The organism is Acidimicrobiales bacterium (genome assembly GCA_041394265.1).
GTDB lineage: Bacteria > Actinomycetota > Acidimicrobiia > Acidimicrobiales > SZUA-35 > JBBQUN01.
The window spans coordinates 4,074,366-4,132,036 of record JAWKIO010000005.1 but is presented as its reverse complement, the minus strand read 5'-3'; the positions used below and the strand labels follow the sequence as shown (position 1 = coordinate 4,132,036).

The 57,671-nt window shown below is 66.4% G+C and carries 51 protein-coding genes and 2 tRNA genes (1 of these 53 only partly in view); 12 read left to right on the top strand and 41 right to left on the bottom strand.

Going from position 1 to position 57,671, the window contains the following annotated elements:
• The first annotated feature begins 807 nt into the window (after positions 1–807).
• Positions 808–1,188: a nucleotidyltransferase domain-containing protein gene (locus tag R2733_19920; protein MEZ5378778.1), complete on the top strand. Its 381-nt coding sequence runs from the start codon at positions 808–810 to the stop codon at positions 1,186–1,188.
• A 55-nt stretch (positions 1,189–1,243) separates the two neighbouring features.
• Here R2733_19920 and R2733_19915 read toward each other — a convergent pair whose 3' ends face one another.
• The gene (locus R2733_19915) at positions 1,244–1,561 is read right to left on the bottom strand and encodes a hypothetical protein (protein ID MEZ5378777.1); all 318 of its coding nucleotides are present in this window, start codon (positions 1,559–1,561) and stop codon (positions 1,244–1,246) included.
• 257 nt (positions 1,562–1,818) lie between these two features.
• Between R2733_19915 and R2733_19910 the strand changes: the two genes are divergently transcribed.
• On the top strand, positions 1,819–2,454 hold the full coding sequence (locus R2733_19910; protein MEZ5378776.1) for a hypothetical protein: 636 nt from the start codon (positions 1,819–1,821) through the stop codon (positions 2,452–2,454).
• 182 nt (positions 2,455–2,636) lie between these two features.
• On the opposite strand, the gene R2733_19905 is transcribed toward R2733_19910, so the two are convergent.
• Positions 2,637–2,709: transfer RNA gene (locus tag R2733_19905), tRNA-Ala, on the bottom strand.
• A 134-nt stretch (positions 2,710–2,843) separates the two neighbouring features.
• Here R2733_19905 and leuS point away from each other — a divergent pair.
• On the top strand, positions 2,844–5,708 hold the full coding sequence (gene leuS / locus R2733_19900; protein ID MEZ5378775.1) for a leucine--tRNA ligase: 2,865 nt from the start codon (positions 2,844–2,846) through the stop codon (positions 5,706–5,708).
• 96 nt (positions 5,709–5,804) lie between these two features.
• Here the strand turns inward: leuS and R2733_19895 are convergent, their stop codons facing one another.
• From R2733_19895 to nadD, 4 genes are read right to left on the bottom strand one after another with little or no spacing between them, the layout of a single operon-like run.
• A complete protein-coding gene (locus R2733_19895) occupies positions 5,805–6,623 on the bottom strand; it encodes a class I SAM-dependent methyltransferase (protein ID MEZ5378774.1) in 819 nt (272 codons plus the stop codon).
• 20 nt (positions 6,624–6,643) lie between these two features.
• Positions 6,644–7,012: a ribosome silencing factor gene (gene rsfS, locus R2733_19890; GenBank protein ID MEZ5378773.1), complete on the bottom strand. Its 369-nt coding sequence runs from the start codon at positions 7,010–7,012 to the stop codon at positions 6,644–6,646.
• 31 nt (positions 7,013–7,043) lie between these two features.
• Positions 7,044–8,198, bottom strand: coding sequence for a hypothetical protein (locus tag R2733_19885; protein ID MEZ5378772.1), 1,155 nt, complete (start codon positions 8,196–8,198; stop codon positions 7,044–7,046).
• Complete coding sequence (nadD, locus tag R2733_19880; GenBank protein MEZ5378771.1) at positions 8,195–8,866, bottom strand: nicotinate-nucleotide adenylyltransferase; 672 nt, start codon at positions 8,864–8,866, stop codon at positions 8,195–8,197. The genes R2733_19885 and nadD overlap by 4 nt, the downstream gene beginning before the upstream one ends.
• A gap of 308 nt (positions 8,867–9,174) precedes the next feature.
• Between nadD and R2733_19875 the strand changes: the two genes are divergently transcribed.
• Positions 9,175–10,014: a sigma-70 family RNA polymerase sigma factor gene (locus R2733_19875; GenBank protein ID MEZ5378770.1), complete on the top strand. Its 840-nt coding sequence runs from the start codon at positions 9,175–9,177 to the stop codon at positions 10,012–10,014.
• Between the two features lie 156 nt (positions 10,015–10,170).
• Positions 10,171–11,505 carry a 3-deoxy-7-phosphoheptulonate synthase class II gene (locus tag R2733_19870; GenBank protein ID MEZ5378769.1) on the top strand — a complete coding sequence of 445 codons (1,335 nt, stop codon included), beginning with the start codon at positions 10,171–10,173 and terminating at the stop codon, positions 11,503–11,505.
• A 46-nt stretch (positions 11,506–11,551) separates the two neighbouring features.
• On the opposite strand, the gene R2733_19865 is transcribed toward R2733_19870, so the two are convergent.
• The 7 genes from R2733_19865 to R2733_19835 form a co-directional block, all read right to left on the bottom strand.
• Positions 11,552–12,199: a hypothetical protein gene (locus tag R2733_19865; GenBank protein ID MEZ5378768.1), complete on the bottom strand. Its 648-nt coding sequence runs from the start codon at positions 12,197–12,199 to the stop codon at positions 11,552–11,554.
• 79 nt (positions 12,200–12,278) lie between these two features.
• Positions 12,279–13,211 (bottom strand): DMT family transporter, encoded by a 933-nt coding sequence (locus tag R2733_19860; GenBank protein ID MEZ5378767.1) that lies wholly within the window; start codon positions 13,209–13,211, stop codon positions 12,279–12,281.
• Positions 13,212–13,253: 42 nt separating this feature from the next.
• The gene (locus tag R2733_19855; protein ID MEZ5378766.1) at positions 13,254–13,835 is read right to left on the bottom strand and encodes a hypothetical protein; all 582 of its coding nucleotides are present in this window, start codon (positions 13,833–13,835) and stop codon (positions 13,254–13,256) included.
• 105 nt (positions 13,836–13,940) lie between these two features.
• Positions 13,941–14,675: an anti-sigma factor gene (locus R2733_19850; GenBank protein MEZ5378765.1), complete on the bottom strand. Its 735-nt coding sequence runs from the start codon at positions 14,673–14,675 to the stop codon at positions 13,941–13,943.
• Positions 14,662–15,231 (bottom strand): sigma-70 family RNA polymerase sigma factor, encoded by a 570-nt coding sequence (locus tag R2733_19845; GenBank protein MEZ5378764.1) that lies wholly within the window; start codon positions 15,229–15,231, stop codon positions 14,662–14,664. The genes R2733_19850 and R2733_19845 overlap by 14 nt, the downstream gene beginning before the upstream one ends.
• Positions 15,232–15,369: 138 nt before the next feature.
• Positions 15,370–16,872, bottom strand: a complete 1,503-nt coding sequence (locus R2733_19840) for a VWA domain-containing protein (GenBank protein MEZ5378763.1) — start codon at positions 16,870–16,872, stop codon at positions 15,370–15,372.
• Complete coding sequence (locus R2733_19835) at positions 16,872–17,765, bottom strand: MoxR family ATPase (protein ID MEZ5378762.1); 894 nt, start codon at positions 17,763–17,765, stop codon at positions 16,872–16,874. Before R2733_19835 ends, R2733_19840 begins: the two co-directional genes overlap by 1 nt.
• A gap of 93 nt (positions 17,766–17,858) precedes the next feature.
• Here R2733_19835 and R2733_19830 point away from each other — a divergent pair, with 93 nt between their 5' ends.
• The 3 genes from R2733_19830 to R2733_19820 are packed head-to-tail and all read left to right on the top strand — an operon-like array spanning position 17,859 to position 21,758.
• Positions 17,859–19,271 (top strand): AAA family ATPase, encoded by a 1,413-nt coding sequence (locus R2733_19830; protein ID MEZ5378761.1) that lies wholly within the window; start codon positions 17,859–17,861, stop codon positions 19,269–19,271.
• 20 nt (positions 19,272–19,291) lie between these two features.
• Positions 19,292–20,956, top strand: coding sequence for a murein biosynthesis integral membrane protein MurJ (gene murJ / locus R2733_19825; GenBank protein MEZ5378760.1), 1,665 nt, complete (start codon positions 19,292–19,294; stop codon positions 20,954–20,956).
• A gap of 10 nt (positions 20,957–20,966) precedes the next feature.
• Positions 20,967–21,758 (top strand): PspA/IM30 family protein, encoded by a 792-nt coding sequence (locus tag R2733_19820; GenBank protein MEZ5378759.1) that lies wholly within the window; start codon positions 20,967–20,969, stop codon positions 21,756–21,758.
• 160 nt (positions 21,759–21,918) lie between these two features.
• Here the strand turns inward: R2733_19820 and proB are convergent, their stop codons facing one another.
• From proB to tig, 23 genes are all read right to left on the bottom strand, one after another.
• Positions 21,919–23,016, bottom strand: a complete 1,098-nt coding sequence (gene proB / locus R2733_19815) for a glutamate 5-kinase (protein ID MEZ5378758.1) — start codon at positions 23,014–23,016, stop codon at positions 21,919–21,921.
• Positions 23,016–24,272 carry a GTPase ObgE gene (obgE, locus tag R2733_19810; GenBank protein ID MEZ5378757.1) on the bottom strand — a complete coding sequence of 419 codons (1,257 nt, stop codon included), beginning with the start codon at positions 24,270–24,272 and terminating at the stop codon, positions 23,016–23,018. The genes proB and obgE overlap by 1 nt, the downstream gene beginning before the upstream one ends.
• Before the next feature lie 38 nt (positions 24,273–24,310).
• On the bottom strand, positions 24,311–25,948 hold the full coding sequence (locus R2733_19805; GenBank protein MEZ5378756.1) for a pilus assembly protein TadG-related protein: 1,638 nt from the start codon (positions 25,946–25,948) through the stop codon (positions 24,311–24,313).
• The gene (locus R2733_19800; GenBank protein ID MEZ5378755.1) at positions 25,945–26,556 is read right to left on the bottom strand and encodes a TadE/TadG family type IV pilus assembly protein; all 612 of its coding nucleotides are present in this window, start codon (positions 26,554–26,556) and stop codon (positions 25,945–25,947) included. Before R2733_19800 ends, R2733_19805 begins: the two co-directional genes overlap by 4 nt.
• On the bottom strand, positions 26,556–27,209 hold the full coding sequence (locus R2733_19795) for a pilus assembly protein (GenBank protein ID MEZ5378754.1): 654 nt from the start codon (positions 27,207–27,209) through the stop codon (positions 26,556–26,558). The genes R2733_19800 and R2733_19795 overlap by 1 nt, the downstream gene beginning before the upstream one ends.
• Before the next feature lie 165 nt (positions 27,210–27,374).
• Positions 27,375–27,626 carry a 50S ribosomal protein L27 gene (gene rpmA, locus R2733_19790; GenBank protein MEZ5378753.1) on the bottom strand — a complete coding sequence of 84 codons (252 nt, stop codon included), beginning with the start codon at positions 27,624–27,626 and terminating at the stop codon, positions 27,375–27,377.
• A 1-nt stretch (position 27,627) separates the two neighbouring features.
• Complete coding sequence (rplU, locus tag R2733_19785) at positions 27,628–27,936, bottom strand: 50S ribosomal protein L21 (protein MEZ5378752.1); 309 nt, start codon at positions 27,934–27,936, stop codon at positions 27,628–27,630.
• Positions 27,937–28,038: 102 nt separating this feature from the next.
• Positions 28,039–29,979 carry an Rne/Rng family ribonuclease gene (locus R2733_19780; GenBank protein ID MEZ5378751.1) on the bottom strand — a complete coding sequence of 647 codons (1,941 nt, stop codon included), beginning with the start codon at positions 29,977–29,979 and terminating at the stop codon, positions 28,039–28,041.
• 15 nt (positions 29,980–29,994) lie between these two features.
• Positions 29,995–30,699, bottom strand: a complete 705-nt coding sequence (locus R2733_19775) for a TIGR03936 family radical SAM-associated protein (protein MEZ5378750.1) — start codon at positions 30,697–30,699, stop codon at positions 29,995–29,997.
• A 6-nt stretch (positions 30,700–30,705) separates the two neighbouring features.
• Positions 30,706–32,688 carry a TIGR03960 family B12-binding radical SAM protein gene (locus tag R2733_19770; protein ID MEZ5378749.1) on the bottom strand — a complete coding sequence of 661 codons (1,983 nt, stop codon included), beginning with the start codon at positions 32,686–32,688 and terminating at the stop codon, positions 30,706–30,708.
• 29 nt (positions 32,689–32,717) lie between these two features.
• Positions 32,718–33,863 carry an FtsW/RodA/SpoVE family cell cycle protein gene (locus R2733_19765; protein ID MEZ5378748.1) on the bottom strand — a complete coding sequence of 382 codons (1,146 nt, stop codon included), beginning with the start codon at positions 33,861–33,863 and terminating at the stop codon, positions 32,718–32,720.
• Positions 33,860–36,076 carry a penicillin-binding protein 2 gene (mrdA, locus tag R2733_19760; protein MEZ5378747.1) on the bottom strand — a complete coding sequence of 739 codons (2,217 nt, stop codon included), beginning with the start codon at positions 36,074–36,076 and terminating at the stop codon, positions 33,860–33,862. The genes R2733_19765 and mrdA overlap by 4 nt, the downstream gene beginning before the upstream one ends.
• The gene (gene mreD, locus R2733_19755) at positions 36,073–36,606 is read right to left on the bottom strand and encodes a rod shape-determining protein MreD (GenBank protein ID MEZ5378746.1); all 534 of its coding nucleotides are present in this window, start codon (positions 36,604–36,606) and stop codon (positions 36,073–36,075) included. Before mreD ends, mrdA begins: the two co-directional genes overlap by 4 nt.
• A gap of 7 nt (positions 36,607–36,613) precedes the next feature.
• Complete coding sequence (gene mreC, locus R2733_19750) at positions 36,614–37,384, bottom strand: rod shape-determining protein MreC (protein ID MEZ5378745.1); 771 nt, start codon at positions 37,382–37,384, stop codon at positions 36,614–36,616.
• A 56-nt stretch (positions 37,385–37,440) separates the two neighbouring features.
• Positions 37,441–38,433, bottom strand: a complete 993-nt coding sequence (locus tag R2733_19745; GenBank protein MEZ5378744.1) for a rod shape-determining protein — start codon at positions 38,431–38,433, stop codon at positions 37,441–37,443.
• Between the two features lie 142 nt (positions 38,434–38,575).
• Positions 38,576–38,986, bottom strand: coding sequence for a nucleoside-diphosphate kinase (gene ndk, locus R2733_19740; GenBank protein MEZ5378743.1), 411 nt, complete (start codon positions 38,984–38,986; stop codon positions 38,576–38,578).
• 38 nt (positions 38,987–39,024) lie between these two features.
• Positions 39,025–39,936, bottom strand: coding sequence for an RICIN domain-containing protein (locus R2733_19735; protein ID MEZ5378742.1), 912 nt, complete (start codon positions 39,934–39,936; stop codon positions 39,025–39,027).
• Positions 39,937–39,950: 14 nt separating this feature from the next.
• Positions 39,951–40,874, bottom strand: coding sequence for a prepilin-type N-terminal cleavage/methylation domain-containing protein (locus R2733_19730; protein ID MEZ5378741.1), 924 nt, complete (start codon positions 40,872–40,874; stop codon positions 39,951–39,953).
• 145 nt (positions 40,875–41,019) lie between these two features.
• Positions 41,020–42,297 carry an RICIN domain-containing protein gene (locus tag R2733_19725; protein ID MEZ5378740.1) on the bottom strand — a complete coding sequence of 426 codons (1,278 nt, stop codon included), beginning with the start codon at positions 42,295–42,297 and terminating at the stop codon, positions 41,020–41,022.
• A 132-nt stretch (positions 42,298–42,429) separates the two neighbouring features.
• Positions 42,430–43,785 carry a Mur ligase family protein gene (locus R2733_19720; GenBank protein ID MEZ5378739.1) on the bottom strand — a complete coding sequence of 452 codons (1,356 nt, stop codon included), beginning with the start codon at positions 43,783–43,785 and terminating at the stop codon, positions 42,430–42,432.
• A gap of 7 nt (positions 43,786–43,792) precedes the next feature.
• Entirely contained in the window at positions 43,793–45,061 is a 1,269-nt protein-coding gene (gene clpX, locus R2733_19715; GenBank protein MEZ5378738.1) for an ATP-dependent Clp protease ATP-binding subunit ClpX, read from the bottom strand.
• A gap of 11 nt (positions 45,062–45,072) precedes the next feature.
• Positions 45,073–45,741: an ATP-dependent Clp protease proteolytic subunit gene (locus R2733_19710; GenBank protein MEZ5378737.1), complete on the bottom strand. Its 669-nt coding sequence runs from the start codon at positions 45,739–45,741 to the stop codon at positions 45,073–45,075.
• Positions 45,741–47,168: a trigger factor gene (gene tig / locus R2733_19705; protein ID MEZ5378736.1), complete on the bottom strand. Its 1,428-nt coding sequence runs from the start codon at positions 47,166–47,168 to the stop codon at positions 45,741–45,743. Before tig ends, R2733_19710 begins: the two co-directional genes overlap by 1 nt.
• A 201-nt stretch (positions 47,169–47,369) precedes the next feature.
• On the opposite strand from tig, the gene R2733_19700 reads away from it, so the two are divergent.
• Positions 47,370–47,443: transfer RNA gene (locus R2733_19700), tRNA-Pro, on the top strand.
• Between the two features lie 145 nt (positions 47,444–47,588).
• Here R2733_19700 and R2733_19695 read toward each other — a convergent pair.
• Positions 47,589–48,740, bottom strand: coding sequence for a serine hydrolase domain-containing protein (locus R2733_19695; protein ID MEZ5378735.1), 1,152 nt, complete (start codon positions 48,738–48,740; stop codon positions 47,589–47,591).
• Positions 48,741–48,894: 154 nt separating this feature from the next.
• Between R2733_19695 and R2733_19690 the strand changes: the two genes are divergently transcribed.
• The gene (locus tag R2733_19690; protein MEZ5378734.1) at positions 48,895–49,827 is read left to right on the top strand and encodes a phytanoyl-CoA dioxygenase family protein; all 933 of its coding nucleotides are present in this window, start codon (positions 48,895–48,897) and stop codon (positions 49,825–49,827) included.
• A gap of 98 nt (positions 49,828–49,925) precedes the next feature.
• On the opposite strand, the gene R2733_19685 is transcribed toward R2733_19690, so the two are convergent.
• The 4 genes from R2733_19685 to R2733_19670 all read right to left on the bottom strand — a co-directional run bounded on the left by R2733_19685 (position 49,926) and on the right by R2733_19670 (position 55,721).
• The gene (locus R2733_19685; GenBank protein ID MEZ5378733.1) at positions 49,926–50,720 is read right to left on the bottom strand and encodes a fasciclin domain-containing protein; all 795 of its coding nucleotides are present in this window, start codon (positions 50,718–50,720) and stop codon (positions 49,926–49,928) included.
• Between the two features lie 37 nt (positions 50,721–50,757).
• Complete coding sequence (locus tag R2733_19680; GenBank protein MEZ5378732.1) at positions 50,758–52,320, bottom strand: molybdopterin-dependent oxidoreductase; 1,563 nt, start codon at positions 52,318–52,320, stop codon at positions 50,758–50,760.
• A gap of 192 nt (positions 52,321–52,512) precedes the next feature.
• The gene (locus tag R2733_19675; GenBank protein ID MEZ5378731.1) at positions 52,513–55,209 is read right to left on the bottom strand and encodes an Hsp70 family protein; all 2,697 of its coding nucleotides are present in this window, start codon (positions 55,207–55,209) and stop codon (positions 52,513–52,515) included.
• A 5-nt stretch (positions 55,210–55,214) separates the two neighbouring features.
• Positions 55,215–55,721 (bottom strand): pyridoxamine 5'-phosphate oxidase family protein, encoded by a 507-nt coding sequence (locus R2733_19670; protein MEZ5378730.1) that lies wholly within the window; start codon positions 55,719–55,721, stop codon positions 55,215–55,217.
• A 74-nt stretch (positions 55,722–55,795) separates the two neighbouring features.
• On the opposite strand from R2733_19670, the gene R2733_19665 reads away from it, so the two are divergent.
• The gene (locus tag R2733_19665) at positions 55,796–56,626 is read left to right on the top strand and encodes an SDR family NAD(P)-dependent oxidoreductase (GenBank protein MEZ5378729.1); all 831 of its coding nucleotides are present in this window, start codon (positions 55,796–55,798) and stop codon (positions 56,624–56,626) included.
• A gap of 103 nt (positions 56,627–56,729) precedes the next feature.
• Positions 56,730–57,671: the 5' portion of a hypothetical protein gene (locus R2733_19660; GenBank protein MEZ5378728.1), read on the top strand. 636 nt of this gene lie beyond the right edge of the window; only the first 942 of its 1,578 coding nucleotides appear in the window; its start codon is at positions 56,730–56,732; its stop codon lies off the right edge, out of view.

The window sequence follows — 57,671 nt, the reverse complement described above, 5'->3', positions numbered from 1 at the left end:
AGAGGACCATGCTTGTTCGAGCGCCAACAGTCCTTCTCGTCTCAGTCCTCGCGGCCGCCTGCACCACGGGATCGAACACCGGTCAAGCGGCCGCGCCATCGACAGACACCGACGCGTTCAGCGTGACACTCTCCGAGAACGAGGCGTCCGCAGTCTTGGGCTTTCCTACCGGATCCGAGCTGAACAAGAACCGGGGAGTCGCTTGGCGACTCGAACGATGGAACGGTAAAGCGTGGAATCCAGAGTGGATCCTTGCCGGAGGCACGTACACCGCGCAGGAGTGGGCTGACAGCGGCCTGGCCGTCGGCGATGTTGGACGCTTCGGTGCTGGACCCGACGAGGTTCCGCTGCCCGAACTCGATCGCACACAGTTCTACCGACTGTGTCACGGGGTTGACGCAGGAACCATCCCGGTTGGATGCGCTGCGCTTCCCCTCAGGCCCGACGCAACCGGTGACAAGACCGAGACACCGAGCACCACGGCCGCCGACCACTCGAGCTCTGACGCTTGACGCAGTCCCGGATCCGCAGGACCCCGGCCGTTGCCCACCAGATAGCCAACCTTCTTCTGCCCGTCCACCGGACTGCCCGGTCTGACCACGAGTGAATACGCCGAGGACGCCGATCGTGCGACCCGTGGCGTGTCCCAAACCACCGGCCGCCCGATGATGACGGATATGCGGGCGACTGCAACTCCCCTGATGTGGGCCAGCTGTGGTCGGAAGCAAGCGTCGGAGGTGCACGATGAGGAGTCGGTGCTCACGAGCGTGGAGATGTCGAGTGGAAGCCTTCGACTAGCCTTGCCGCATGTCGCAGGCGCACACCGTCGACGAACTTGGACGATACGACGGGCTCACGTTGGCCCAAGCTGTCCCTCACGTGATCGACGAAATCGTGACGGCGGTGGACCTCTTCGAGATCATCCTGTTCGGCTCGGTGGCGCGCGGCGATGATGGGCCTGACTCAGGCATCGATCTCCTCGTCGTGTTCGACATGGTCGAGGCCTCGGACAAGCGATCACTCATGCGGACCACACGTGCCGCAGTCAAGACGTTCGTTCCCCTCGACATCGTCGTTGCGGACCTCGCCGAGATCGCTACCGAGCGGTCGAACGTGGGATCCGCTGTGTACTGGCCGCTTCGCGAGGGCGTGAGCGTCTACCGACGGCCCGTGGCCGATGCCAACTGAAGCGATCGACTGCCTGTAGTACGAGGCCCGCTATCCCGGCGATCTGCCCGATGCATCAGCCGGCGAGGCCGCCGAGGTCGTAGCAACAGCGACGATGGTGTTCGAGATCGCTGCTCGTCTGATCCGCCCAACCGCAGCCGACGACGAATAGTCGGTCGAACGATCCGCCCACCGGCACCAGCCGGACCAACGGCCGACCGCCATCGGTGAGTGACCGGTCATCGGGTCGAGCGTAAGCCCCACCGTGCTGCACCACCGACTGCACCAGCCACTGCACCGCCGACTGCACCGCACGCTCGTGACGCGTCCTGAGTCCGGCGACCGCCTTCCTCAGCTGGATCAGCCGAGCAGGGGAGGCGCCATGATCCGTCATTCGATCGTGCCAATACCGAGGTGGACGCCCACCGCGGAATCACCCACAGCAAGACGTGACAGGCGGGTAGGTCCGGCCGCAAGCTCGACGCTGCGGTTCGCGCAACGCACCGCGCACGCCCGCTCTGATTTCGTTGCCATCGTCGCACCGCTCAACCACACCGCACCCACCGAGCACCGTTCATGACCATCGAGCCAGCATCACCAACACCGCCGCCCGCCCCTCGCCGCGAGCTCACTGCACCAACCAACGACGAAATGTCCGGCACAGACTTGCTGCTTCCCCCTGGGGGAAGCAGCCGAATCACCCTCGACCACATCGAGGCCCTCCTGGAAGCAGCGCTCGCCGCGGTGCCCGCACCCCCGCTGCACGACACCTCATGGCGCGCCCTGCACGCATGGCTGCGGGACGTGCAAGCCGGACTTGTCACCCGGCACGAACAACTGTGGGCGGCGCGCCGGGTGGCCGAGGCTCTCGATGCCGAACGTAGAAGCGCCGAAGCGATCGAGCGCACGCGTCGCTCCGTTCACTTCCGAGAGAACGTCGCCGAGATGCGTCAGGCGGGGACATGGTGGGCTGACAAGGATGCCGCGCGCCGTTCGCGCCGCCCCGCACGATTCACCGTCGACGACGCGACATGGGAACGCCATCGACGCCAAGCCGAAGCCGCCGGCATCGGACTGGGCGAACACCTCGGAGCGCTCCTCGCCTCACGAGCGAGCAGGACCAGCCACCCTCCACCGCCGCCTGACGCCGAAAACGCGATGGTGCCGACTCGGTTCCTCCGCATTGCCATCGGTGACGACGACCGGGCGGAGCTGAAGGCCGGCGCCCGACGCTCGAATCTGACCCTCACCGCCCACATCTCTCAACTCGTCACTCACGCTCGCTGAGGAGCCGACCACCACCGCCATCGGCCAGGGCAAGCGCTCATCGACCGAACTGGTGGACCGATGTCTCGGCGTCTGCCGACGTCTCCCACTGTCCGTTCTGCGTAACTCACCCCGTAACTCACTCGGCATGCCAGCATCTGGAAAAATGAAAGAGGCCAGGTCGATGACCTGGCCTTACTTCGTGGAGCTAAGGAGAATTGAACTCCTGACCTCTTCCATGCCATGGAAGCGCTCTACCAACTGAGCTATAGCCCCGCATGTGCGGTCCGACTCGCGCCTCATGGCCCGATTCGGAAGTGAGATCGTACCAACTCTGCTCCCACCAACAACCCCATCACGGACCAAATGTCGAACCGATCCGCAAGGCCGGTTGCCTACCATGTCCGACCATGGGTTCCGACACTTCCCCCACCTCGACCGGCGTCGCCGCCGACCTGCCTGCCTTCCGCTACGACGCCTCCCTCGCCAACGAGATCGAGACCCGGTGGCAAGACGTGTGGGATGCCAACGGCACGTTCGAGGCGCCGAATCCGGCCGGCCCGCTGGCCGATCCCGACGCGGTCGGCAATCGTCCGAAGCTGTTCGTCCTCGACATGTTCCCCTATCCGTCGGGCAAGGGACTCCACGTCGGCCACCCACTCGGCTACATCGGCACCGACGTGTTCGGCCGCTACCAGCGGATGAAGGGCTACAACGTCCTGCACGCCCTGGGCTACGACTCGTTCGGCCTGCCCGCCGAGCAGCACGCCATCAACACCGGTGTCCACCCGCGGGTGAACACCGAGGACAACGTCAACAACATGCGTCGCCAGCTGCGCCGGCTGGGCCTGGCCCACGACGCCCGACGCAGCGTGGCCACCACCGACGAGGACTTCTACCGGTGGACCCAGTGGATCTTCCTCGAGATCTTCAACTCCTGGTACGACACCGACGCCGACATCGCTCGCCCCATCGGCGAGCTGATCGCTGCATTCGAGTCCGGCGAACGACCAACACCCGACGGGCGGGCGTGGGCGGAGCTGTCCACTGCCGAGCAGCACGCGATCATCGATGGTCACCGGTTGGCCTACCTGTCCGAGGCGCCGGTCAACTGGTGCCCCGGGCTGGGCACGATCCTGGCCAACGAGGAAGTCACCGCCGAGGGCCGCTCCGACATCGGCAACTACCCGGTGTTCAAGCGCAACATGAAGCAGTGGATGCTGCGCATCACCGCCTACGCCGATCGCCTGCTCGACGACCTCGACGCGCTGGACTGGCCCGAGGCCATCAAGATCATGCAGCGAAACTGGATCGGACGCTCCAGCGGCGCGACCGTCCGATTCTCGACCGTCGCCGGCAACATCGAGGTCTTCACCACGCGCCCCGACACCCTGTTCGGCGCCACCTTCGTCGTGCTGTCCCCCGAGCACCCGCTCGTGCACGAGCTGACCACGACCGATCACGCTGCCGAGGTCGAGGCCTACGTCGCAAAGGCGGCCGCCACCGACGAGCAGGACCGCGCCGACGACACCCGTGAGAAGACCGGCGTGTTCACCGGCTCGTATGCCACCAACCCGATCAACGGCGACGAGATCCCGGTCTGGATCGCCGACTATGTCCTGATGGGCTACGGCACCGGCGCCATCATGGCCGTCCCGTGTGGCGACCAGCGCGACTTCGAGTTCGCCACCAAGTTCGGCCTCGACATCCCGCCTATCCAGGAACCGCCCGCGTCGTGGTTCGCCGAGCAGGGCATCGAGCCAACCCTCGACACCGCAAGCTGGCCGGTCGCGTTCGTTGGCGATGCCGCCTACATCAACTCGGCCAACGACGACCTCGACCTGAACGGCATCTCGAGCGTCGCCGAGGGCAAGGAGCGCACCAACGCCTGGCTCGAGGCGCACGGTGTGGGCGAGTCCGCCATCACCTATCGCCTGCGCGACTGGCTGTTCTCCCGCCAGCGCTACTGGGGTGAGCCCTTCCCGATCGTCTACGACGCCGACGGCCGTCCGCACTCGGTGCCCGATGACCAGCTGCCGGTCACCCTGCCCGAACTGGAAGACTTCCGGCCCACCGCGATGGATCCCAACGACGACGTCACCGAACCGGTGCCGCCGCTGGCACGCGCCACCGAATGGCTCGACGTCGAACTCGACCTGGGCGACGGCCCCGCCACCTATCGGCGTGAGGTCAACGTCATGCCCCAATGGGCGGGCTCGTGCTGGTATGAACTGCGCTATCTCGACCCCACCAACAGCGACGCCTTCGTCGATCCCGAGGTCGAGAAGTACTGGATGGGCCCGAAGTACGAGGGTCACTCGGGCGGTGTCGACCTCTATGTCGGCGGTGTCGAGCACGCCGTGCTGCACCTGCTGTACTCCCGGTTCTGGCACAAGGTGCTGTTCGACCTGGGCCACGTGAGCTCGTTCGAGCCGTTCCATCGCCTGTTCAACCAGGGCTACATCCAGGCGTTCGCCTACCGCGACGATCGGGGCCAACCGGTCGAGGCCTCCGAGGTCGTCGACACCGACGGTGTCTACACCCACGAAGGCAACGTCGTGGCGCGCGAGTACGGCAAGATGGGCAAGAGTCTGAAGAACATCGTCACCCCCGACGAGATGTACGACGAGTACGGCGCCGACACGTTCCGGCTCTACGAGATGGCGATGGGCCCGCTCGACGCGTCCCGCCCGTGGAACACCCGAGATGTCGTCGGCATGCAGCGGTTCCTGCAGCGAGTGTGGCGCAACATGGTCGACGAGGACTCCGGCGAGAGCCGGGTCGTCGATGCCGATCCCAGCGACGAGCTGCGTCGTGCACTGCACAAGACCATCGCCGGCGTCGACGACGACATGGCCAACATGCGGTTCAACACGGCCATCTCGAAGCTGATCGAGTTGAACAACGCCCTCACCACCGAAGCCCAACAGGTGGGCGGCTCGCCTCGCGAGGTTGCTGCGGCCATGGCCATCATGTTGGCCCCGCTCGCTCCCCACATGGGCGAGGAGTTGTGGTCGCGTCTCGGCAACGACACCACCGTCACCTTCGAAGCGTTCCCGACCTTCGACCCGGCGCTGCTGGTGTCCGACACCGTCACCCTGGTCGTCCAGGTCAACGGCAAGGTTCGCGACCGGCTCGAGGTGCCGGCCGACATCTCCGAAGCCGACGCCGAAGCGGCCGCCCTTGCGTCGCCCTCGGTGCAGCAGCACACCGGCGGCAACCCGCCGAAGAAGGTGATCGTGCGCCTCCCCAAACTGGTCAACATCGTCGCCTGACCGCTCAAAACCCCGGCAACTTTGGCGAGTTCGCACCTCTGAGCGGCATGAACTCTCCAAAGTTGCGGTGGGTTGGCGGCCCCCCGGGGGTGTCGATCAGGGGTGGCGGGCTCGGAGGGAGAAGGTGAGGGGGAAGCGGGTTGCGCCGTCGGGGAACCGGTAGAGGCGGTCGGTGCCGCGTTCGAGGTAGGGCGCCGGTGACGGGGTGGCGTCGAACTCGCGATAGTGCTCGATCACGAGACCGGCACCGAGGACGGCCGAGAGGATCTCGTCGATCGAGTGCACCCGCTCGAAACTCTCGGTGACCTCGAGTTCGGCGTCGGGGGCCGCGTAGGTGCCCTGGCCGTCGTCGAGTCGCTGGAATGGCCCACCGATCAGATCGTCGATCAGCCGCGTCCCGGTGTCGTCCATCGCCATCGCCATCGGATGGATCTCGTAGAGATAGAGGAACCCGCCCGGCTCGACCAGGTCGGCGACGACGTGGGCCCAGCGATCGAGGTTCGGCAGCCAGTTCAGTGCGCCCACGCCGGTGTAGACCACGTCGAATCGCTGCTCGTCGAGCGCCGCGACGGCGTCATAGACGTTGGCCTCGACCCAGGACATCTCGAACCCGGCCCACCGCCCGAGCATGCGGGCGATCCCGATGGCACGAGGCGAGAAGTCGAGCCCGGTGCAGCGGGCGCCGAGGCGGGCCCAACCGATCGTGTCGGTGCCCAGGTGGCACTGCAGGTGGAGCAATCGTTTGCCGTCGACCGGTCCGACCTCTCGCGACTCCCACGGTCGCAGGTCATCACGCCCGGCGACCAAGCCGGCGAGGTCGTAGAACGCCGAATCCACATGGGCGTCGGCCATCGCATCCCAGAGCTGGCGGTTGACGTCGAGCCACTCGGGTTCGTCGGGCCCGCCGGCGTGCATGGTCAGCCCGTCCGATGCGATCAGGCGGTGCGCTCGAGCCGGGGCACGTCGGCCCACAGGCGCTCGAGGTCGTAGTACTCACGAGCCTCTTCGCTGAAGACGTGGACGACGAACTCGCCGAAGTCCATGAGGACCCAGCTCATCTCGTCGAGCCCCTCGATACTGCGCGGCTTCGGCCCGTCGGCGAGGAACACGGCTTCTTCGACGTTCTCGACGATGGCGCGCACCTGGCGGGGGTTCGACCCCGACGTGACCACGAACCAGTCGGTGATCCCCATGACCTCGCCGACGAAGAACGCCTCGGTGCGGCGTGCCAACTTGTCGTCGGCACCGTCCATGGCGGCGGTCACCCAGGACCGGACTTCTTCGTCTTGTTGCGCTGCGCTCACGTGGGCCCTTGTTGGTGTCGGTTGGCGACGGTCAGCCGCCGAGATCGATGTCGTTGCCGACGAGCAGTACCACCGTACTGAGTTCGGTTTCGTCGACCGGGTCGGGTGAAACGGTATCGGCTCCGAGGTCGGCCGCCAGTTCGCGCATGGCTTCGATATCGACCGAGCTGGGCACGACCAGCTGGGTCGGACCATCATCGAAGATCGCCGCATTGGCGATCTCGGTGACCTCGAGTCCGAGCGCGCCGAGCGCCAGGGCGATGGCCTGCGTGTCGTGTTGGCCGGAGCGATCGACGACCCTGATGGCCACTCGATCGCCAGGCTGGGAGCCGCTGGGCAGCGGGACGACCGTGTTGATCAGCGCTTCGGCGCCCTCGGGGTCGATCACCCGCTCGTTGTCGAGCTGCTCGGTCGGCAGGTCGTCGATACGTTCGGTGCCGGCGGTCACCTGCTCGATCAGCACCGCCACCGGATCGATCGTGGTCGGAGGATCGGCGAGCAGGGCCTGCCAGAACAGCTCACGCCGATAGAGCAGCGACAACGGGTTGGTGCCCACCTCACTCGCACCGAGAAACACTGCGGCCGTCGTGGCGTCGACCGTGACCCGACCCACGGGGAACACCAGCTCGCCGTCGGCACCGGCGATGGGATCGGGGTTGTCGATTTCGTAGGCCTTGTCGCCGATCACTGCGGCCCAGTCGGTTGGTGACACCACGTAGGTCTCGGTGAAGCCGAGTCGCAGCTCGACCGACAGTCCGGCGAGCGCATCGCTCGGTGACAGCTCTGACAACCGACGCCCGTCGGCAAGCTGGAGCGCACCCGGCACCATGATGAGCGCCCCACCGGCGGTGCCCTGCCCGGGCTCTGCGACCACGACGAGGCCGGTGACCCGGTCGTCGAGCACTTCGGCGATGGCCACCACAGGACTCGGATCGACCAGGGCGTGCCAGCCCGGTTCACCGGGCTCGGGTTGTGACGTGAACGTCCCCGCTTTCGTTGACAACAGCGCCCGGCCGCCGAAGTAGCCGAGGAGGGGAACCGAGAGCAGCAGCATCACCTCGAGCACGACGAACCACCACGGATGACCCGAGCGCCGGGGTGGTGTCGTCGCCGGCAGCGGCGCGTCGCCGGGCGGCCGAAGTCGTTCCCGCTCCTTCGGCGGCAGCGTGGCGACGGGGCGGATCATCGAGGCTGACGATAGAGCTGTTCAGTGTCGATGATGTCGGCAACCGCGGCCGGCGTGAGGAAGCGGATCGAGCGTCCGGTGGCGACCCGACGCCGCAGGTCCGTCGACGAGACACCGATCGCCGGCACCTCGACCGGCTGCCATCGCCATCCCGGCGGTGCCGTGCCGCCGGCATCGTTGTCATCGCACTCCCCCGGCCGGTTCACCACCACGACCTCGACCATGTCGGCCAGCTCATCGGCCCGGTGCCAGGTGTCGAGCCCGGACGCGGCATCGGCGCCGACGATGAGAAGCCACTCGGTGTCGGGTTCGGCCGACCGCAGGTGTTCGAGTGTGACGATCGAATAGCTGGCCCCGCCGAGACGGATCTCGACATCACTGGCTTCCATACCGGGAGCGCCATCGAGCGCTGCTCGCACCATGGCCAGCCGGACATCGGCATCGCTGATGCGTCGATCGGATGTTTTTTGCCAGGGATCGTTGGCAACGATCCACCTGATCTCGTCGAGGTGAAGGGTGTCGCGGACCGCTTCCGCGACGATCAAATGGCCGATGTGGGGCGGGTCGAACGTGCCGCCGAAGAGGCCGATCCGGCGTGGTTGCTGGGATTGCGCTGGTGCGGCGCTCGAGGCGGTCTGCGGGGGGCGATCCGGTTCCTCGAGCGACATCGTTGCCACGCTAGGGCAGGCTCCGCACGTCATGTTCGGTCAAACAGAATTTCTGTGACTGTTAACACTCGACGCGCGGGAACAATCTGTACTTAAATGGGCGTTTGGACGTTTGTCCGAGTGACAATGCCTCGAACGGCTGCACTCACGCTTCTGCCCCACCTTGCGAGCCCCTCACTGCGAAGCTCGATTTCAGCGGCTGGAGATGAGACTAGCCAGTCCACATTCGGCTTCACCCCCCGTCATCGAACCTTCATCCGCACCCCCCACCGCCCCCGCTCCCACCTCGAGACGAAACCGCGCACAAAATGAGTGATTCAGTAGGTCAGTACCTCAACGAGATCGGGCTCGTCCCCCTTCTCACCGCCGACGAAGAGCGAGAGCTCAGCCAGATCATCGAAAAGGGCCGTGAGGCCCAGGAACGCATCGACGCCGGCGAAGACAACGCCGCCAACAAGCGGGCCGTCCGAGCCGCCGCTCGGGCCAAGGACCGGTTCATCCGGGCCAACCTCCGCCTCGTGGTGAGCGTTGCTCGCCGCTACCCGCTGCCTCCTTCCATGGAACTTCTCGATCTCATCCAGGAAGGCAACCTCGGGCTCGAGCACGCGGTCGACAAGTTCGACTGGCGCAAGGGCTTCAAGTTCTCCACCTACGCCACGTTCTGGATCCGCCAGGCAATCGGCCGGGCCCTCGACCAGAAGGCCAGCCTCGTCCGCCTGCCGGGCGATCGCTCTGCCAGCCTGCGCGCCGCGCTGCGTCAGGTGTCGGGCGATGGCGACGAGCTCGACGACGAGCACGCACGTCTGCACCGCCTCACCACCCCCACCTCGCTCGATCGCACGATCGGCGACGACGACTCCAACGAGCTCGTCGATCTCCTCCCCGACTCCAACGATGGACCGGAGATCGAGGTCATGGCTCGAGCCGAGGAGCAGATGGTCACCGACCTGCTCGACGTCCTCGATGACCGTGCCCGCTACGCAGTCGAGCAGCGGTTCGGCCTCAACGACGGCCGCAAGCGCTCCTACCGCGAGGTCGGCGAAGAGCTGGGCGTGACCGCCGAAGCCGCTCGCCGCCTGGTGAAGCGGGCCGTCAGCGCCGTTCGCGACCAGGCGGGCGACGTCATGGCGGACTTCGACGCCGCTTGAAGGAAACCCCCCACCAAGCGCCCCGGGCGCTGACGACGGGTTCCACCGAACACCACGAATGAACGCACTGGCCACCCCGATCGGGTGGCCAGTGCGCGTTCTGGACAGATTCGAAAATCAGTTGTGGTTCCCCGGCGGACTCGGAAGACTCAGAGCGTGACTTGGAACCCCGGATCGTGGCGCTCATTCGATGCAAAACACCAGCCCGCTTGGCCAGAGGCCTCGGCGCTGGAGCAGATCGAGAAGGAACTCGCCACCTATCCGCCGCTCGTCTTCGCCGGTGAGGCCCGCGACCTCAAAGCCAAGCTGGCCAGTGTCGCCGCCGGCAAGGCGTTCCTCCTCCAGGCCGGCGACTGCGCCGAGTCGTTCGACGGCTTCAACGCCAACGCCATTCGCGACCGGCTGCGTGTCATCCTGCAGATGGCCGTGGCCCTCACCTACTCCTCGGGCGTGCCGGCCGTGAAAGTCGGCCGAATCGCCGGCCAATTCGCCAAGCCTCGCTCGAGCGCCACCGAGACCATCGACGGCGAGGAGCTTCCGTCGTTCCTCGGCCACATGGTCAACGACCTGCCGTTCTCGGCCGGCGACCGCACGCCCGACCCTCAACGTCTGCTGCGGGCCTACAACCAGTCGGCCGCAACCCTCAACCTGTTGCGCGCCTTCACCAAGGGTGGGTTCGCCGATCTGCACCGGGTGCAGGCGTGGAACCAGGAGTTCGTGGCCGCCTCGGCCGAGGGCCAGCGCTACGCCGCCCTCGCCGCCGAGATCGATCGTGCACTGCGGTTCATGGAGGCGGCCGGCATCTCGTCGAGCCATCCCGAGATCCACGAGGCCGACTTCTACACCAGCCATGAGGCTCTGCTCCTCCCCTACGAAGAGGCGCTCACCCGCAAGGACACCCTCACCGACGAGTGGTACGACTGCTCGGCCCACATGGTGTGGATCGGCGAGCGCACCCGCAATCTCGACGGCGCCCACGTCGAGTTCTTCCGGGGCATCAAGAACCCGATCGGCTGCAAGGTCGGCCCCACCGCCACCGCCGACGAGCTCATCGCGCTCTGCGAGGCGCTCGACCCCGACCGCGACCCGGGCCGCCTCACGCTCATCACCCGGATGGGCGTCGACAACGTGCGCACCAACCTGCCGCCGCTGCTCGAGGCCGTGCGCGACGCCGGACATCCCGTGGTGTGGGCCTGCGATCCGATGCACGGCAACACCTTCACGGCCACCACGGGCTACAAGACTCGCCACTTCGACGCCATTCTCGGCGAAGTCGAGGGCTTCTTCGCTGCGCATCGCCAGGTCGGCACCTGGCCGGGCGGGATCCACGTCGAACTCACCGGTGAGGACGTCACCGAGTGCCTCGGTGGTGCCGCCCAACTCGACGACGACGACCTCAACGAGCGCTACGAGACCATGTGCGACCCCCGTCTCAACGCAAGTCAGAGCCTCGACCTCGCCTTCCGGGTCAGCGAGTTCATCGCCGAGTAGCCCACCGGGCCTCGACCGGAGGTCTACTTCTCAAAGGTCGACGTCGTCAGAGGTCGCAGGTGGCGACCAGCGAGCCCTCACCAGGGTCAACACCGTCGACCACACTGATGCCCTCCGTCCGTTCGAACGGCACGGTGTCGGTGTGGATCATGAGCCCGCCCTCGACCTCGGTGAACTTGATCGCCAAACCGATTCCGAACTTCGAACCGACGCTGACCGCAGATTCGAAGTCGTTCGGATCGTCGGCATAGCCGTACCCGAAGCTGTCGTTGGACTTGCCGGCGGTGTCGATTCGGAGTGCCCGAACCTCGACCTCACGATCCTCGGCGGTCGACGCGCCACGCATCTCGAACAGGACCGTCGACGTGTTGATCATCGATGGCTCGGTCGTGCACTTGTTGATGGTGAACGGATACTCGACGCCCTCGATGGTCAGGAGCCCGGTGCCGGGTGCCGGAGCCTCGGGCAACGCCTCTGTGGTCGTCGTGGTTTCCTCCGTGGTCGTCGTCGTTGCCTCGGTGGTGGTGGTCGCCTCGGTGGTCGTCGTGGTTGCCTCGACCGTCGTGCTGGAGGTGTCGGCAGCGACGGCTGCTTCGTCCGCGTCGGCGTCGGATGTCACCGCCGCATCGGATCCCCCGCAGGCTGCGAGTGTGAGCGCAAACGCGCCGAGTACGAGCGTGGATCGAACGTGCATGGTGTCCTTCCGGGCGTTGCGACCGCCCTCCGCAGCCACCACTTCTGCCCACCATCACGACGGCGAGGGACCGTTGCGGTTACACCGAACCTGGATCGCTGCTGCGGGCGGAGACCTTTCGGGAGGCGAGCAGGGCGCCGCCGATCACCAGGACGACGCCGACGAGCGCAACTGGCGACACGTGATCGCCCTGGAAGGTCACGCCAATGGCGAGCGAGACTGCGGGCATCAGATACGTCGAGAACGACGCCCGTTGTGGCCCGACCCGACCGACGAGTGTGGCCATGATGGCGAACGCGCTCCCCGTACCGACCATGCCGAGGACGGCAATGGCGAGCACCGGCTTCCACTCGAACGTGGATCCTCGCAGATCCCAAAGACCGAAGGGCAGCGTCCAGATCGAGGCAAGCGCCAAAACCCGACCCATCGTCGCCACCGATCCGTAGGCCTGCTGGAGCGGGGCGGCGAGGTTGATGGCGACGCCGTAGCACATCGTGGCCAGCACCACGAGGGCCACACCGAGTGCTTCGCTCGATCCCTCGCCGAGGGACGGGGCGCTGATCAACGACACGCCGACGAAGCCGACGGCGATGCCGAGGAGCTGGAGGCCGCGTGGCGACCGACCGAACCACAGCGTTCCTGCGATGGCAGCGAAGATCGGCGTGCCACCGTTGAGCAAGCCGGTGACTGCCGAATTGATGTGCTGCTCGGCCAGTGGGAACAACGTGAAGGGCAGCGCCACCCACAGCACCGACAGGGCGACGAACCGGCTGCGGTCGGCTGCCTCGACTGGTCGCCGCTCGTTCCCCGGCAGCAGCGCCAGCACGAGTGCCCCGAGGCCGACTCGCAGGAAGGTGATCAATCCCGGCTGCAGCGACTCGAGGGCCACGGCGATGAAGAAGAACGACGATCCCCAGATCGTGGCGATGCCGAGGAACAGCAACCAGTCGCCAGGACCGAAGGCATCGTCGCTGGTCGTCGCAGCTCTGGTCGGGAGGGAGATCGAGGTCACTCGGCGACGGTACCGGCCCGTCGCCGCGCCGACTGGCGAATTTCAGACGGTTGGCTGCGAGGTCCGGTCGAGCAACGACAGCGCAATGGCCGCGAGCACCGGCAGGGCGATCGACCGCACGGCGAGGCTCGTGATCGAGACCGCGGTGTCGGAACTGATCATGAAGTACAGCAGGCCGATGACGATCACGTACTGGGAAACGACCCGACGCAACAGACCCGGCGAGACCAGGCCGAGCGCAAGCGCAACACCCAGCATGGCGACGGCGACGGTGGCGAGGAACAGGGGCGCCAGCAGCATCGTGCCGCCGACGTCGTAGAGGATCGACACGTCATCGAGGAGCCGTGGGCGCAGCTCGACCGGCGACACGAAGTACCGCCAGGCCGGGATCTCGAGGACGAAGTCGTAGAGCGCACCCGAACCGCGGTCATAGCCATAGGCGAGCAAGGCCGACACCGCCGCCCAGAGCGCAACGACCAGACCGATGACTCGCGTTGCCAGAGAGCGCAGGTCGCCTGGCATGATCGAGCCATCGTCGATGATCGAGGCCGACGACACACCGCCGACGCTGTCGGACCCCGGCATGCTGCCGAAGGTCGCCGAATCGAACTCGTCGTAGGCCATGGGTTCCCTCCTCAGACCGAACGGATCGCACGGCGCCCACGTCACGACACCTGTCTCCGCTGCCCCGACAGTAGTTCGCTCGGGCCGTCGGGTGGCGAGCACGGCTCAGCTGGTGAGTTGACCTCGGAGAATGCTGTGGCCCGAGTGCGTGGCGTCACCGTCATCGGCCTCGATCGAGATGTCGACGACGTTGAACCGATCGCGATCGATATCGGCCGGGAGTTCGTAGGGACCGTCGCCTTCGACCCGGCCGAGCGAACGAAGATCCTCGACTCCTCCGTCGTCGTCGACGGCCAGCAGCCACAGCTCCAGGTACTCGTCGGTCGGCGCTGTTGCCTCGTAGTCCAAGGCGATCGCTTCTCCCCCACTCTCGGCCACCAGATCGGCGTGACCGAAGGTGGCCGCCGGATCGAGGACTTCGAGGTCGGCCGCCGCCAGGATCTCGGGGTCGTTGTCCCTGGACCGGAGGCTGAGTCCGAGCGGAACAGCGATCAGCAGGACGGCAGCGGCAATGAGTGTCAGCGCGGCCGTGCGGCCGCTCCACCGCGACGATGCCCGGAACGCAGGCTTGCTCGCCGCGGTGTCGGTGCCCGAGCGACGGCGCTCGAGCGGCTGCACCGGCGTGAGCGGTCGATCGCGGTCGATCGCAAGATCGACCTCGAGTTGGGCGGCGATCGCCGCCCACAACGAAGCCGACGGCTGCTCGGGCTCGATCTCGATCGGCCCTTCGAGCAGGAGGTCGGCGACGTCGCCGGTGAGCGAGTCGAACTCGGCGTCGGAGAGGGCCAGGAGTTCCTCGTCGGACAGGTTTGCCCACGACCGTGCGTCAGATCCGGTCATCGTCGGCCTTTCGATCGTCGGGATCGAGGCGGGCGCGATCGAGATGGTCGCGCATGGCCAGGAGTCCTCGCCGGACATGGCTCTTGATGGTGCCGAGCGGGATGCCGGTGCGCTCGCAGATCTCTGCGTGTGTGAGCCCGTCGTAGAACGACATCTTCACGATCTCTCGACGCTCGTCGGGCAGGATGCTCAACGCCTCGGTCAGCACCATCCGATCGGCAAGCCGGGACGCCAAGCTCTCCTCGTAGGGCTCGTTGGCCCCGCTGCGCTCGATGAACTCATCGTCGACGGTGCGCAACTGGCGGCTCTTGGCCCGCAGATGATCGATTGCCTTGAACCGGGTGATGCCGACCAGCCAGGCGCCGAGCGGCCCACGGTCGGCGTCATAGCGCTCCCTGGCCTTCCATGCCGCCAGGAACACCTGCTGTGCAACGTCTTCGGCGTCGGCGCCGACGAGTTTACGCGCCATGCCGAGCACGAGCGGGCCGTGCTGGTCGAACGCTTCTCGCAACGCCGACTCATCGCCCGCGGCGAATCGGTGATCGAGCGACGTCATCGGCTCACGATCGTCGGTGCGACGAGCAGCCGACCGGTTCGGAGCAGCCAACAGGGCGACAGGTGACACATCTCGATCTTCGCTGTGTCACCGGTTCGTGGATGCACTCGTGACCGCCGTGACCGTTCTCGCCGGTCCTCAGACGAGGTTGTCGACGAACTTCTCGAGCTGGCGCAGGTTGCGGACCTCGAACACACCCTCGCAGTGTGCCCCATATTCGCCGACGATGGAGTCACCGGTGTCCCAGTAGGCCTTCGGCTCGGGGTTGAGCCAAAAGGTCTTGCGTGCCTTCTTCTCGATTTCCTTGATGATCCAGGCCTGCGAGGCGTGATAGTTGTTCCGGGCGTCGCCCAGGATCAACACCGTGGTCTTGGAGTTGACGTCGTTGCCGTACTTCTCCCAGAAGACCTCGAACGCATGGCCGTAGTCGGAGTGGCCGTCGACCCAGATGACGTCGGCTTCGGTGTTGACCCGATGCACGGCCTCGGAGATGTCGTCGACTCCCTCGAAGAACCGAGTGACCTCGTCGAGCCCATCGATGAAGACGAACGCCCGCACCTTCGAGAACTGGCTCGAAATGGCGTAGACGAGATGCAGCGTGAACCGGGCGAAGGCCGCCACCGAACCGGAGATGTCGGCGATCACCATGATCTCGGGCTTCGACGGGCGGGGGTAGCGGAACTTGAGCTCGGCGGGCACACCGCCATAGCTGAGCGAGTGGCGCACGGTGGAGCGGAAGTCGAGCGGACCCTTGCGACCGTGGCGACGCTTGCGAGCGAGGCGAACCGCCAGCTTGCGGGTGAGCGGATAGATCGCCTTGCGCAGCGCCGCCATCTCGTCGCGGCTGGCGTGCATGAAGTCGACATCTTCCGGCAGCGGCTTGCGCAGGGTCTTGGCCATGGCCTCGGCCCCACGATCGGCCACCAAACGGCGACGGATCTCGGCTTCGATCTCCTTCTTCAGCTTCTCGATCCGGTCGTCGAACTCGTCCTTCTCGAGCCGTTCCTCGAGCGGGGTGAGCTCGCCACCGGCCTCTTGCTTGGACTGCTCCATCAGCCGTTCCATCATCCCGTCGAGATCGAGATTCCGGAGGGTGCGGTAGAGGTAGTACGTGCCGCCGACCGGGCGACCCGGCTCCATGCCGGCGTAACGCTTGACGGCCTGGCGGGCGATCGCCCGCATGAGCGTGTCGTCGCCGCGCAGCAACGCCTGGAACAGCATCTCGGCCATTTCCTCGGGCGTCATGCCGTCGCCGCCGCCCTGGCCACCTTCGCCCGGCGGCTGGTCGTCGAAGTTCTGGTCGACGTCCATGTCGGCGAACGGGTCCTTCGACTCGTCGCCGACTGCGTACTCCTTGCCTCGCAACGAGAAGTAGACCTCGAACAGGGTTTCGAACGTGCGCCAGTGCGAGTTGTTCTTCACCAGCGTGGCCGCCAACGCGTACTTGAACGCGTTGCGGTCCTCGATGGGAATGTGGCGCACCGCAGCGGCGGCGTCGATGTTCTCCGACAGCGACACGGGCAGCCCGGCGGCGCGGAGGTCTTGCACGAAGCCCTCCAGGAGATCGAACAGAGGGACGCTGCCGGCGTCGCCCGGGCTCGAGCCGTTGCCGTTCACGGAGGTGTCGGTCGGAGGGGTCATCAGCTGGCCGTCGACTCGAAGTGGGTCTTCTCGTTCTGGCTGAACTCCTTGACGACCTTTTCGATGTCGGAGCGGTACTTCAGCAGGATGCTGACCGTTTCGGTGGCGTCCTTCGCCGTGATCTGCTCGATGCCGAGCAGGATCAGAGTGCGGGCCCAGTCGATGGTCTCCGACACCGACGGTGCCTTCTTCAGCTCGAGCTGACGGATCGAGCGCACGATGCGGGCGATCTGGTCGGCCAGGTTGTCGGTGATGTCGGGCACCCGGGTGAGGACGATCTCCTTCTCGCGCTCCATGCTCGGGTAGTCGAGGTGGAGGAAGAGGCAGCGGCGCTTGAGGGCCTCGGAGAGTTCACGGGTGTTGTTCGAGGTGAGGAACACCAGCGGGATCTGGCGGGCTTCGAGCGTGCCGAGCTCGGGGATCGACACCTGGTAGTCGGACAGCAGCTCGAGCAGGAGCGCTTCGGTCTCGACCTCGACACGGTCGACCTCGTCGATCAGCAACACGACCGGATCCTCGGAACGGATCGCCTCGAGCAGCGGACGCTCGAGGAGGAAGTCGTTCGAGAAGATGTCGTTCTGGATGTCGTCCCAGGTGGCCTCGTCGCCTTCGGCCTGAATACGCAGGAGCTGCTTCTTGTAGTTCCACTCGTACAGCGCCTTGGACTCGTCGAGCCCTTCGTAGCACTGGAGACGGATGAGGCGGGCGCCGATCATCTGGGCGATCGACTTCGCCAGTTCGGTCTTGCCGGTACCTGCCGGCCCTTCCACCAGAATCGGCTTCTGGAGTCGGTCGGCGAGGAAAGCGATACCGGCAATGGCGTCGTCGGCGAGATAATCCACCGTACGAAGACCTTCACGGACGGCATCGACGGAGTCGAATCGATGAGTCATGGGGCACAACCTACAAGCAGGCTTGACTACCCGGTCAAGATGAGATGGGAAGAGATCTGCGCGACCGGCGATGTTGAGTAGCATCGTGGCGCTATGGACCGAGGCTTGCATCGAGCAGTTGAACAGTTCGCTCGACGCATTGGAGACGCTCTCGTCGACGCCGCAGCCGGCACCACGGTCGATCCCCGCCGCCTGGCCAACGACGCCGTCGTCGAGGCGTACCACCTGAGCACGGCCCTGATCGACGCCGACGGCCGCCACACCGACGACGAACTCTGGGCGCTCGTTGCGGCCTTTGCCCCGCACGATCTGCTGCCGAGCAACGCCATGCCCGCCCAGCTGCGCAGCAGCACCATCTTCGACGGGCGCCGGGAATGGCTCGCCACGCCCTCCACACTGTTCAAGACCCTGTGCGATGTCGACCGGATCCGGGGCACGGCGTACGGCCGGCTCTACTACGACGAGATCATGGCGCTCGCTCATACGGTGATCTCACTCGACAAGTGGCCGTCCGAGGCCGAACTTGCCGCCGTCGTTGCGCTCCAGCGACTGCTGCTCGCCGAACTCCCGACCGGCAAGCCCGGCCCGCCTCAGCCCGGCGCCGTCGCCGGACCGGGGCCGGCTGCTGCCACTGCAGCGCAGGCCGCCACCGAAGAGGCCGCCAAGCCCGAACCCGTGCCGGCCGAGCCGCTGGAAGACGTGCTGGCCGAACTCGACTCGCTCATCGGCCTCGACGCCGTAAAGGAAGAAGTCCGCCTCCTCACCGCACTGCTCCGGGTGCAGAAACTGCGGGCCGATCGAGGACTGCCCGTCATCGACTCCAACAAACACCTGGTGTTCAGCGGCAACCCCGGCACCGGCAAGACCACCGTGGCTCGCCTGCTCGCCCGGATCTACCGCAGTCTCGATCTCGTCGAGATCGGCCATCTCACCGAGATCGACCGCAGCGGGCTCGTCGCCGGCTTCGTCGGCCAGACCGCCACCAAGGTGGCCGAAGTCTTCGAGAATGCCGACGGCGGCGTGCTCCTGATCGACGAGGCGTATTCGCTCATGCGCGGCGGCGAGAAGGACTTCGGGCGTGAGGCGATCGACGCCATCGTCAAGAACGTCGAGGATCGGCGAGACACGATGGTCGTGATCCTCGCCGGCTACCCGAAGGAGATGGCCGAGCTGGTCGCTGCCAATCCCGGCTTCTCGAGCCGCTTCCCGAAGACGGTCACGTTCCCCGACTACTCCGACGACGAGCTGCTGGCGATCCTGCTGCTGATCTGTGGCAAGGGCCGCTACGAGCTGGGCGATGGTGCGACCGAAGCGGCGCTCGCCTGGTTCGCCGCCCATGAACGAGGGCCGGGGTTCGGCAACGGTCGCCTGGTCCGCAATCTCTTCGAGGGGGCCGTCGCCCGCCAGGCCACCCGACTGGTCGAGGTCGAGGCGCCGACCGACGAGCAGCTCATCGAGCTCACTGCGCAGGACATCGCCGGCGTTCCCGTCGGCGGAGCCGTCTGAGTGGCGGCGGAGCCGTCCGAATGAGCGGGGCGAACCGAGCAGCAGCCGGCATCGGCATCAGCCGCAGCTTCGGCCTGGTGCGCGAAGCCTTGATCGGCGCGACGCTCGGCGCCGGACCGGCGGCCGACGCCTTCCGCACCGCCATGAAGGTGCCGAACATCGTCCAGAACCTCCTCGGGGAGGGCTCACTGTCGGCGTCGTTCGTGCCCGTGTACGCCCGCCTCATCGAGGAGCGCAACGAGGTCGAGGCTCGGCGGGTGGCCGGCGGCGTGCTCGGCTTGCTCACCGCAGCGATCATGTTGATCGTCGCCATCATGGTGCTCGCCGCCGGGCCGGTCATCAGCATCACGGCACCGGGCCTGACGCCCGAGGTCCACGACCAGGCCGTCTGGTTGACGCGTATCACCGCCCCCGGCATCGGCTTGCTCGGCATCTCGGCCTGGTGCCTCGGCATCCTCAACGCCCATCGCCAGTACTTCCTGAGCTACGTCGCGCCCGCACTGTGGAATCTCGCACAGATCGTCATGCTCACCGGTGTGGTGCTCGCAGCCACGTTGTTCGGCACCAACCCGACACCCGAGCGGATCACCACGCTGCTCGCCATCGCCGTCGGTATCGGCAGTGTCCTGCAGCTCGGCGTGCAGATCCCTCGGGTCCGGGTGCTCACCCACGGTGTCACGCCCCACCTCCACCGCGGCGGCCGCGTCGGCATCGTGCTCAAGCGATTTGCGCCTGCGCTCGGCGCCCGAGGCGTGGTTCAGCTCTCGAGCTACATCGATCTCACGCTGGCGAGCTTTCTGGCGACGTCGAGCATTGCCTCGCTTGCGCTGATCATGCCGCTCTACCTCCTGCCGATCTCGCTGTTCGGGTTCGCCATCGCCACTGCCGAGCTCACCGAGATGTCACGCCAGTCCGACCGGGCCGCCACGGTGGCGCTCCGGCTCGAGGTCGGCCTGCGCAAGATCGTGCTTCCCGCAGGTCTCGTCCTCGCCGTCTTCACCGCAGCCGCCCGGCCGGTCATCACCACGATGTACCAGTGGTTGAGTGAGGTGGTGGGCAAGTCGCCGATCTCCGACGACCGGGTCGACGTCATGGCGATGGTGCTGTTCGTGTTCGCGCTCGCCCTCCCCGCCACCATGAGCGCCCGAGTCACCCAGAACGCCCTGTACGCGCTGGGCGACGTCCGACGACCAGCACAGATCGCCATCGTGCGGCTGGTGGTTCTCACCATGGTGACGATCGTCGTCATGTTCCAGTTCGACCGGCTGATCGCCAGTGGTGGCAGCATCTCGGGCTGGTCCGATCTCCCCGCCGGACTCTGGTCACCCCTGCCGAAGGAAGTGCGAGCCGACACCTCGATCGCCCGGCTCGGCGCCGTCGGCATCGCCTTCGGAGCCGCCGTCGCCTCGATCGTCGAGTGGTTCCTTCTCCGGCGAGCGCTCGAGAAGCGCGTGGGTCGACACGTCTCCTCGGGGCTCGCGTTTCCTGTCGCCGCCGCCTCACTGGGCACCGCCGTCTCGCTCTGGCTTCTTCAGGTGATCCTCCCGATCGGTGCCCCGATCCAGGGCATCGTGATCGGTATCGCCGCCATCGCCGTCTACATCGGGCTCTTGCGCTTCCAGGGCCTACGACCACGTGCCACTGGCGACGCTCGTGCGCAGCGAGGCGCGACGGGGAGCGACTAGCATCACCGCCATGTTCAAGCTCATGAAGCGCTGGTGGAAGTACACGACTGCGAAGCTCACGGGGAGCTTCAACGAGCGGGCCGACCCCAAGGTCCAGCTCGAGCAGGCGATCACCGAGGCCCAGGATCAGCATCGCCGGCTCAAGGAGCAGGCGGCCAATGTGATCGCCAATCAGAAGCAGACCGAGATCCGGCTCAACCGCACCATGGAGGAGTACGAGAAGGTCGCCAACAACGCCCGTCAGGCCGTGATGATGGCCGACGACGCCCAGAAGAAGGGCGACACCGAGAAGGTCACGCAGTACACCTCGGCCGCCGAGTCGTTCGCCAACCGGATGATCTCGCTCGAGCGCGAGGTCGAAGACCTGAAGGCGCTGCACCTCTCCGCCTCGCAGGCCGCCGATCAGGCCAAGGCCGCAGTGAACCAGAACTCCACGGCACTGCAGAAGAAGCTGGCCGAGCGGCAGAAGCTCATGTCGCAACTCGACCAGGCCAAGATGCAGGAGCAGCTCAACAAGGCCATGGACTCGCTGTCGGAGACCGTCGGCGAAGACGTGCCCACCTTCGACGAGGTGCGTGAGAAGGTCGAGAGCCGCTACGCCAAGGCCAAGGGCGCGGCCGAGCTGTCGGAGTCGTCGGTCGAAGCGCGCATGCTCGAGGTCGAGCAGGCCTCGATCAACGTCGAAGCCAGCGCCCGCCTGAGCGAGATCCGGGCCCAGCTCGGTCTCGACACCGCCGCCACCAGCGAGCCGGCGGCCGCTCCGGCCACCGAAACCGCCACGGCCGACGGCGACTCCGCCTGATTCCTGGCCCCAGTCGGCCGGACTCGCCCAGAGTCCGGCCTGAACTCTCGGCTCACCAACCCACTCCTTGGCAACTCTCGGCTGTGGAGCCCACTTCCGGGCTCAGCAGCCGAGAGTTCGCATTTGGTGGGCTTGGCAGCCGAGCGTTGGGCGACCAGGGCTACTTGGGGAGGAGGACCAGGTCGTCGCGGTGGATGACGGCGTCGGGGAAGTGATCGGGGAGCTCCTCGGTGCGGCGACCGCTGAAGGCTTCGACCTGACCACTCCCCCAGCTGACCTGGCCCTTGGCGAACACCTCGCCCCGGTCGTCGAGGACTTCGACCGCTGCGTCGACGTCGAAGGTGCCCTCGACCTTGATGATTCCGGCCGGGAGCAGCGAGCCCTGCCGCTCCTCGAGAGCCCGACGGGCGCCGGCGTCGACGATGATCCGCCCGCTGGCCGGGAGAGCGAAGGCGATCCACAGCTTGCGGGCACCGAGGCGACGGTCACGAGCACGGAAGACGGTTCCCACGCCGGCCGTGCCGTTGATGGCGTCGATGACCACCCGATCCCGATGGGCCGAGGCGATCACCGTCTCGACTCCTGACCAGGTGGCGATCTTTGCCGCTGCGAGCTTGGACGCCATGCCCCCGGTGCTCTGGAGCGATCCCGCTCCCCCGGCGGCGGCTTCCATCTCGTGGTCGATGGCGACGATCTCCTCGATCAGCGAGGCCGACTCGTCGACCCGAGGATCGGCGGTGAAGAGCCCCGCCGTGTCGGTGAGCAGCACCAGCCGCGACGCCTCGACCAGGTGGGCGACGAGGGCGCCGAGCCGGTCGTTGTCGCCAAACCGGATCTCGTCGTCGGCAATGGCGTCGTTCTCGTTGACGATGGGCACGACCCCCGCCTCGAGCAGGGCGTGGAGCGTGCCCCGGCTCTTGAGGTAGCGGCGCCGGAACATGAAGTCGGTCGGGGCCAAGAGCACCTGACCACATAGCAGCCCCACCGTCGCAAACGCCGACTCGTACGCCCGCATGAGCGAAGTCTGGCCGACCGCCGCGGCGGCTCGCAGCATGGAATCGTTGGACGGCCGGGGACCACTCCACCCGAGCTGTGGGAGACCGGCGGCGATCGCGCCACTGGTGACCACGACCACCTGGCGCCCCGAGGCCTGGACCTCGGATACCTCACCGACCAGCTTGGTGAGCATGTCGGTGTCGATGTCGCCCGACGGACGCACGACCGACGAGGAGCCGAGCTTGACGACGACGATGGGCATCACATCTCTTCTTCGTATTCGAACGAGAACGCTCCGATGTGCACGATGTCGCCGTCTTTGAGACCGGCGTTGCGTAGCGCCTTGTTGACGCCGAGCTTCTCGAGCCGATGACGCATGTAGTCGAGCGCACCGAGATCGGTGAGGTCGGAGAGCGCGACCGCACGAGCGGCCGGACGTCCGAGCACTCGCCATGAACCGTCGTCTTCTCGGGCCAGCTCGATGCCGATCGGCTCGGGTCGGTGGATCACGAACCCTTCGTTCTCGTCGACCACGTCTCGGCTGGCGGCGACGAGTTCGGCGGTCTTCCACAGCATCGGCTCGAGCCCACGACGAGCGACCGACGAGATCGAGTAGTCGACGACCAGGTCGTCACCCCAGTCCTCGACACTCAGGACGTCGTCCTTCGACGCCACCACGATCGAAGGCCGATCGAGCAGATCGGGCTGGTAGGCGCCGAGCTCGTTGCGCAGCACCTCGAGCTGGCGCTGCGGCGAGTCACCATCGACCGCAGAGAGATCGAGCAGATAGATCAGAACTCGGGCCCGCTCGACATGGCGCAGGAACTGGTGGCCGAGCCCCACGCCCTCGCTTGCCCCCTCGATGAGACCAGGGATGTCGGCGACCACGAACTGCGTCTGGTCATCGAGGCGCACCACGCCGAGATTGGGTTCGAGGGTGGTGAAGGGATAGTCGGCGATCTTGGGCTTGGCGGCCGAGATGACCGAGATGAGGGTGCTCTTGCCCGCGTTCGGATAGCCGACGAGCGCCACATCGGCGAAGAGACGGAGTTCGAGGCGATACCAGATCTCCTCGCCCTTTTCGCCCTGCTCGGCGAACATTGGTGCCCGCTGCTTGTTCGACAGGAATCTGGCATTGCCCCGACCGCCCTGGCCGCCGACGGCGGCCTGCCACCGGTCGCCGGCGTTCGAGAGGTCAGCGAGCACCTCGCCAGTGGCGTGGGACTTGATCGTCGTGCCGATCGGGACCTTCACGATCAGATCGGACGAGTTCTTCCCGTGCTTGCCACTCCCCTGGCCGTGGGTGCCGTTCTCGGCGATGCGGTGGGGATGGTCGCGGAACGCCAGCAGCGATGCGACGTTCGGATCAGCCTCGAGCCAGACGCTGCCGCCGTCACCACCGTCGCCGCCGTCGGGACCGCCCTTGGGCACATGGGCCTCTCGCCGCATCGAGACACAGCCCGCGCCGCCGTCACCGGCACGGGCGCAGAAGTTGGTCTCGTCGACGAAATTGGACACCTACCGAGGATAGGGGCACCCCGGCGAGGGTCGGACGCCTATTCGCTCAGTCGGACCGGGTCACCCAGCACACGCACCGACCAGACCGTGCGGTCGGTCACCGCCACACCGGACTTCGGCTGATACCGGATGCGCCACCAGCAGTCACCACTCACACAGCCCGAGTTGGCCGGGATCGTGAGCCGGATGCGGACGGTCTGGTTGTTGAAGATCGGATTGCGGCCCGGTCCCGATGGGTCACCATCGACCACTAGGCATTGGTAGTTGCCGGCGGTCGTCGTCGTCGGGTCACCGGCCGTCACCGTGGTCCAGCAGCTGGTGCTGTTGCCCGTACGGTCGTTCACGTTGGCCGTGATACCGAACTCGGCCTGGTCGATCGTCTCCCAGGTGAACGCGGGACGAGTACGGTCGGGGGCGACGATCTGGAGGTTCGCCATACCTTCGCCCGGATCGAAAAGGGTCACCTCGAGCGTCTTGCCCGCATGCTGTGTGTCGATCTCGGCCAGGTAGAACGACGCAGGGTTCGTGCTCAGCACCGTGTTGCCATACGAGTCGTCCTCGGCGGCGTAGATCGACAGATAGTCCTTGGCGTACACCCGGGGGCAGGTCGTCAGGTTGGCGCCCGAGACCGTGGTGCACGCCGTGCCGATGGCGTTCGAGGGAGTCATGCGGATGGCGAAGGTGTTGATGCCATTCTCGGAGTTGTTGTCCCGCGACCGCACGTTGAGGATCCAGCGACCGGCCGGGTCAGAGCTCTGGATCTCGAACGCCGAAACCCAGCGGTTCGCCACGCTGCCCGAGCTGCAACCCTCGCTCAGGCCGAACGTCTTGACGAACCCTGTGCCGGTCGGCAGCGCTGACTGCCGATTGGTGTCGACGATGTTGTCGGTGTCGGTGATGAGGGTGTTGTCGGCCCGGTACAGCCTGGTCTGCAACTGCGGACCGGGCGACGACCCCGAGCTGCTTCCCTCCTGGGAGCTACAGATGCCCGGCTCGTAGAACTGCACGGTCCAGTTCTGCGTCAGCGCACCGGCAGGAACGTCGAGCACGTAATAGAACCCTTCGGGCTCGTACTGAGGATTGGCGATGGCAGTTGAATGAGTGCACGACCCGGCCGCGCCCTGGACCGCCGAGGAGATCTGGTCACCCTGCTGGCGGCCGTAGCACTTCGAGTTGACGGCAAGCCAGATGCCTTCCTGTGTTCCGCCCACCTGGGGCTGGTTGCCGGTGCCGAGCGCCGACGACGGGTTGCCCATCGGCACGGGAAGGATGAACTCAGCGGTGCCGAAGCGGTGCAGGTCGAGGTCGTCCTGCTGGACAACGCCACCGAAGTAGGTGTCGCCCTTGGCGGTGATGTCGACTCGAACCGACTGTGAGTTGATGATGCTGAGCTGTACGTCGACATCGGGATCGGTGGCGTCGAAGCCGTTCTGTTTTGCCGTCTGGAGCGCCACCTGGAGGGCCTTCGCGTCATCGGGCATCCACACGACGGCAGCGAGTGCCGACGCGTCGGCTGCCCGCTGCACCTGGTTGGCTCGCGAGTACCAACCGCCGACATCGACGGCGAGAGCAGCGAAGATCATCAGGGGGATGAGCAGAAGCGCCGTGGTGGCGAGCACGTACCCGCGCTCGCCCTCCCGTTCGGTGGCGTGCGTCGGGCGATCGATGTCGGTCATGTGAGGTCGGGCTCCAATTGCATCACGCTGATGGCCCGAAGGGTCGAGCCATCGCCGGGGAAGTAGCCGGTGAACCACGGGCGGTGCACCTCGACGTACACCCCCATGCGGTCGGGACCGGTGCCGGTGAGGGTGACCTTGCGTCCGTTGGTTCCGCCCGGCGTGCTGGGTGCCGAGCGCCAGTAGGTCAGGTTGTACGTGCCCGAGTCGATGCCGGCCTTGTTGTAGACGTTGCAGGTGCCGTTCACGCCGCCGGTCGCCGAGGACGTGCTCACGGCGAGACAGTTCGGCGGCACCGCACCGTCGGCAGTGGTCACCTTGTAGACGATGATGCGCCGGATGTTGGCGAGTTGATCCGCATCGAGCACGGCCAGCGCGGCCTCGATGGCCTGCTGGTCGGCGGTGGCGTCGTCGCCGAGATGCGATCCGACGCGGGCGCCCTGGCGAGAGGCCTGGACGATGGTCTGCTGGTCGCGCCAGGCCATGCCCATCTCCATCATGCCGAGCACGAGGGTGATGAGCAGGGGAAGCACCATGGTGAGCTCGACGAGGACCGAGCCCCGCTCGCGTTCGCCGTTGTGGCGTCGTGTGAGAGAACGGCGATACATCAGGTGGCGCGCTCCGGCTCGAGGCGGATGACCTTGGTGTCGGTCAACGTGCGATTGGTGCCGAAGAACCCGGTGATCATCTTGTGATTCACCGCCACGTAGACACCCACGAAGTCGGGGTCGGGCAGCCGGGGGTCGCGGCTCGACGGACAGAACGAGATGTCGACCGACGCCGGATCGCTACCGGTTGCCGGATGGCAGCCGAAATAGGTGGTCGCGACTTCGTTGCCGAGGCCGTCGTCCTCGACCAGGCCGAGCGAGAGTTCGTAGGCGTGGTACACGTTGCACCCACGTTGGGAACCCGAAGACACCTGTGAGGTGCCGGTCGGCCCGATGCAATTGGCCGGAGGCTCGTCATCGGGACCGGACGCTTCGAAGATCACGATCGACTCGAGGTCCTGCAGGTTGATGGCGGCCAGACCGTGATTCACGCTGCGCAGCGTGAAGAAGTCGGCGTCGAGATCGTTGCCGGCAACCGACGCAGAGCGAGCCCCGACTGACGCCGCGTTCGACACCGTGAGGTAGTCGCGAAAGAGAAAGCCGAACTCGATGATCCCGAAGATCAGCAGGAAGAAGACGGGCGTGACGAATGCCGCCTCCACCATGGTCGATCCGCGTTCGCGCTGGCGACGCCTGCTGTTCGGCGAGTGCATGGAGGTCCTATCGGCACATGTGGCCGAACTCTTGATGCTCTCTTGCCGATCTCCTGGTGAGTCATTCGACCCGGCAGGGCGGGTCGTGACGCGACGAAGGCGCCCCGTGGGCGCCTTCGTTCGACTCTTGGTATCGACGAGCCGGGCTCGTCGGGAAACCCGGTGTCAGTCGGTGAGGACGTCGACCAGCTTGCGGCCCTTGCGGAACCCGAACTTCACCTTGCCTTCGGCCGTGGCAAAGAGGGTGTCGTCGCCACCGATGCCGACGTTGCGGCCGGGGTGGAACTTGGTGCCACGCTGGCGCACGATGATGGACCCGGGCTGCACCTGGGTGCCGTCGAAGCACTTCACGCCGAGGCGCTTGGCCTCGGAATCACGACCGTTGCGAGTTGAACCGCCACCTTTGGTCTTTGACATCTCAGCCCCTCTTGATTCCGGTGATCTCCACCGTGGCGTAGGTCTGGCGATGGCCATACCGACGACGCTGGTTGGTCTTGTTCTTGTAGGTGAACCCGTCGATCTTCGGTCCCTTGGACTCGCCGATGACCCGAGCCGAGACCGACACGCCCGACAGCTGTTCGGGGGTGGCGAGCACCTCGGAACCGTCGACGAGAAGGACCGGTCGGAGTTCGACCTCGGTGCCGGCTTCACCCAGCCGCTCCACCTGGAGCTGCTGGCCTTCCTCGACCCGATACTGCTTGCCACCTGTGGCAACGACTGCGTACATAGACGGTAGAGGTTAGCGGCGCAACATCGCTGCGCCACCCGATCCACACATCACAACGGTGTCATTTTCTCCTGGCCGCTGGCGAGCGGTGCAACCTGGCGATCAGCGCACTCCGGCCTCGAGGACATGTCCCCGCCCGTCGCAGTGCGGGCAGCGCGACGACAACGATTCGAGCAACCCCTCGCCGATGCGTTTGCGGGTCATCTCGGCCAGCCCCAGTTCGCCGATCTCGTAGAGCTGGGTGCGGGTCTTGTCCCTGGCCAGCGCCTGGCGCAGCGTGCGGGTGACGTCGTCTCGATTCTTCTTGTCTTCCATGTCGACGAAGTCGATGACGATGATCCCGCCGATGTCGCGCAATCGCAGCTGGTGAGCGACCTCTTCGGCTGCTTCGAGGTTGTTCCGGTAGACCGTCTCCTCGAGGCTCGACGAGCCCACGTTCTTGCCGGTGTTGACGTCGATCACCGTGAGCGCCTCGGTGTGCTCGATGATGAGCGAACCGCCCGACGGCAGCCACACCTTGCGGTCGAGCGCCTTGTGGAGCTGCTCGTGCACGTGATAGCGCTCGAAGATCGGCAGGCCCTCGGCGGCCTCGTCGTAGAACTCGACCCGGTCGGCCAGCGCCGGGGTGATCACCGACACATACGACGACACCTCGTCGTAGAGCGACTTGTCGTCGATGATGACGGCCCGGTATTCCTTGTTGAACTCCTCGCGGATGACCCGCACCGACATCTCGGGTTCGCGGTAGAGCAGCGCCGGCGCCTTGGTCTGGTTGGCCAGCTTCTCGATCTGCTCCCACTGCTGGATCAAACCCTTGACGTCACGTTGAATCTCTTCGGCGGTGACGTTCTCGGCTGCCGTGCGCACGATGATGCCGTGCTCCTTTGGTCGAGCCTTGTCGAGGATCTTCCGGAGACGCTTGCGCTCGGCGTCGGGTAGGCGCTTCGAGATGCCGTAGGTGTCGGAGTTCGGCACCAGCACCACGAAACGGCCCGGCAGCGACACCTCGGTGGTGAGGCGGGCCCCCTTGTGCGCGATCGGGTTCTTGGTGACCTGACACAGCACCGTCTGCTTGGCCTTGAGGATCTGCTCGATCTTCGGTTGAGCGTTACCCGATCCCTCGAAGTCGGCCTTGTCGTATTGCACGTCGCCCCGGTAGAGGACGGCGTTCTTGGGGGTGGCGATGTCGACGAAGGCCGCTTCCATGCCGGGCAGGACGTTTTGGACCTTGCCGAGGTAGATGTTGCCGTGGATCTGGAACGTGTCGTCGGCCGCGCGTGACACGTAGTACTCGATCAGGTTGCGACCCTCGAGGATGGCGATGTGGGTGGCGTCGCCCTGCTTGGAGACAGCCATGACGTAGCGGCCGACCGCTCTGCCCTTGCGGCTCCGTCCACGTCGGCTCTCGAGCTGTGACTCGTCGAGCTCGACCGGTGCGTCGGCCACGATGTGTTCGACCACGTTGGCGCCACCGTTGCGCTGGCCTCCGGACTGACGGTTGGCGTCGCCGCCACCGGACTTCGAACGGCTGCGGCGACGCTTTCGCCGCGGCTTGCCGTCGCCGCCGTCGGCTCCTCCCCCATTTCGCTGCTGGCCGCCCTGTTGCTGTTGGCGGCGGTTGTCGCCGCTGGTGTCGCCGTCGCCCTGCTGGGCTTGGCGGCGCGTGCCACGACCGTTTCCGTTGCCACCAGCACCGCCGCCGGACTCGCGGTCGGCGTCGTTGCGCGGTGGCCGTTGACGGTTCCGCTTGCGAGGCTGGGAGCGATTGCCGCCGCCGTCACCCTCGGGCGACGACCCCCCGCCACCCGACGACTGGCCTGCGGGTTCGAGGGGCGCCGGGCGCGAGTCGCCGATGCGGGGCTTGGGTCGCACGGACGGCGGCGGGGTGGCCGCTGCTCGGGCGGGTCGGCCGTTCGCCGAGGTGTTGGCGGCAGGTGTGGTGTCGGAGGATGGGTTGGCGTTGGTGGGCGGCGAACTGGTCGGCGCTTGCTTCGGCGCCCGGTCGGCAGATGCGGATCCGCCGTTCTCGGAGGCGTCGGACATGGTGTGAGTCCCTTCTCATGTGGCTCCCCCGTGGGGTTGCCCGGTCGTCACCAGCGTGCGGCCGATCGGCTCGCTTCGTTCTGGTTCGACACTCGTCCATTGGTGGGTGCGGCGTACCCGGCCTTCCTCGACGTCGGGTCCGATGAGCTGCACGAGTTCGGCAGGTCGGAGCGAGACGGATTCAGTGGCCAGGACGGCCGCCAGTCGCACGCCACGATCTGTCGGCCCCTGAATCTCGAGTTCGAGAATGGCGGGGCGGACATCGACCACGGCGACCTTTCCCTTCCGCGTGCGTTCCAGCGGAAGTTCGGTGGCGTCGATGATCGACGCCACGGCGACGGCTACCTCGGAGGGCGGGAGGCCGATGACCTCGATCTCCCAGCTGCAGGCGACGATGGCTTGCTGCAGCGATACCGAGCCCGACTCGAGCGGCACGGCACTGACGACGTCGAGGCCGTCAGGCAGTGCAGCGGTCATCTGGGCGCAGAAGTCCCCGAGGTCGACCGAGGTAGCAAGGTCGACGTCGAGGTATTCGGCATCTGATTCGTGGGCCACCGAGAGCGCCAGGCCGAAGCTGAGCTTCGGTCGAGGCGAGAACCCCTCGGTGTACGAGACCGGAAGCCGTAGCTTTCGAAAGGCTCGCTCGAACAGTCGAGCGACATCGCGATGGCTGGTGAAACGCACCTTGCCGTTCTTCGCGTAACGCAGGCGGATCTTCATGGGGCGTCAGGACCTCGCCGACGAAGCGAGCCGGGTGGGCGACAGGACCACCGGGGTGGCACCGCCGGTCGACAGATCCTGCCCGGTGCCCTGGCTGCCACCGGCGGGTGGCGTGGCGGACGCGACGACGTGCTCGATGCCGTAGCCGGTGCAGGCTCCGCAGTCGTAGCACGGGGTCCATCGGCAATCGGGCAGACCGACCTCGGCGAGGGCGTCTTGCCAGTCCTGCCAGAGGAAGTCCTTGTGGAGTCCGGCCGAGAGATGGTCCCACGGCAGGTACTCGTCTTCGGTGCGGTGCCGGTGGACGTACCAGTCGGGATCGAGCCCGGCGTTGGCCATGGCCGTGGTCCAGCGTTCGAGGTCGAAGAATTCGGTCCACTCCTGAAAGGTGCCGCCGGCCCGCCACACCTCTTCGAGGACGTCGCCGATGCGGCGGTCGCCGCGGCTCGCGATGCCTTCGGCGAGTGTGGCTCGGGCGTCGTGCCACTTGAGCTGGACACCCTTCATCTTGCGGGTGGATTCGCGCAGCAGGTTGATCTTGCGCTGGAGTTCCTCGGTGGTGTTCTGGCCGAACCACTGGAACGGAGTGAACGGCTTGGGCACGAACCCGCCGACCGATGCGGTGACGCTCGCACGCTTGTTGTGCTTCTTGCCGATCTCGACGCAGTTCTTCGCCAGCTCGGCGATGCCGAGGGTGTCGGGGTCGGTCTCCGACGGCAGCCCGGTGAGGAAGTAGAGCTTCACCCGCTGCCAACCCTGTGAGTAGGCGGCATCGACGGCCTCGTAGAGGTCTTCCTCACGGATCAGCTTGTTGATGATCTGGCGCATGCGCCAGGTGCCGGCCTCGGGAGCAAACGTGAGCCCGCTGCGCTTCGCCCGCTGCAGCTGGGCAGCGATGTCGACCCCGAAGGCGTCGACCCGCAGGCTGGGAAGCGACACGGTGACCGGCCCACAGTTGGCCGCCTCGGCGTCGTCCATGATGCCGGTGACCGTGGGCGAGATGCCGCTGAAGTCGGCCGTGGACAGCGAGGTGAGCGACACCTCGTCGTAACCGGTGCGCCGCAATCCCTGGGCCACCATCGACCGCACCTGGTCGGCCGGGCGCTCACGCACCGGACGGGTGATCATGCCGGCCTGGCAGAAACGACAGCCCCGGGTGCAGCCGCGGAAGACCTCGACGTTGAGACGGTCGTGCACCACCTCGGTGAGCGGCACCAGCTGGTTCCTCGGGTACGGCCACTCGGCGAGGTCGGCGATCGTGCGCTTCTCGATCCGTTCGGGCACGCCCGGGAACTTCGGGGTCATGGCGACGAGCGCCGGGCCTTCGTAGTGCGGCTCGTACAGCGAGGGGACGTAGACACCCTCGATCTTCGCCAGTTCGCGGTGCAGGTCTTCCCGGGTGCCGGCCGACGAACGGTTGCTTGTGCCGGTGCCATACCGGAACGCGGCCACGACCTCGGTGATCTCGCCGATCGCTTCCTCACCGTCGCCCAGGACCACCACGTCGAGGAAGTCGGCGAGCGGCTCGGGATTGTAGGTGCAGTGCCCACCGGCCATGATCAGCGGATCGTCGACCGACCGCTGGGCCGTGCGCAGCGGCACCTGAGCGAGGTCGATCGCGTTGAGCACGTTGGTGTAGGTGAGTTCGGCCGACAGGTTGAAGCCGATGATGTCGAACTCGCGAGCCGGCGTGTGGTGCTCGACCGAGAACAGCGGGATCGAGCGGGCCCGCATCTCGGCCTCGAGGTCGATCCAGGGACAGTAGGCCCGATCGGCCCGGGTGTCGGCTCGCTCGTTGGCGATCTCGTAGAGGATCTGCAGACCCTGGTTCGGCAGGCCGATTTCGTAGGCATCGGGATACATGAAGAGCCAGCTGACCAGACCGGGGGCCGGGGGCTTCGCGCCGGCGCCATCTTCACCGCCGATGTAGCGCGCCGGCTTCTGCACCTTCGCGAGAATCGGTTCGAGATCTGGCCACACCGATGTCATCAGATCTTCAGGCTATCGGTTGGCACCCGTCACACGGGGGAACCCCGGTGGCGGTGCACTGCCACGCTCTGTACCAGCCCGATTGCAAGGAGTGAGGTGAGGAGGGACGACCCTCCATAGGAGACGAAGGGCAGGGGGACCCCCGTGATGGGCATCAGTTTGAGGTTCATGCCCACGTTCTGGAAGACCTGGAAGAGGAACATCACGAACACCCCGACACAGATCAGCGTGCCGAAACCGTCGCGGGCCAGCCGAGCGTTGCGAAGGATGCGCCACAGGACGAACCCCTCGAGCGCTATGATGACACTCGTTCCGACGAACCCGGTCTCCTCACCCCACGAGGAGAAGATGAAGTCGGTCTCCTGCTCGGGCAGGAAGCCGGCCTGGGTTTGCGGGCCCTGCAGGATGCCCTTGCCGGTGATGCCGCCGGAACCGATCGTGGTCACCGACTGGCGCTGCTGATACCCGGCGCCGCGGGGGTCGGCGTTCTCGTCGACGAAGGCCGTGAGTCGCTCGCGGGCGTACTCGGGCATCAGCCCCGTCTGGAACGCGACGGAGACCACCGCGATGCCCGAGATCAGCAGCAGGAGCATCACTCGGGCGGGGACCCCGGCGGCGAGGAAGATCCCGAGCGTGATCGCGCAGTAGACGAAGACCGACCCGGTTTCGCCCTCGAGCAATACCAACACCGCCAACAGCCCGAGGATGCCGAGTGCGCCGGCGATGCGGTGAGGCTCGATCGAGCCGGTACGACCCGTGAAGATGGCCGACAGCGTGACCACCAAGGCCAACTTCGCGAACTCGGCCGGTTGCACCGACACCGGCCCCAGCACGAACCACGCCTGCGTCCCCTTGATCTCGCTGCCGAGCGGCGTCAACACGGCGATGAGCACCACGATGGTGACGATGACCGCGAGTCCCAGGAAGTTGCGGATCTCGCGATAGTCGACGAAGGCAACGATCCCGAGCAGGATCGAGCCGATCACGAGGAAGCCCGCCTGCTTGCCCAGCGAGAGTAGCGCGCCGTCGGGATCGGCCTGTGTGGCGCTGAACACGGCGACCATTCCCAGCGACACCAGGGTGACCACGGCCGCCAGCAACGACCAGTCGACGTTGGCGAACTTGGCGGCGTTCGCCTCGGGCCGGACCCGGGGCGAGGAGAGCGTGGAGGTCATGGCGAACTCCCGGTGGTCGGGGCGTCGGCCGGCGCAGCGGGTTCGGTGGCGGGCGGTTCGGTCGACGGTTCGGTGGTGGGGGCCGTGGTCGTCGTGGTGGGCGTCGGCTCGCTGGTGGTCGACGTCGATGGTGCCGCGGCGGTGGTCGTGGTCGGGTTCGGTTCGACAGCCTCGGTCGTTGGGGTGGTCGGCGTGTCCTCGACGACCTCGCTGTCGGCGTTCGAACTCGCTTCGCCGCTGCCGATCTCGGGCGCCCGAGGGAACTCGACGTGGGGTTCACCGGCGAGCGGCGCGGCCGGCAACGGAGCGAAACCGCCGAGCAGTTCGAAGAACCGGCGCACGGCCGGCGCAGCTGCGTCGCCACCGAAGCCCGCCTGCTCGAGTACCGCTGCCACGGCGTACTGCGGATCATTGGCCGGCCCGTACCCGGCGAAGAGGGCGAAGTCGGCTTTCTTCGCAACCTCGGCGGTACCGGTCTTGCCGGCGATCGGGTACTCCGACAGGGGGAAACCCTCGAAAGCCTTGGCTGCGGTACCCGTGCGCGGCACCCGGATGAGCCCGTCTCGGATGGTGGCGAGCGCCGCCACGTCGAACTGCTCGTCGCCCGCCACCCGGGGTTCGAAGTCGATCAGCGTCTCGCCCGACACGGGATCGACCACTCGATCGACCAGCCGCGGCTGGTGGCGAACACCGCCGGACGCCAACACCGCATACGAGTCGGCCAACTGCAGCGGGGTCACGAGCAGGTCGCCCTGGCCGATCGACAGATTGATGTTGTCCCCGGTGTACCAGCGGGCGTCGTCGCCGAATTCGGCCATGCGGTTCTCGGGTGTGGGCACCCGGCCGCTGCGTTCCTCGGGAAGCTGGATGCCGGTGGCCGTCCCGAAGCCGAATTGAGCGGCAACGTCCTGCATGATCGTTTCGCCGTAGGTGTCCTGCTCGACCCAGAACTTCTCGCCCAGCGAATAGAAGTAGGTGTCGCTCGACACCTCGATCGCCTCGGCCATGTTCACGTAGCCGTACTGGGCGTCGCCGGCGTTGCGGAACTGGCAACCCGACTTCTCCGCACTCGTGCAGCTGTTGATCGTGAACACACCCTGGTCGTTCCAGTAGTCGTTGGCGCCCCGCGCCCCACTCACCAGTGCTGCATATCCAGTGACGTGCTTGAACGTCGAGCCTGCCGGATAGAGACCCTTGATCGTTCGGTCGAGAAGTGGAGTGTCGGGCCGGTCGAGCAGCGACTGGTACTGGCTCGACGACATCCCGAACACGAAGTCGGACGGGTCGTAGTTCGGATAGGTCGCGAGCGCAGCGACGGTGCCGTCTCGCACATCGACGGCGACGAGACTGCCGGCATCGGCTACGTGCGGACGACACCCCCGGCAGGCGTCGCGCTGGCGGGCCAGCTCGAGCTCGTCGACGAGAATGCGCTCGGCGGCGTACTGCAGGTCGATGTCGAGCGCCAGGTAGACATCGGCGCCGGGCACGGCCTCCTGGATGATCTCGACCTCTTTGATCACCCGGTTCTGGGCGTCGACCTCGACGCGGCGGATCTCGGGGACGCCCCGCAGCGTCGACTCGAAGAGGGCTTCGATTCCCGCTCGGCCCAGTTCGTCACCCGGCTGGTAGACCTTGGTGTCGTTCTTCTCGTTGAGCGCGTCGGCGGTTTCGGTGTCGCCGACGTTGCCGATGTAGCCGATGATGTTCGCACCGGTCGATCCATACGGGTAGACCCGCACGTAGCGCCGCTCGACATTGAACCCGGGAAACTGCCGCTCCTGCAGGGTGATCCACAACCGAACGCTGACGTCTTCGGCGATCGGCTCCGGTTTGAGCGATCCATTGCGCGCGGCCTGATACCGGCGTTCGAGCTGGTCGACCTTGAACTTCTCGCCCTCGCGGTTCACCTCGTCGGCAACGGCCGTGAAGATCTCGGCGCGCTCCTCCTCGTTGTAGTCACGTAGCTGGGTCCAGTCGAGCGTGACCACCCTGGATTCGCGTCGGCCGGCGAGCACCTTCCCGTTGGTGTCGTAGATGAGCCCGCGCGGCGCCTCGGTGACGATCTCGCGGGTTCGGTTCTCGGCGGCTTGCGCCGTGAACTGGGGCGCCTCCATCACCTGGAGGAAGTACAGCCGGGCCAGGAGCGTGCCGAGCAGGGCCACGGCCATGAAGGTGAGCAGGCCGAGGCGGCGACCGAGGAGCGCTTCGTTCATGACGCCATCGCCGAACTCGTGAGCGAACGGTCGTGGTCATCCACCATCCAGCTGGCGGCGTGGGTCAGGGGGTGTACCAGCGCCGCGCCGATTGCGCCGGCGAGCAGCAGGCGGCCGATCGATTCGAGGCCGAACTCCGGCGGCCGGAGGCCGAAGACCGTGCCCGCCGCCCAGGTGGCGCCGGTCACGAGCACGACGATGGTCGCCCCCTGCACGGTCCGGAACGTGGCGCCCGGCTGCAGCACTCGGAGTCGGGCCATCACGATCAGCCAGGCGGCGAGGCAGTACACCAGCGCCGACAGGCCGAAGGGTCCGAACTGCATGGTGTCGAGCAGGATCCCGGTGGTGAAGCCGAGGATGGCGGCATCACTCGGCGTGGCGACGAAGCCAACGGCGACGATCAGTACCAGGGGAACGTCGACCCGAACCGCTTCGAGGGGCTGGTAGCGGTCGAACACGGTGACCTGCACGAGCACCACAGCAAGGATGGTCGTGAGGGCGTGGCCCCAACGAACTCGTGAATCCCTCATCGCCAACTCACTCCGGTTCCGGGACCAACAGGACGGTGAGATAGCCGAGATTGTCGAGATCGGCGATCGGTTCGAGCAGGGTCGCGTCGCCGTCGATTCGCAGTCGACCCACCGGAATGCCGCCGGGGTACCGGCTCCGATCGAACCCGCTCGTGAGGAATCGAGTGCCGGTGGACACCACGTCGATCGCCCCGTCGACCAGGTCGACCACGAGCGGATTGCCGTTGCCGGCGCCCGACGTCACCCCCGTTGCCCGGTCGGTGGCGGTGACCACGCCGACGTGAAGGCGAGCATCGGTGATCAGCTGGACCTGCGAGCGACCGCCCTCGACGGCGATGATTCGACCGACGAGACCGGAGCCGGTGACGATCGGCATGTCGACCTCACAGCCGTCGTCGCTGCCCCGGTCGATCTCGATGATCCGCTCGAGGTTGGTGTCGCGGTCGGTCACGACGCGAGCGGTCACGCGAGGAATGTCGCCGACGTAGTCGATCTCGGTTGCCTCCAGCAGTTGCTCCAGCTCGCGCTCGGCCTCCGGAAGCCGGGCTACTCGGCCTTCGAGGTCGGCAAGATCTCGCCGGAGCTGGGCGTTCTCGGCCTGGAGGTCGTCGTAGTGCACCGCCCCATTCCACGCCGACCCGATCGGGCTGAGCACGAACCCGATCACCGCACGGAATGGTTGGGTGGCGGTGTACGCGACCTCTCGCACGCCGTTGAACGGTCCAACGGAGCGGGCATCGAGGGTCATCAGCGCCACCGCCGTCACGACGAGGAGCACGACGACTCTGCGTGAGGGAACAGCAGGTCGGGCCACGAGCAGGTGCCGAACTTCGGCTACTCCTGGGGCGAATAGATGTTGCGCAGCGTGTCGTAGGCCTCGAGGTATTGGCCCGAGCCGATGGCGACGGCGTGCAGCGGCTGTTTGGCGATCTTGATGGGCATCCCGGTCTCGTGATTGAGGCGGGTGTCGAGGCCCCGCAGGAGCGCACCGCCGCCGGCGAGCGTGATGCCGTGTTCCATGATGTCGGCGGCGAGTTCGGGCGGGGTCTTGTCGAGCGTGACCTTGACCGCATCGATGATGGCGCTCACCGGTTCGGCCAGCGCTTCGCGGATCTCCTCGGTGGTGGTGACGATGGTCTTCGGCAGGCCGCTGACCAGGTCTCGACCGCGGATCTCGGCCTCGTACTCCTCGGGCAGGCGATCGGCGGAGCCCAGGTGGATCTTGATCTCTTCCGAGGTCCGCTCCCCCAGTGCGAGGCTGTATTCCTTCTTGATGTAGTTCATGATGGACTGGTCGAGTTCGTCGCCACCGATCCGAACCGACTGCGATGCCACGATGCCGCCGAGCGAGATGACGGCGACCTCGGTGGTACCACCGCCGACGTCGACGATCATGTTGCCGGTGGGGTCGTGGACCGGCAGACCGGCACCGATCGCCGCAGCCATCGGCTCCTCGATGATGATGGCCTGTCGGGCACCGGCGAACTCGGCGGCGTCACGCACCGCACGCTGTTCGACCCCGGTGATCCCCGACGGCACACAGATCACGATGCGGGGCTTGGCCACCCATCGGCCGGGACTGACCTTCTGGATGAAGTACCGCAGCATCTCTTCGCAGATGTCGAAATCGGCGATCACACCGTCCTTCAGCGGACGGATGGCCTGGATGTGACTGGGCGTTCGCCCGATCATGCGTTTGGCTTCGATCCCGACGGCGAGGGGCCGATTGGTGTGCACGTTGATGGCGACCACCGACGGCTCGTCGAGCACGATGCCATGGCCGCGCACGTAGACCAGGGTATTTGCGGTCCCGAGATCGACTGCCATGTCGCGAGCTCCGACCGAGCCCAACATATTCGAGAGTCGAAATCCAGCCATGGTTCACCCCAACGTGATCATTGCCCGCCCCGGCAGGCTAGGAGAGGTGAGGCGCCGCCACAAGGGCACCCCACCGTCGGCACCGGCCTGATCAGGCCAATCCGGGGAAGAAAATCCCGATCTCGCGCTCGGCGGATTCGTTCGAGTCGGAGCCGTGGACCAGGTTCTCGGTCATCTCGGTCCCGAAATCGCCGCGGATGGTCCCGGGAGGCGCCGATGCCGGATTGGTCGGGCCCATCATGGTGCGGACGATGGCGAAGGTGTCCTCGGACCCCTCGACCACGGCGACCACGGCCGGGCTGCGCGACATGAAGGCCTTGAGGTCCTCGTAGAACCCCTTGCCCACGTGCTCTTCGTAGTGACGGTCGAGCGTGGCGGCGTCGAGCTGGCGGAGTTCGACGGCGGCGAGGGTCAGGCCCTTGCGTTCGAATCGGCCGAGGATTTCGCCGACGAGGCCGCGTTCCACGGCGTCGGGCTTACAGATGACAAGCGTTCTACTCACCCCGGCAGGCTACAAGGGAAGCAGCACCGGTTGGGCGTTCACCCGAGGGAGAAGGTCTGGTTGTTGGGTGAATCGACCGGCTTGCACGTGCCGTTCGGCGACGTGCCGTAACCCCACTGGATGAGTCGGGCGCCCGCGGCGCTCGAATCGCCGTAGACGTCCATGCACCAGCCCGTTTCGGCGTTCTTGAACTGCACCAGACCCCCGGCCGCCGGCACGATCGTCCACAGCTGATCGACCGATTCGACACATAGCTTGTCGACGATGCCGGCCGCCATGTGCGGCCCTTCGGTGCCGAAGCAGTTGCCGTCGATGCTCGAGATGGTCGAGAGTCCGTCCGGCCGGGTGTAGATCCGGATCGGACGCTGGATCGACGAGCACGGCTGCTGCTCGACGAACCCGCCGCTCACGACTTCGAGGCACATACCGGCGGTGACCGCACCGGTGGTCCCGTCGTGCACCTTGTCGCCCGAGTATCGGCCCGGCCCGGCGGGGGCGGCAGTGTCGATGTCGCTCGCGGCACACGAGTCCGGCTCGAGGTCGACCTGTCCGCCCGAACCGAGCACGACGGCAAAACAGCGGCCGGACTCCGATCGCACCGCAGCCACCCATCGCCCGGCGTTCGATGCGTCGATGCTGATCGACCGCGGCCCGGTCGAGGCCTCGGTGGCGGCGAGATAGGTGTAGCCGGGCTCGGCGCGGTCGAGGGAGACGGCCGACGCGAACGTGAAGTCGGAGCGGAACTCGCTCAGCACGATCGCCGAGGTCGTCGCCGTGCGAAGGGTGGATCGGGCGGCAACGTCGTGGGCCCGCTGGCGTGCCCCGAGCAGGCTGGGGGTCGCGACCGCCAGCAACACACCGATGATCAGCACGACCACCATGACCTCGATGAGGGTGAAACCGGCATCGGCAGACGGCTCCTTCCTTCCGGCAAGCGATCGCTCCCCCATCGACGACACGGTTCTCAGACCTTCCGGAGCTCGAGCCAGAAGAGCTGGGCGCCGTCTTCGCGGTCGAAGATGGTGATCGTGTGCTGGCCGGCCGACAGCGGCAGGACCAGCTCCAGTGGGGTGCTGAACCGATCTTTCGCCTTGGCGACACCGGTGCCGGTGTCCCAGAGGTAGCCCTCAGCGGGCTGGCCGTCGATCTGGATCCAGAAGGAGTCCGAGGTGCCACCGAACGATGCGGTCTGCCCCCACAACCAGTAGTCACTGGCCTCGGTCACGGTGAAGACGAACGAAGCCGACGAGTTCGTAACCGAGGGCGACGATGAATAGTGGCCCCCCTCGGGCACGCTCACGTACCCAGCTGAATACACCATCGAGCCGGTCAGCAGGGCGTCGACGGCATCGACATGGAGGACCGGCGTCGCGCTCGCCCAACCATTGTTCGAGATCCCGGCACCGGGCGGAGCATCGGGGACGTCGGCGTCGACGTCGTCGGCCAGACATGTCGACGAAGGGACGTGGACCTCGCCTCCTGCCTCGACGACGGCGGCGAAACACTGGCCGGAACCTGACCGGACGGCGGCGGCCCAGCGTCCCGACGACGTTGCGTCCACGCTCACGACCGACGGGCCGGTCGATGGCTCGGAGCCGGCGACGTAGGTGAAGCCGGGTTCGGACTGCGCCAACGCTGCAGCCGAGGCAAAGGTGAAGTCGGAGCGGAACTCGCTCAAGATGACCGCCGAGCTCGCAGCGTTTCGCAACGTCGACTCGGCTGAGGCGTCCTGTGCCCGTTCCCGAGCCCCGATCAGCGACGGGGTGGCGACCATCATCAACACGCCGAGGAGCATGACCACGACCATCACCTCGACCAGCGTGAATCCCCCATCGCACGGGCGCGGCCGGCCCGCACGCGGTCGGCGTGCGTGACGCGGCGGGGTCATCCGCTGGCGCGGCGGTGTGGAGGCAGGCACCTCTCCAGCTTCGGTAGGGGCAACGGGCGCCATGAGTTGGTCGAGGTCAGCGCCTGCGACGCGACGGTGGCCCACCCGCAAGGGGTGGGCCACCGTCGGTTCAGCTGCCGCCAGGCTACACCTTCACGAGTTTCAGGCTCGACAGCCTGGTGCCGTCCTCGCGTAGGGCGATGGTCACGGTGTGGGTGCCTGGCTGCAGGCTCACGGTCACGTCGCTACCACCGTTGTTGTCGTTCACGTAGTCGGTGCCGTTGCTGACGCCCCACGTGTAGCCGCTCGATGGCTGGCCGTCGACCTGGACGTAGAATGAGTCACTTCCGCCACCGTTGGTGATGGTTGCGCCCTGGATCTTGTACGTTCCCGCCTCGGTCACCGTGAAGGTGAAGGTGGCCTTCGAGCTGGTGCTGTTCGCACCGTTGAAGTTGTTGCCCGAGTTCTCCGCCGTACCGATGGAGCCGTTGTTCAGCGTCATACCACCGCTCAGGGTGGCACTACTGGCGCTGACCTCGAGCAGGGCCGGCGGGGCGGTCGTGGTCGGTGCTGCCGTCGTGGTGGTGGGTGCTGTCGTCGTGGTGGTCGACGGTGGCGTTGACGGGGTCAGAGGGAAATTGTGGTTGTTGTTCGAGGTCGTGCTCTTGCACTCCCCGTTCGGCGAGCTTCCGGTGCCCCACTGGATGATGTCGGCACCGGAGCTGGTGCTGTTGCCGCTCACGTCCATGCAGTAGCCGGTCACCTTGTTCTTGAACTGCACGGTGCCGTTCCACGACGGCACGAGCGTCCAGAGCTGGTTGTCGGCCTCGGTGCAGGCCTGGTTCTTGACCTTGGCAGCGCTCGAACTGGACTCGGTGCCGAAGCAGGAGCCGCTGGCCATCGACACGGTGACGAAGCCGTCGGGGCGCTGGTTGATCTTGAGCGGGGCGGCCGTTCCGCTGCAGGCGACCTGCTTCAGCTGACTGCCGACCACCTCGAGGCACATCCCCGAAATGTTGGTGCCGATCGTGCCGGTGAAGATCTCGGTGCCCGACGGGTACGTCGGCGCCGCGGTGGTGGGGGTCGTCGGTACCGTCGACGAGCTTCCAGTCGGTGCGGTGGTGTCGGTCGACGACGAGCTCGGAGCGACCGTCGTCGACGTGGTGGTGGTCGTGGCGATCGTGGTCGTCGTGGTGGGAACCGCCCATTCCGGCGGATTCTCGAGGATCGACGTGGCCAGATACTCGCGGCCTTCCAACGGTTCGGCGATCACCTGACCGGTGTCGACCAGGTACTGACCCGAGGTGTCCTCGAGCGTGTTGAGGGTCCCGAGCGCCACCGAGGTGAACGTCGCAAGGACAAGGGCATAGCCAGTGAGCGTTGCCCCGTGCTGGCGTTGGCGGTGCTTCGATGGACTCTTCACCCCCGGAGCATCGGCCGTTGCGTCAAAAAGCTTGAGCCAGATCTCGTGTTCGCTCGACGAAGGGTTCGAACGACCCCGTCGATCAGGAAGAAGTTCCCGCCTGCCGATGTGGTCCGGTCGACCGACTCGCTGTCAGTTGTCGGTTGTTGCGGCGCTCGCCTTGGCTCGGAGTTCGCCAATGACGTACAGCGAACCCGCAACGAGGATGAGGTCGTCGTCGTTGGTGACCGAGCGGGCGCGGGCGAAGGCGTCGACCACATCGGGGACGATCTCGACGTCGATGCCCAGCGTTGCCGCCGCCGCTGCCACTTCACTCGCCGGCAGCGCCCGGCTCCAGGCCGGCTGGGTGACGATGACGGCGTCGAAGTCCTCGGCCCCGATGGCTCGGAGCATCTCGACCGGGTCCTTGCCGACGAGCATGCCGAAGACCAGCACCCACGATCCGAGCCGGGCGAACTCCTCGTCGAGCGTGCGCTTGGCGGCCACGGCGCCGTCGGGATTGTGGGCACCATCGAGGATGACGATCGGGTTGCGGCCAACGATCTCGAAACGGCCCGGGATCTCGACCGTGGCCATCGCTTCCTCGATCAGCTCGAGTTCGAGGGGTCGATCGAAGAACGCCTCGACGGCCATGACCGCCGTTGCCAGGTTCTGGCCCTGGTGGGCACCGTGGAACGGCACGTGCACCGACTCGAGTCGTCCGTGCGGCGTGCGAATGTCGACCGCACGACCGCCGAGGGCGACCACATTGGATTCGAGGTCGAAGTCGGCGCCGAACTCGTAGGTGGCGACCGATGGCTCCTGGTCGAAGATCGGACGCAGGTCCCCCATCGGCGAGCCAAGCACCACGCGGGAGCCGGGTTTGATGATCCCGGCCTTCTCCGATGCAACTCGTTGCCGCCAGCCGTCGGCACCGTCGGTGTGGTCCTTGCCGATGTTCGTGACCACGGCGACGTCGGCCTCGACCAGGTTGGTGGCGTCGTAGCGCCCGAGGAGACCGACTTCGACCACGGCAACTTCGACGCCGAGTTCGGCGAACCAGGTGAGCGCAGCGGCGGTGAGCAGCTCGAACCGGGACGGCCGCTGGCTGAGCAGCGGTTCGACGTCGGCCAACAGGGTGAGCACTTGGGCCAGGTCGAGATCGGAGATCATGTTGCCGTCCCAGCCGATGCGCTCGTTGACCTTGACCAGGTTCGGGCTGGTGTAGGAGCCGACCGACAGGCCCATCGTCGCCAAGATGGCGGCGGCGAAGCGCGTGGTCGAGCCCTTGCCGTTGGTACCGGTGACATGGATCACGCGATAGCTGTGCTGCGGGTCGCCGAGAGCAGACAGCAGCTCAGCCATGGCACCGAGGCTCAGCCCGTCGGTGTCGCCGGCCTTGGGAAGGTTGTCTCGAAGCTGGCGGCTGCGCGCCGAACCCGGCGGTGGGGCAGTTCCTTCGAGGTTGGTGTGCGACTCGAGCCAGTCGAGTGCGTGTTGATAGTCCACTCGGGACCTACGAGGCGGCCCTGCGGGGGCGCCCTCGCCCTTCGGTCCGAGGCACCAGCGTGGGGTTGACCTTCTCGAGCACGGTCTCGGCGGTGATCACGCACTTGCCGATGTCGGTGCGACCCGGCAGGTCGTACATGACGTCGAGGAGGACCTCTTCGAGGATGGCTCGCAGGCCACGAGCACCGGTGCCCCGCAGCATGGCCTGATCGGCGATGGCGTTGAGGGCGTCGTCGGTGAACTCGAGCTCGACATCTTCCATGTCGAAGAACTTCTGATACTGCTTGATCAGAGCGTTCTTCGGTTCGACCAGGATCTCGACGAGGGCGTCCTGCGTGAGCGGCGACACGGTGGCCGTGACCGGCAGACGGCCGACGAACTCGGGGATCAGACCGAACTTCAGGAGGTCCTCGGGGCGGATGTGGGCGAAGAACTCGCCGGGATCCTTGTCGGCCTTGCGCTTGATGTCGGCCTGGAACCCGATCGAGTTCGAACCCATACGACGCTCGATGATCTTGTCGACCCCGGCGAACGCGCCACCACAGATGAACAGGATGTTGGCGGTATCGATCTGGATGAAGTCCTGGTGAGGGTGCTTCCGCCCGCCCTGGGGCGGGACCGAGGCGACGGTGCCTTCGAGGATCTTGAGCAGCGCCTGCTGGACACCTTCGCCGGAGACGTCTCGGGTGATCGACGGGTTCTCGGACTTACGAGCGATCTTGTCGATCTCGTCGATGTAGATGATGCCGGTCTCGGCCCGCTTGACATCGAAGTCGGCGGCCTGGATCAGCTTGAGGAGGATGTTCTCGACGTCTTCGCCGACATAGCCGGCTTCGGTGAGCGCCGTGGCGTCGGCGATGGCGAACGGCACGTTGAGCATGCGGGCCAGGGTCTGGGCCAGGAGGGTCTTGCCACAGCCGGTGGGGCCGAGCAGCAAGATGTTGGACTTGGCCAGCTCGACATCGGACGGGCTGGCGGCTCCGTGGCGGATCCGCTTGTAGTGGTTGTACACCGCCACCGACATGATCTTCTTCGCCGGTTGCTGGCCCACGATGTACTCATCGAGGAACGCTGCGATCTCCGAGGGCTTGGGCAGCTCGTCGAAGCGGACCTCGCTGCCGTCGGCCTCTTCCTCTTCGATGATCTCGTTGCACAGGTCGATGCACTCGTCGCAGATGTAGACGCCGGGCCCGGCGATCAACCGTTTGACCTGCTTCTGCGACTTGCCGCAGAACGAGCACTTGAGCAGCTCGCCGCCCTCACCAAACTTCACCATGGGCGCTCCTCCTACGAATCGATGGCGCGAATCGGGCCAGAGGTGTCGGCGGCGTTGCGATTCGCGATCACGTCGTCGATGATGCCGTACTCCTTGGCTTCCTGCGCCGTGAGCACGAAGTCGCGGTCGGTGTCGGCGGCGATCTTCTCGATCGGCTGGCCTGTGTGATGGGCGAGGATGGACTCGAGCTGCTTCTTGAGCCGCTCGATCTCGGCGGCGGCCAGCTCGAGGTCGGACACCTGCCCCTGGGCGCCCGAGTAGGGCTGGTGGAGCAGGATCCGTGAGCTCGGCAGGGCGAACCGCTTGCCCGGGGCACCGGCAGCCAGCAACACGGCAGCAGCCGAGGCGGCCTGGCCGAAGCAGATCGTGGCGACGTCGGGCCGGATGAACTGCATGGTGTCGTAGATCGCGAACATGGCGTTCACGTCGCCACCGGGCGAGTTGATGTAGAGGCTGATGTCGCGGTCGGGGTTCTCCGACTCGAGGTGCAGCAGCTCGGCGCACGTGACGTTGGCAATCATCTCGTCGATCGGGGTACCGATGAAGACGATGTTGTCCTTGAGCAGGCGGGAGAACAGGTCGTGGCGGACCTCACCCCGGCTGGTCTGCTCGATGACGTTGGGAATGCTGACACCAGCGGTCACTCGCTGATGTGAGGAGGCGTACCTCGGGTCGAACATCAATCGTCTTCTCCTTCAGCTGCCTCGGCGGCAACACTGGCGTCGTTGGTTGCAGTATCGGCGGCATCGCCGCTCGATGAACCGTCTTCGGTCTCGGGCTCGTCGGCCTCGGGGAGGACCAGGTCGGCCTCGGCGATCGCGTTGCCATCTTCGTCGACGAGCGACGCGTGCTCGACCAGCCAGTCGAGGGCCTTGCTCTTTTCGATGTCGGCGCGGATCGAAGGCATCTGGCCACCCTCGGTGAGCTGGGCAAGCACATCCTCGGCGCTGCGATTCACCTGCTCGGCGATGCGCTGCATCTCTTCGTTGATCTCGGCGTCGGTGACCTGCAGCCCTTCGGCGACGGCGACCGCCCGCAGGGCGAGGTCCATCTTGGCCGACGTACCGGCGGTGGCCCGCAGCTCGGCCACCAGATCGCCTTGGTCTCGGCCCGAGAACTGGAGGTACTGCTCGATGGTGAGGCCTTGGGCCTGCAGTCGCATGGCGAGATCCTGGGCCCGGTTCTCGACCTCCATCTCGACCAGGGCCTCGGGGATGTCGTCGTCGGACACCAGCTCGGCGACCGCCTCGGCCACCGCATTGCGGCGGGCGGTGTTGGCCTGGTTGACCCGGGTCTCGGTGAGGCGCTTGCGGTAGTCGTCGCGCAGGGCGTCGGCACTGTCGAACTCGGTGTTGGCTTTCGCGAACTCGTCGTCGGCGTCGGGCAGGACGGTTTCCTGGACGTCTTTCACCGTGATCGAGAACTCGAGCGGCTCGTCTTCGTCTTCGTCGGGATGATCGGCGGAGAACGTGAGCTCGTCGCCGGCGGAGGCACCGATGAGGTTCTCGTCGAGCTCTTCGACGACCGCTCCCATGCCCACTTCGTAGACGTAGTCGTTGGCGGTGAGGCCCTCGACCGGCTCGCCTTCATGGGTGGCCGAGATGTCGATGGTGACCCGATCGCCCTCTTGGGCGGGGCGATCGACGGTGACCAGCTCGCCGAACTGGCCGAGGAGGCGCTCGATGGCGCTGGTGAGGTCCTCCTCGCTCACGATGGGCGACGGGATCTCGACCGACAGGTTCTGGTAGCCGTCGATCTCGATGACCGGTCGGACCTGGACAACGGCGGAGAAGGTGACCGGACCGGCGAGTTCGCCCTCGACGATCTCGATGTCGGGCGAGTCGATGACGTCGACCTCGTGCTCGTTGACGGCCTTCACGTAATAGTTCGGCAGGCCGTTACGGAAGGCTTCGGAGCGGGCGTACTCGCTACCGATGCGAGCCTCGATCACCTTGCGGGGCGCCTTGCCCGGCCGGAACCCGGGAAGCCGGATCTCCCTGGCCAGCGACTTGAACGCCGCATCGAGATCGTTGTCGAATTCGGCTTCTTCGACCTCGACGGTGAACTTGACTTTGTTGCCCTCGAGGGCTTCGACGGAGGATTTCACCGGTCGGAGTGTAGCGATCGGAACGCCGGTCGCCCTGATGGTCGGCAACGCTCTGTCACGGTGCTGAACGGCGCCGACGCCATCGCCACGCTGCGTGCCCGACCACCACGATCGGCTCCGGATGTGGGCCACTCCCCTGCACGCGTGGTGGCCCACAACTCGGCCGTGTTCCGGCGATCATCCGCTACGATCACGAGCCTTCGGGATGTGGCGCAGCTTGGTAGCGCACCTGCTTTGGGAGCAGGGGGTCGAGTGTTCAAATCACTCCATCCCGACAACGATCGCCGATCATGGGATCCCGTGTACGCGAGCGTCCCGCCGGTCGCGATGACGACAACCAGAACTACGACGCCGGACAGCGACATCTTCACGGTGTCGAACGAGGTCGTGAGCGGCGGGATGATGACGGGCCCCTCGGGCTCAGGAAACAGACCTGGCGATCGCTCGCAGCATCGCCAGGTTCTCCAGCTCGCGGTTCACCTCGTCGGCGGTGGATGTGCCGTAGGCCTGATTGGCCGACAGCTTCACGATCACCACGCCCGACGATGGGTGCACATACACGAACTGGTTGTACACACCGATCGCGCTGAACTCACCAGGATCACCGTCGGGCAACCACCAATGGTAGCCGTAGCCGAGATCGAACTGGTGGTCCCCCGCCCACACCTGTCCGGGCTCGGTGTGGCGGAGATGCGACCGAACCGAGTCGGCGACGTAGTGCTCGGGAACGATCTGGCGACCGTTGCAGCGTCCAGCCTGCCGGTACAACTCGCCCAGTCGAGCGAAATCACGAGCGGTCATGGTCAGCCCGAAGAACGCCGCCTCTCGCCCTTCGGCGTCGACGAGCCAATGGCTGGGCGCCGTCATGCCGAGGGGCTCGATGAGCTGTTCGGTCATGTAGTCGGCAAGGCTGCGCCCCGTGGCCGCGACGAGCAGCGTGCCGAGCGCCTGGGTGTCGGTCGAGTTGTAGCGGCACACCGTTCCCGGCTCGGCTTTCGATGCGGCACCCGCCACGAAGGCGTCGAGTGAGCCGCGACCGAATGCTGCCGTGAGGGCGAACACATCCGAGGAGGAATCGCTGTAGTCCTCGTTCCACCGGGCACCCGACGACATCTGGAGCACGTCGCGGATCGACACGCCGTCGTAGGCCGAACCGGCGTCGACCCTGATGTACGAGCTGATGGGATCGTCCAGTCCCCCGATCAACCCGTCGTCGACGGCAATACCGACGAGCGCCGAGACGAAGCTCTTGGCCACCGACATCGACAACCACTGGACGTCGGGGCCGCCAGTGTGCCAGTAGCGCTCGAATCGGATCGCGCCCTCGTGCAGGACGAGGAGGGCTGCGGTGTCGGTCTCGGCAAGGAGATCCTCCGTCGATCGATCGACGCCGAGGTAGGAGTAGGAAGGCGGCAGATCGATCGGGGTGCCGCTCGGCCAATCGATCGGTTGCGATGCCGCCGGCATGGCCACCGACGGCATGATCTGGGCAACTCGGCTGAAGTAGTCGAGCACCGGTTCGCCGCTGAACAACCGTGGTCGTGCCGCACGCTCGGTCGACTGCTCCGTCATCCCATACCTCCTGCATTCGACCAGCCAGAACCGCGGGGAAACGCTCTTGCCCCCCTCGCTGCACGATCATGCCACCGATGGCCTTGCGACAAGAGCCGTCCGGTGTGGCATCGTTCGTGGCGTCACGATCGGTCGAACCGACAGGGGAGAGACAGTGCAGCCGACACGAGAGATCACCGACGACGAAGTCGAAACGTTTCGGACCGACGGGGTCGTACCGCTGCGGCAGGTCCTGCCGCTCGAATGGGTCGACCAACTACGGCTGGCGATGGACGAGGTGTTCGATCGAGAGCTCGAGTCGGGCCGGGATGGGCTGTCCCACGGCCAGAGCACCAAGGGGGCTCGCGCCGACATGGTCAAGAGCGTCCTCCAGTTGATCGACGCCTCGGACGGGCCGAGCGATGCTGCGGTCGAGGCAGGCCATCGGCCGAGAGGTCGCAGCATCGTGGAAACTGACGCCTGCTCGTGGCATGACGGACTCCGCCAGCTCTACATCGACAGCCCGCTCGGCGCGATCGCCGCTCGGCTGACCGACAGCACCACCATCAACCTCTACAGCGACCAGCTGTTCCTGAAGGAGCCGGGCTCGGGGGTTCGGACCCCGTGGCATCAGGATCAGCCCTACTGGCTCCTTCAGGGCACAAAGGTCGCCGTCTGCTGGGTGCCAGTCGACACGGTCCGACTCGACAGCGGCGCCATGGGATACGTCCGAGGCAGCCACCGCTGGGGCGTCACGTACAAGCCGAGCGACTTCCGCACCTCGACCGGGGTGATGGCGCTACCCGGCATGGTGACGGACGATCTCGCCGATGTGCCACCCATCGACGCCAACCCCGACGACTACGACATCGTGCGCTTCGAGGCCGAACCGGGCGACGTGATCGTGCACGACTGGAAGATGTTGCACGGTTCGGCGGGCAACGTCAGCGCCGATCGCCTACGGCGAGCCGACTCGGTCCGCCTCGCCGGCGACGACGTGACCTTCCACCAGCGACCCTCATCGCCGGAACCGTTCCGGTACACGGTCGGCCTCGCCGAGGGCGACCCGCTGGACCGAGCGGATCGATTCCCCCGCATCTTCGGCTGACGGGACCGTCGCGTCGGGTCGCAAGCAAGTGCCAGCCGCCAGACGCGACGAGAGGCGGCGCCGCCGGAGCGACACCGCCTCCCGTCTTCCGCTCGACCTCAGCCCTCCGACATCGACGCAATGGCGTCGAGTGCCGCCTGAGGGAGCAGCACCTGGTCGATGATGTGGACCGTGCCGTTGGCAACTGGCACATCAGAACAGATCACGTTGGCGTCGTTGACCGTCGTGCCATCGGCCCCGAGCATGACGTCGTCACCCTCGACCGTGGCCAGCGTCGCACCGCTCAGAGCAGCGGCGTCGTTGTCACCGGCGATCACGTGGTACGTGAGCACGCTCGTCAACAGCTCCTTGTCGGCGAGTACCGCATTCAAGACCTCGGGGTCGATCGCAGCGAAGGCGTCGTTCGTCGGGGCGAAGATGGTGAACGGTCCGTCGCTGTTGAGCGCGTCGACCAGGTCGGCTTCGACTACGGCCGTGACGAGCGTCGACAGCAGCGGATTGTTCGAAGCTGCGGTCGCTGCGGTGTCGTCGGCCATACCGGCGAACGAGCCGTCGCCCTCGGTCGGTACGGCGTCACACGCCGGACCGAAGGCGCCCATCATGTCGCCGGCCATCTCGTCCTCGCCGTCGCTCATGGAGTCATCGGTCATGTCCTCATCGGACATCTCGTCCTCCGTCATGGAGTCATCCGTCGTGGACTCGTCGGCCATGGTGGTCTCGGTGGGGGCCATGGTGGTCTCGGCCGAGGTGTCAGCCGTGGCGTCGGTGGTGTCGTCGCTGCTGCACGCAGCGAGCAGGAGTGCGCCGGCGGCAACGGCGGCGACGAAGACACGGCCGGTGCGGCTGCGGGGCGTATTCGGTGCCGGATCAGTGATGTCGGTGTTCGGGTTCATGGGGATGTCCTTTGGTTGGAGGTCGAAGATCGGAACGTCAGTTGTCGTTGACGAGCACCACGACGGTGTGGTGTCCGGTGGCTCCGTTTGGAAGTGGTTCGGACCGCTCGTCGGTTTGGATTGCCCCGTTGCGATCTTTTGCCCGCACGGTGATCGAGTGACGCCCGGGCGTCGCCTCCCACGGCAGCGACCACTGACGCCAGGTGATGTCGTTCACCTCGTCGGCCAGTTCGGCTGCCATCCAGTCGCCGTCGTCGATCCGCACCTCCACCGCGTCGATCCCGATCGTCTGAGCCCAGGCCACCCCGCCGATGACGAAGGGCCCGGGGTCAACTCGATCGAGCCCCCGTGGCGTGTCGATCCTCGACTGCAGCTTGATCGGCGCCTCGACGGCGTAGCCACGGGGCACCCAGTAGTGGTCGAAGGCCTCGAAGGTGGTGAGTTCGATCTCGGTCAACCACTTCGTGGCCGACACGTAGCCGTAGAGGCCGGGAACGATCAGCCGAGCGGGATAGCCGTGTTCGAGTGGTAGCGGCTCGCCGTTCATCCCGACGGCCACGAGCGCGTCTCGCCCATCGAGCGCCGACACGGGAAAGCCACCGGTGTAGCCGTCGCTCGAACGACCGACGATCTGCGTCGCTGTGGGATCGATGCCGGCCTCGTCGAGCACGTCATCGAGCCGCACACCCAACCAACGGGCGGTACCGACCAAGTCACCGCCGATGGTGTTCGACACGCAGGTGAGGGTGATGTCGCGCTCGATCAGTTCTCTTTGCAGAAGGTCGTCGAACGACAGCTCGATCTCGCGATCGACCAATCCGTGGATCCGCAATGTCCACGCGTCGGCCTGGATCTGCGGGACGGTGAGCGCAGTATCGATCCGGTAGAAGTCGGCGTTCGAGGTCAGGAACGAAGCGGCTCCCGGAGCCTGGGCGGCCGCAGGAATCGCTGCGAGTTGTGTGGCTGGCGCTGGGAGCATGAGCCCTGATCGCGAAGCAGCCACGCTCAGCCGACGACCCAGCGAGCGACCGGCCGCGGCGGTCACGACGGCACCAGCCGACACGGCGCCGAGCATGGCCAGGAATCGGCGTCGGCCCACCGACCGGCCCGAGGGCCTCCCGAGCGAGGTCGGCGTTCGCGCCGGCAGCGCCGACAGTGAAGCGAAGCCGGCCAGGGTCACGAGCACGACGAGCGAGCCGGCGATGGTCGGCAGTGGACTCCACCACACTCGGCTGGTTCTACTCCCGAGCGTTGCGAGGATGCCGATGGCGGCAAAGATCGCGACGCCGATCACGCCGTAGCCCAGCCGTCGACGGAGCGAGACGATCCCGACCATCGCGGCGTACACCGCCAGTGCGACGCCGATCCCGACCAGCAAGGCTTGCTTGTCGTTCGTTCCGAACAGGTCGATGGCGAGGTCTTTCACACTCGCCGGGACGTGATCGATGACCCGGTCGCCGACGTCGACGATCGGCGATCGCAGCGACCTCGACCACCCGGCCACGAACTCGGCAACACCGAGCCCGAACGCTGCGCTCGCCACGCCGGCGAGTGCCGCCGATCGTCTGGATGGACATGCCGATGGATCCCCGATGCGCATGCCCTGGGTTCGTGGCCGAGCCAGCGGTGGATTGGGACCAACCGTCGCAACTGAAGCCCAAAGCTGCGAACTGTCGACACTGGAGCGCAGTTCCGGGCTTCAGTGTGGACAGATGGCGGGGATGGGCTTCAGTGTCGACAGTTCGGGCACGGTCGCGGAGCCACCGAGCGGCCGGCAGCCGGACGAGACCGCTCAGTTGGCGGTGGTGACGCGTAGGAGGTCGTCCTCGACGACTGCCAGCCGGTCCTCGGCGACGGCGAGGTAGACGTACGACTGGTCTCGCTCGCCCAACCCGTCGACCTGCCCGCTCCAACGCACCGACCCGTCGGCCAACGCGTGGGCCGAGACCATTCCGTTTCGTCCGACCACGTAGACGAGATCGCCGGCGATGGCGAGCTGTCCCCAGTCGATCGCGGTCGAGGTGGCCACACTCCAGACGAGGTCGCCCGTGGCGATACTTCGAGCCTCCAACGTGCCCGTCGACGCACTCAGTTGGATGAACTGCTCGCCGTCACTGGCGATGTCGGACACCAAGCGCTGCTGCACCGCCCACACTTCGACCCCGGAACGAGCATCGAAGCCCGTGTTCGCTTCGTAGCCCTCGTCGATACTCATGACGACACCGGCGTCGAGGTGCTCGATTCGATCTCGATTCAGGGCGTCGGTGGTCCACAGCACGTCGCCGGTGGCGATGTCGAGCGTTGTCACCGAGTCCGTGTCCGCCACGAGCACAACCGAGGCATCGAGGAACACTGACGGGACGACCGAGGTCGTCGGGTCGTAGTGCGACCACCGCGTCGTTCCTGTTCCGAGATCGATCGCGGCAACGAACGAACCGTCGCCGGTGGTCGAACCGACGACGAAGGCCGCACCTCGCTCGATTGCCAGACGGTGAGGGACGACGCTCTGGGCCAGTTCGAACTCGGTGAACGCGGCGTCGGCGGGCAGATTGGTGAAAAGGTCGTCGATGGGAAGAGCATCGATCAAAGCACCGCTCGAACGTTCGAGGAAACGTAGCTCGGGGCCGCGATCGGTGGTGACGGTCGCCACGGTCCGATCCGTCAGCACGAGATTGGTGCAGCACGTGCCCGTCGGCTGGTCGCTCCAGAGGCGTGCTCCCGATGCAGCGTCGAAGGCAACGAGCTCGTAGGCGCGTTCGCCGGAGGGCACCATCGCAAAGACCATCCCCCCTCCTGCCGCCGTTCCGGCCCGGCCGACGATGTCGGTCTCCCATGCCACCGTTGGAAGCGACGCCGGGCCCGGGGTTGCGAACCATCCGTCGGACGAGCTGACGGGGGAGCCGATCTGGCCGATCTCATCGACACCGATCCACTCCAGCATCCCGGACCCGTCACTCGGCGGCGACGGAGCGCCCGTGGTGGACGTTGTGGTCGGTTCCGTCGTCGTGGTCTCCGGCAGCGTTGTGGTCTCTGGCGCCGACGACGTCGTCTCATCGCCGATCGTCGAGGACACCGCCGGCGAGGTCGCAGCTGAGTCACCGGGGTCGGTCGGGTCGCTGCCTCGGTTGAGAAGGATCAGGCCCCCGACGATGGCCAGGGCGGTGACGACAGCTGCGAAGATCCACCGACCTTTCGGCTGCACGACCGCCTCGCCACCGGAGGTCTGCTCGACGCCGCCCGTCCCGCTCCCGACGGGCGTGTACTGGCCGCTTGCGGCAGGCGTGACGGCTACCGCTTCCACCGGCGTAGGGTCGGGCTCGGCCGTTGGCGCAACGGAGGCGCTCGCCTCGACCCCGCCGGCCAACGGCTGAGGCCAGGACGACGAGACAGGGCCAAGCGTCCGGTCCAGTAGCCCGCCGACGGGTGCCGTGACCGATCCCATCGCCACGGCGTGCTTGGGGTGCACGTCGGAGAGCACCGGGACCTGCAGCTGGGCTGCCACCAGTTGGTTGACCAAGGGAATACGGCTCGTCCCACCGACGAGCAGCACGGCGGCAACACCGGAAGGTTCGAGGCCTGCGTCGCGAATGGTCGCCTCGATCAGATTGACAGCGTCGCCGATTGCCGGCCCAATCATCGACTCGAACTCGGTTCTGGTCAGGCGTACTTCGGTGTGTACCTCGGGGAGCATCACCGGGATCACGGCAACCGTGTCGTCGGACAACACTTCCTTCGCCGCAACGCATTCGTGGCGGAGACGGTCGACAGCAGCCCAGTTGCTCGGCGTGTCGTCCAGTGACCCGAGATCGACGGCCGCAGACACGAGGACGTGATGGAGGATGCTCTCGTCGAGGTCGATACCGCCGAGCTGTTCCAGACCCCTGGCTTCGCCGACTGCCTCGAACCCATCGGCGGTCCGTCGCAGCAGGGCGGCGTCGAAGGTGCCGCCACCGAAGTCGAAGATCGCAACGGTGTTGCCGACGTCGAGGTGATGTTCGCGCAGGTAGTGGCGGGCTGCAGCGACGGGCTCAGCGACGATCTCGCCGTCGGGAACGCCAGCGAGCTGGAAGACCTGTCGGAATCGTTCGATCTTGTAGGGCCCCCAGTTGGCGGGGTGGGTGAGCACGATCTCGTCGGGAGACGCTCCCTCAGCTGCCGTGGCGGTGTCGACCACGTGGCGGAGCATGACGGCCATCAGCGATTCCGCCGATCGTGGCTTGCCACCGACGATCAGCGGCACCGGATCACCCAATCGCCGTTTGAATTGCCGCGCCACGCGAGCGGGCTCGGTCAGCGAGCGCCGCTCCGCTGCGGTACCAACGACGGTGGTGTCGTCCTCGAGCCACGCCACCACCGTGGGGACCTCGGCCGAGCGGGTTCCCAGGCGCAGCATGGCGACGTTGGCCGGCCCCGAACCGGCGTCGTCGCTTCGAGCGACGGCCGCGGCAGTCCATGTCGTGCCGAGGTCGACGCCGAGCCGGTACCCCATGCGACTCAGAAGGTGAATCGAGAGACGTCGTTCGGGAAATCGAACCAGGCCATCGACTTCTTCGGGGTGAACTTCATCAGGCCGCCCGACGCCTCGCCCTCCCATGCATCGGGCTCAGGCGAGTAACCCTTCGCCCCGTATTTGGAGGTGAACGCTTCGGCGATTCGTGCACCGAACTCGAGACCGGGTGGGTCGGTCGGACCGGAGGTTCCCTCGACGATCACCGCCTGCCAGCCGTCTTCGAGGTGCAGCACACACGAAGAATTCGTGGCGAGGTTGCGGGCGTGCAGGGTGTCGGGCGAACCGTCGTACCACAGATGACCGTCGATCCAGGCGCCCCATCGCGGCACCACATGCGGCCGGCCATCGGGTCGGGTCGTGGCCATCCAATACTGGGTCGACGTGGCGAGCCGTTCCACGACCTGATCCCACGACAGCAAGCCTTCGTCGGTGGTCGGGACGCCGTAGCCCTCCGGCATCACCGGCCGGTCGGTCGTGTGCTCATGCTCCATCCGAGTCCCTCCCCGTCGTCGAGATACCACCAACGTAGTCATCGGGGCCGGCGGGCGCGTGCAAAGATGCCGCCATGTACGACGTGAATGGGAAGACGGCAGTGGTCACCGGGGCAGCGAGCGGGATGGGGCTGGCGATGGCTCACTCCTTCGCCGACGCCGGCATGGCGGTCGTGATGGCCGACATCGAGCGTGATCGACTGGATGCCGCTGTCGCAGCGATGATGTCGGCCGGGCACCGGGCCATCGGCGTGCCCACCGACGTGAGCGTCGAGTCGCAGATCCAGGAGTTGGCGACCGCCGCACTCGACGAGTTCGGGTCGATCCATGTCGTCGCCAACAACGCAGGGATCGGCATCGGAGGCGCTGTCGACGAGATGTCGCTCGACGACTGGAAGTGGGTGATCGACGTCGATCTGTGGAGCGTCATCTATGGCGTCCGTACGTTCCTGCCGATTCTCAAGGCCCAGGGCGAGGGCCACATCACGGCGACCTCGTCGATGGCGGGTCTGCTCTCGGGTCCAGTGCTCGGCGCCTACCACGTGGCAAAGCACGGCGTCGTTGCGCTGATGGACACCGTGCGCATCGAGCTGAAGATCGCCAAGTCCCCGGTGCGGGCGAGCGTGTTGTGTCCCGGCCCGGTCGATACCGACATCACCACCAGCAGCCGGAACCGTCCGACCGAGCTCCCGGAGCACGAGACCAGCGAGCAGGAGGAGCGGTTCTGGACAAGCCTCACGAGTGAGCTGGAGCGAGGCATGAACCCCGCAGATGTGGGAGAGCTCGTCCTCGATGCGGTCCGCAACGAGCGCTTCTGGATCCTGACGCATCCCGCCGAGTTCATCCCGCTGGTCGAGCGTCGCCTCGATGCGATCAAGGCCGATCACGCGCACCGAATGCCCTGATCAACACGTACGACCGCCACCCCGAGAGCTCGGCGCTCGGTCGCGACCGGATTGGGTGAATCGCCTTGTCAAGTCTGCTGCTGTGCTGCCGATGCTCGGGCCAGTGCTCACCCCACCCAGTGATCGTCGCGCCGTCGAGCCGCAGCCTGCCGCCTCGACGCGCCTGCACTATCGGATGAGCTGGATCCTGGCCCTGCTCGTGCTCGTACCCCTCGCCACCGCCGCCGTCGCCTTGGTGGCCGACGCCAAGAAGGCTCGCGACGACCGTGAGCGGGTGCGCACCGTCGAGGTGGGTGTCGACCGCCTGGTGCAGCTGACCGAGCTGCGGTCGAGCCTGGTGGCAGAACAGAACTGGGTCCTGGTCATGCGAGGCATCGAGGATCTCGGGATGACCAGCGACGTCGTCGAATCCCTGTCGGGCATCGACGTCGAGGCAGAGCTGTCGACCAGCCAGGCCGAGGTCGACCAGCTGACCGGCGACCTCGAACTGCCAAACGTCGCCCACGACCTTTCACTGCTACGAAGCGACTCGGTCGCTCCTCTGGAAGCGATCGGCGAGCGCTACTACGAGATCGATTCGGTGCTCGCGCTCCTCGGCGAGCGCAAGTTCGACGACCTGATGACCGTGATCGGCGAACTCGACAGCGCAGCCGATCTCATGGTGGCGCTTCGGGTGCTCGATGGCGCAACCGCCGCACGCTCAGCGATGTCGGCGGAGTTCGTCGAGTTCTACCAGATCCAGTTGGCGGCCACGTGGGACACCGACCAGAACATCGAGCATCTGATCGAACGGCGAGCGCTGCGTCGCCACGCGATGGCGAAGGTCGAACGCAACGCACGGACTGGCTCGGAAACACTCGACGCCATTCTCTCCATCACCGGCTCGGACGAGATCAAGCGCTTCGATGCCGGCGTCGCCGACCTCGTTGCCAACGGCGGCCGATCGAGCATCGGCGGAGCATCCATCACCGACTTGCTCCAGGACCTCGATCTGCTCAACCAGGTGTTCACCGACAGCTCGGTGACCGTCGAGCGCTACGCAGCA

What these genes read in the sequence shown, in the direction of transcription:
- R2733_19735 (MEZ5378742.1), bottom strand. Translation starts at nt 39,936, where the DNA reads ATGGGGGAGCGATCGCTTGCCGGAAGGAAGGAGCCGTCTGCCGATGCC.
- R2733_19795 (MEZ5378754.1), bottom strand. Translation starts at nt 27,209, where the DNA reads ATGCACTCGCCGAACAGCAGGCGTCGCCAGCGCGAACGCGGATCGACC.
- R2733_19835 (MEZ5378762.1), bottom strand. Translation starts at nt 17,765, where the DNA reads ATGACTCATCGATTCGACTCCGTCGATGCCGTCCGTGAAGGTCTTCGT.
- R2733_19915 (MEZ5378777.1), bottom strand. Translation starts at nt 1,561, where the DNA reads ATGACGGATCATGGCGCCTCCCCTGCTCGGCTGATCCAGCTGAGGAAG.
- R2733_19675 (MEZ5378731.1), bottom strand. Translation starts at nt 55,209, where the DNA reads ATGGGGTACCGGCTCGGCGTCGACCTCGGCACGACATGGACTGCCGCG.
- R2733_19865 (MEZ5378768.1), bottom strand. Translation starts at nt 12,199, where the DNA reads ATGCACGTTCGATCCACGCTCGTACTCGGCGCGTTTGCGCTCACACTC.
- R2733_19840 (MEZ5378763.1), bottom strand. Translation starts at nt 16,872, where the DNA reads ATGACCCCTCCGACCGACACCTCCGTGAACGGCAACGGCTCGAGCCCG.
- R2733_19770 (MEZ5378749.1), bottom strand. Translation starts at nt 32,688, where the DNA reads ATGACATCGGTGTGGCCAGATCTCGAACCGATTCTCGCGAAGGTGCAG.
- clpX (MEZ5378738.1), bottom strand. Translation starts at nt 45,061, where the DNA reads ATGGTGAAGTTTGGTGAGGGCGGCGAGCTGCTCAAGTGCTCGTTCTGC.
- proB (MEZ5378758.1), bottom strand. Translation starts at nt 23,016, where the DNA reads ATGCCCATCGTCGTCGTCAAGCTCGGCTCCTCGTCGGTCGTGCGTCCG.
- leuS (MEZ5378775.1), top strand. Translation starts at nt 2,844, where the DNA reads ATGGGTTCCGACACTTCCCCCACCTCGACCGGCGTCGCCGCCGACCTG.
- rpmA (MEZ5378753.1), bottom strand. Translation starts at nt 27,626, where the DNA reads ATGTCAAAGACCAAAGGTGGCGGTTCAACTCGCAACGGTCGTGATTCC.
- nadD (MEZ5378771.1), bottom strand. Translation starts at nt 8,866, where the DNA reads ATGTCGCTCGAGGAACCGGATCGCCCCCCGCAGACCGCCTCGAGCGCC.
- R2733_19670 (MEZ5378730.1), bottom strand. Translation starts at nt 55,721, where the DNA reads ATGGAGCATGAGCACACGACCGACCGGCCGGTGATGCCGGAGGGCTAC.
- mreD (MEZ5378746.1), bottom strand. Translation starts at nt 36,606, where the DNA reads ATGAGGGATTCACGAGTTCGTTGGGGCCACGCCCTCACGACCATCCTT.
- R2733_19685 (MEZ5378733.1), bottom strand. Translation starts at nt 50,720, where the DNA reads ATGAACCCGAACACCGACATCACTGATCCGGCACCGAATACGCCCCGC.
- R2733_19695 (MEZ5378735.1), bottom strand. Translation starts at nt 48,740, where the DNA reads ATGACGGAGCAGTCGACCGAGCGTGCGGCACGACCACGGTTGTTCAGC.
- R2733_19845 (MEZ5378764.1), bottom strand. Translation starts at nt 15,231, where the DNA reads ATGACGTCGCTCGATCACCGATTCGCCGCGGGCGATGAGTCGGCGTTG.
- R2733_19850 (MEZ5378765.1), bottom strand. Translation starts at nt 14,675, where the DNA reads ATGACCGGATCTGACGCACGGTCGTGGGCAAACCTGTCCGACGAGGAA.
- R2733_19820 (MEZ5378759.1), top strand. Translation starts at nt 20,967, where the DNA reads ATGTTCAAGCTCATGAAGCGCTGGTGGAAGTACACGACTGCGAAGCTC.
- R2733_19765 (MEZ5378748.1), bottom strand. Translation starts at nt 33,863, where the DNA reads ATGACCTCCACGCTCTCCTCGCCCCGGGTCCGGCCCGAGGCGAACGCC.
- R2733_19830 (MEZ5378761.1), top strand. Translation starts at nt 17,859, where the DNA reads ATGGACCGAGGCTTGCATCGAGCAGTTGAACAGTTCGCTCGACGCATT.
- R2733_19665 (MEZ5378729.1), top strand. Translation starts at nt 55,796, where the DNA reads ATGTACGACGTGAATGGGAAGACGGCAGTGGTCACCGGGGCAGCGAGC.
- R2733_19885 (MEZ5378772.1), bottom strand. Translation starts at nt 8,198, where the DNA reads ATGATCCGCCCCGTCGCCACGCTGCCGCCGAAGGAGCGGGAACGACTT.
- R2733_19710 (MEZ5378737.1), bottom strand. Translation starts at nt 45,741, where the DNA reads ATGTTCGACCCGAGGTACGCCTCCTCACATCAGCGAGTGACCGCTGGT.
- R2733_19680 (MEZ5378732.1), bottom strand. Translation starts at nt 52,320, where the DNA reads ATGCGCATCGGGGATCCATCGGCATGTCCATCCAGACGATCGGCGGCA.
- R2733_19780 (MEZ5378751.1), bottom strand. Translation starts at nt 29,979, where the DNA reads ATGTCCGACGCCTCCGAGAACGGCGGATCCGCATCTGCCGACCGGGCG.
- R2733_19920 (MEZ5378778.1), top strand. Translation starts at nt 808, where the DNA reads ATGTCGCAGGCGCACACCGTCGACGAACTTGGACGATACGACGGGCTC.
- R2733_19775 (MEZ5378750.1), bottom strand. Translation starts at nt 30,699, where the DNA reads ATGAAGATCCGCCTGCGTTACGCGAAGAACGGCAAGGTGCGTTTCACC.
- R2733_19910 (MEZ5378776.1), top strand. Translation starts at nt 1,819, where the DNA reads ATGTCCGGCACAGACTTGCTGCTTCCCCCTGGGGGAAGCAGCCGAATC.
- R2733_19800 (MEZ5378755.1), bottom strand. Translation starts at nt 26,556, where the DNA reads ATGTATCGCCGTTCTCTCACACGACGCCACAACGGCGAACGCGAGCGG.
- R2733_19730 (MEZ5378741.1), bottom strand. Translation starts at nt 40,874, where the DNA reads ATGACCCCGCCGCGTCACGCACGCCGACCGCGTGCGGGCCGGCCGCGC.
- R2733_19745 (MEZ5378744.1), bottom strand. Translation starts at nt 38,433, where the DNA reads ATGGCAGTCGATCTCGGGACCGCAAATACCCTGGTCTACGTGCGCGGC.
- rplU (MEZ5378752.1), bottom strand. Translation starts at nt 27,936, where the DNA reads ATGTACGCAGTCGTTGCCACAGGTGGCAAGCAGTATCGGGTCGAGGAA.
- mrdA (MEZ5378747.1), bottom strand. Translation starts at nt 36,076, where the DNA reads ATGAACGAAGCGCTCCTCGGTCGCCGCCTCGGCCTGCTCACCTTCATG.
- murJ (MEZ5378760.1), top strand. Translation starts at nt 19,292, where the DNA reads ATGAGCGGGGCGAACCGAGCAGCAGCCGGCATCGGCATCAGCCGCAGC.
- R2733_19855 (MEZ5378766.1), bottom strand. Translation starts at nt 13,835, where the DNA reads ATGGCCTACGACGAGTTCGATTCGGCGACCTTCGGCAGCATGCCGGGG.
- R2733_19875 (MEZ5378770.1), top strand. Translation starts at nt 9,175, where the DNA reads ATGAGTGATTCAGTAGGTCAGTACCTCAACGAGATCGGGCTCGTCCCC.
- R2733_19805 (MEZ5378756.1), bottom strand. Translation starts at nt 25,948, where the DNA reads ATGACCGACATCGATCGCCCGACGCACGCCACCGAACGGGAGGGCGAG.
- R2733_19895 (MEZ5378774.1), bottom strand. Translation starts at nt 6,623, where the DNA reads ATGCACGCCGGCGGGCCCGACGAACCCGAGTGGCTCGACGTCAACCGC.